The 57671-nt window shown below is 67.6% G+C and carries 52 protein-coding genes (2 of these 52 cut by a window edge); 37 read left to right on the top strand and 15 right to left on the bottom strand.

Annotated features, from left to right (window positions below):
- A protein-coding gene (locus tag M5D76_RS07970) for a GGDEF domain-containing protein (RefSeq protein WP_248922853.1) crosses the window boundary here: on the bottom strand, positions 1-1151 show its 5' portion. The gene continues 13 nt to the left of window position 1, outside the view; the window shows 1151 of its 1164 coding nt (coding positions 1-1151); the start codon lies at positions 1149-1151; its stop codon lies beyond the left edge, outside the window.
- 121 nt (positions 1152-1272) lie between these two features.
- Positions 1273-1527 carry a TM1266 family iron-only hydrogenase system putative regulator gene (locus M5D76_RS07965; protein ID WP_248922852.1) on the bottom strand — a complete coding sequence of 85 codons (255 nt, stop codon included), beginning with the start codon at positions 1525-1527 and terminating at the stop codon, positions 1273-1275.
- Positions 1528-1722: 195 nt separating this feature from the next.
- On the opposite strand from M5D76_RS07965, the gene M5D76_RS07960 reads away from it, so the two are divergent.
- The gene (locus M5D76_RS07960) at positions 1723-2400 is read left to right on the top strand and encodes a GNAT family N-acetyltransferase (RefSeq protein WP_248922851.1); all 678 of its coding nucleotides are present in this window, start codon (positions 1723-1725) and stop codon (positions 2398-2400) included.
- 129 nt (positions 2401-2529) lie between these two features.
- Positions 2530-4767: an ATP-dependent helicase gene (locus tag M5D76_RS07955; protein ID WP_248922850.1), complete on the top strand. Its 2238-nt coding sequence runs from the start codon at positions 2530-2532 to the stop codon at positions 4765-4767.
- A gap of 11 nt (positions 4768-4778) precedes the next feature.
- Here M5D76_RS07955 and M5D76_RS07950 read toward each other — a convergent pair whose 3' ends face one another.
- The gene (locus M5D76_RS07950) at positions 4779-5225 is read right to left on the bottom strand and encodes a protease inhibitor I42 family protein (RefSeq protein ID WP_248922849.1); all 447 of its coding nucleotides are present in this window, start codon (positions 5223-5225) and stop codon (positions 4779-4781) included.
- Between the two features lie 216 nt (positions 5226-5441).
- Between M5D76_RS07950 and M5D76_RS07945 the strand changes: the two genes are divergently transcribed.
- The 4 genes from M5D76_RS07945 to M5D76_RS07930 all read left to right on the top strand — a co-directional run bounded on the left by M5D76_RS07945 (position 5442) and on the right by M5D76_RS07930 (position 9207).
- Positions 5442-6542: a nucleoid-associated protein gene (locus M5D76_RS07945; protein WP_248922848.1), complete on the top strand. Its 1101-nt coding sequence runs from the start codon at positions 5442-5444 to the stop codon at positions 6540-6542.
- A gap of 37 nt (positions 6543-6579) precedes the next feature.
- Positions 6580-7398 carry an AzlC family ABC transporter permease gene (locus tag M5D76_RS07940; RefSeq protein WP_248922847.1) on the top strand — a complete coding sequence of 273 codons (819 nt, stop codon included), beginning with the start codon at positions 6580-6582 and terminating at the stop codon, positions 7396-7398.
- Entirely contained in the window at positions 7388-7696 is a 309-nt protein-coding gene (locus M5D76_RS07935) for an AzlD domain-containing protein (RefSeq protein ID WP_248922846.1), read from the top strand. Before M5D76_RS07940 ends, M5D76_RS07935 begins: the two co-directional genes overlap by 11 nt.
- Before the next feature lie 71 nt (positions 7697-7767).
- Positions 7768-9207, top strand: a complete 1440-nt coding sequence (locus M5D76_RS07930) for a polysaccharide deacetylase family protein (protein WP_248922845.1) — start codon at positions 7768-7770, stop codon at positions 9205-9207.
- Here M5D76_RS07930 and larE read toward each other — a convergent pair.
- Entirely contained in the window at positions 9204-10031 is an 828-nt protein-coding gene (larE, locus tag M5D76_RS07925) for an ATP-dependent sacrificial sulfur transferase LarE (RefSeq protein WP_248922844.1), read from the bottom strand. The two genes, M5D76_RS07930 and larE, sit on opposite strands and share 4 nt — an antisense overlap.
- Before the next feature lie 161 nt (positions 10032-10192).
- Here larE and M5D76_RS07920 point away from each other — a divergent pair, with 161 nt between their 5' ends.
- The 3 genes from M5D76_RS07920 (at position 10193) to larC (ending at position 13960) form a co-directional block, all read left to right on the top strand.
- Positions 10193-11674, top strand: a complete 1482-nt coding sequence (locus tag M5D76_RS07920) for an RNA/DNA-binding domain-containing protein (RefSeq protein ID WP_248922843.1) — start codon at positions 10193-10195, stop codon at positions 11672-11674.
- A gap of 117 nt (positions 11675-11791) precedes the next feature.
- The gene (gene larB / locus M5D76_RS07915) at positions 11792-12586 is read left to right on the top strand and encodes a nickel pincer cofactor biosynthesis protein LarB (protein ID WP_248922842.1); all 795 of its coding nucleotides are present in this window, start codon (positions 11792-11794) and stop codon (positions 12584-12586) included.
- 3 nt (positions 12587-12589) lie between these two features.
- Positions 12590-13960, top strand: a complete 1371-nt coding sequence (gene larC, locus M5D76_RS07910; protein WP_248922841.1) for a nickel pincer cofactor biosynthesis protein LarC — start codon at positions 12590-12592, stop codon at positions 13958-13960.
- A gap of 110 nt (positions 13961-14070) precedes the next feature.
- On the opposite strand, the gene M5D76_RS07905 is transcribed toward larC, so the two are convergent.
- Complete coding sequence (locus tag M5D76_RS07905; protein ID WP_248922840.1) at positions 14071-15765, bottom strand: hypothetical protein; 1695 nt, start codon at positions 15763-15765, stop codon at positions 14071-14073.
- A gap of 334 nt (positions 15766-16099) precedes the next feature.
- On the opposite strand from M5D76_RS07905, the gene M5D76_RS07900 reads away from it, so the two are divergent.
- From M5D76_RS07900 to M5D76_RS07835, 14 genes are all read left to right on the top strand, one after another.
- Positions 16100-19144, top strand: coding sequence for a pilus assembly FimT family protein (locus M5D76_RS07900; RefSeq protein ID WP_248922839.1), 3045 nt, complete (start codon positions 16100-16102; stop codon positions 19142-19144).
- 10 nt (positions 19145-19154) lie between these two features.
- Positions 19155-20195, top strand: a complete 1041-nt coding sequence (locus tag M5D76_RS07895; protein WP_248922838.1) for a hypothetical protein — start codon at positions 19155-19157, stop codon at positions 20193-20195.
- Positions 20195-20527, top strand: coding sequence for a type IV pilus modification PilV family protein (locus M5D76_RS07890; protein WP_248922837.1), 333 nt, complete (start codon positions 20195-20197; stop codon positions 20525-20527). The genes M5D76_RS07895 and M5D76_RS07890 overlap by 1 nt, the downstream gene beginning before the upstream one ends.
- A gap of 1 nt (position 20528) precedes the next feature.
- Positions 20529-21095: a type II secretion system protein gene (locus M5D76_RS07885; protein WP_248922836.1), complete on the top strand. Its 567-nt coding sequence runs from the start codon at positions 20529-20531 to the stop codon at positions 21093-21095.
- A 38-nt stretch (positions 21096-21133) separates the two neighbouring features.
- Positions 21134-22834 carry a GspE/PulE family protein gene (locus M5D76_RS07880; RefSeq protein ID WP_248922835.1) on the top strand — a complete coding sequence of 567 codons (1701 nt, stop codon included), beginning with the start codon at positions 21134-21136 and terminating at the stop codon, positions 22832-22834.
- 9 nt (positions 22835-22843) lie between these two features.
- The gene (locus M5D76_RS07875; protein ID WP_248922834.1) at positions 22844-23890 is read left to right on the top strand and encodes a type IV pilus twitching motility protein PilT; all 1047 of its coding nucleotides are present in this window, start codon (positions 22844-22846) and stop codon (positions 23888-23890) included.
- Positions 23891-23934: 44 nt separating this feature from the next.
- Positions 23935-25152: a type II secretion system F family protein gene (locus tag M5D76_RS07870; RefSeq protein WP_248922833.1), complete on the top strand. Its 1218-nt coding sequence runs from the start codon at positions 23935-23937 to the stop codon at positions 25150-25152.
- A gap of 155 nt (positions 25153-25307) precedes the next feature.
- Positions 25308-25745, top strand: coding sequence for a prepilin-type N-terminal cleavage/methylation domain-containing protein (locus tag M5D76_RS07865; protein ID WP_248922832.1), 438 nt, complete (start codon positions 25308-25310; stop codon positions 25743-25745).
- Positions 25746-25951: 206 nt separating this feature from the next.
- A complete protein-coding gene (pilM, locus tag M5D76_RS07860; RefSeq protein ID WP_248922831.1) occupies positions 25952-26971 on the top strand; it encodes a pilus assembly protein PilM in 1020 nt (339 codons plus the stop codon).
- Positions 26961-27599 carry a hypothetical protein gene (locus tag M5D76_RS07855; RefSeq protein ID WP_248922830.1) on the top strand — a complete coding sequence of 213 codons (639 nt, stop codon included), beginning with the start codon at positions 26961-26963 and terminating at the stop codon, positions 27597-27599. The genes pilM and M5D76_RS07855 overlap by 11 nt, the downstream gene beginning before the upstream one ends.
- Before the next feature lie 2 nt (positions 27600-27601).
- On the top strand, positions 27602-28297 hold the full coding sequence (locus tag M5D76_RS07850) for a hypothetical protein (protein WP_248922829.1): 696 nt from the start codon (positions 27602-27604) through the stop codon (positions 28295-28297).
- 6 nt (positions 28298-28303) lie between these two features.
- Positions 28304-29188, top strand: a complete 885-nt coding sequence (locus M5D76_RS07845; protein ID WP_248923073.1) for a prepilin peptidase — start codon at positions 28304-28306, stop codon at positions 29186-29188.
- 126 nt (positions 29189-29314) lie between these two features.
- The gene (locus tag M5D76_RS07840) at positions 29315-30418 is read left to right on the top strand and encodes a coiled-coil domain-containing protein (protein ID WP_248922828.1); all 1104 of its coding nucleotides are present in this window, start codon (positions 29315-29317) and stop codon (positions 30416-30418) included.
- Positions 30419-30497: 79 nt separating this feature from the next.
- Entirely contained in the window at positions 30498-31064 is a 567-nt protein-coding gene (locus tag M5D76_RS07835) for a cysteine hydrolase family protein (RefSeq protein ID WP_248922827.1), read from the top strand.
- A 23-nt stretch (positions 31065-31087) separates the two neighbouring features.
- Here the strand turns inward: M5D76_RS07835 and trhA are convergent, their stop codons facing one another.
- Both trhA and M5D76_RS07825 read right to left on the bottom strand, forming a co-directional pair.
- Positions 31088-31744, bottom strand: coding sequence for a PAQR family membrane homeostasis protein TrhA (trhA, locus tag M5D76_RS07830; protein WP_248922826.1), 657 nt, complete (start codon positions 31742-31744; stop codon positions 31088-31090).
- A 184-nt stretch (positions 31745-31928) separates the two neighbouring features.
- The gene (locus M5D76_RS07825; RefSeq protein WP_248922825.1) at positions 31929-33521 is read right to left on the bottom strand and encodes a C69 family dipeptidase; all 1593 of its coding nucleotides are present in this window, start codon (positions 33519-33521) and stop codon (positions 31929-31931) included.
- Positions 33522-33694: 173 nt separating this feature from the next.
- Here M5D76_RS07825 and M5D76_RS07820 point away from each other — a divergent pair, with 173 nt between their 5' ends.
- Complete coding sequence (locus M5D76_RS07820) at positions 33695-34198, top strand: hypothetical protein (RefSeq protein WP_248922824.1); 504 nt, start codon at positions 33695-33697, stop codon at positions 34196-34198.
- Between the two features lie 92 nt (positions 34199-34290).
- On the opposite strand, the gene M5D76_RS07815 is transcribed toward M5D76_RS07820, so the two are convergent.
- A complete protein-coding gene (locus M5D76_RS07815; RefSeq protein WP_248922823.1) occupies positions 34291-35850 on the bottom strand; it encodes an L-lactate permease in 1560 nt (519 codons plus the stop codon).
- Between the two features lie 185 nt (positions 35851-36035).
- On the opposite strand from M5D76_RS07815, the gene M5D76_RS07810 reads away from it, so the two are divergent.
- From M5D76_RS07810 to M5D76_RS07785, 6 genes are all read left to right on the top strand, one after another.
- Positions 36036-39431 carry an ABC transporter ATP-binding protein/permease gene (locus M5D76_RS07810; protein WP_248922822.1) on the top strand — a complete coding sequence of 1132 codons (3396 nt, stop codon included), beginning with the start codon at positions 36036-36038 and terminating at the stop codon, positions 39429-39431.
- 117 nt (positions 39432-39548) lie between these two features.
- Complete coding sequence (locus tag M5D76_RS07805; protein ID WP_248922821.1) at positions 39549-40148, top strand: DJ-1 family glyoxalase III; 600 nt, start codon at positions 39549-39551, stop codon at positions 40146-40148.
- Between the two features lie 18 nt (positions 40149-40166).
- Positions 40167-41507: a Y-family DNA polymerase gene (locus M5D76_RS07800; RefSeq protein WP_248922820.1), complete on the top strand. Its 1341-nt coding sequence runs from the start codon at positions 40167-40169 to the stop codon at positions 41505-41507.
- Positions 41497-41859, top strand: a complete 363-nt coding sequence (locus M5D76_RS07795; protein WP_248922819.1) for a YolD-like family protein — start codon at positions 41497-41499, stop codon at positions 41857-41859. The genes M5D76_RS07800 and M5D76_RS07795 overlap by 11 nt, the downstream gene beginning before the upstream one ends.
- A gap of 90 nt (positions 41860-41949) precedes the next feature.
- Complete coding sequence (locus M5D76_RS07790; RefSeq protein WP_248922818.1) at positions 41950-42195, top strand: hypothetical protein; 246 nt, start codon at positions 41950-41952, stop codon at positions 42193-42195.
- 109 nt (positions 42196-42304) lie between these two features.
- Positions 42305-43042 carry a GntR family transcriptional regulator gene (locus M5D76_RS07785; RefSeq protein ID WP_248922817.1) on the top strand — a complete coding sequence of 246 codons (738 nt, stop codon included), beginning with the start codon at positions 42305-42307 and terminating at the stop codon, positions 43040-43042.
- A 37-nt stretch (positions 43043-43079) separates the two neighbouring features.
- On the opposite strand, the gene M5D76_RS07780 is transcribed toward M5D76_RS07785, so the two are convergent.
- From M5D76_RS07780 to M5D76_RS07750, 7 genes are all read right to left on the bottom strand, one after another.
- A complete protein-coding gene (locus M5D76_RS07780; RefSeq protein WP_248922816.1) occupies positions 43080-43550 on the bottom strand; it encodes an RrF2 family transcriptional regulator in 471 nt (156 codons plus the stop codon).
- 4 nt (positions 43551-43554) lie between these two features.
- Complete coding sequence (gene sufU / locus M5D76_RS07775) at positions 43555-44010, bottom strand: Fe-S cluster assembly sulfur transfer protein SufU (RefSeq protein WP_248922815.1); 456 nt, start codon at positions 44008-44010, stop codon at positions 43555-43557.
- Positions 44000-45265, bottom strand: coding sequence for an aminotransferase class V-fold PLP-dependent enzyme (locus M5D76_RS07770; RefSeq protein WP_248922814.1), 1266 nt, complete (start codon positions 45263-45265; stop codon positions 44000-44002). The genes sufU and M5D76_RS07770 overlap by 11 nt, the downstream gene beginning before the upstream one ends.
- Before the next feature lie 3 nt (positions 45266-45268).
- Positions 45269-46432, bottom strand: coding sequence for a SufB/SufD family protein (locus M5D76_RS07765; protein WP_248922813.1), 1164 nt, complete (start codon positions 46430-46432; stop codon positions 45269-45271).
- Complete coding sequence (sufB, locus tag M5D76_RS07760; protein WP_248923072.1) at positions 46432-47817, bottom strand: Fe-S cluster assembly protein SufB; 1386 nt, start codon at positions 47815-47817, stop codon at positions 46432-46434. The genes M5D76_RS07765 and sufB overlap by 1 nt, the downstream gene beginning before the upstream one ends.
- Positions 47818-47917: 100 nt before the next feature.
- Positions 47918-48682: a Fe-S cluster assembly ATPase SufC gene (sufC, locus tag M5D76_RS07755; protein ID WP_248922812.1), complete on the bottom strand. Its 765-nt coding sequence runs from the start codon at positions 48680-48682 to the stop codon at positions 47918-47920.
- Positions 48683-48911: 229 nt separating this feature from the next.
- Positions 48912-49739 carry a Cof-type HAD-IIB family hydrolase gene (locus M5D76_RS07750; protein ID WP_283102123.1) on the bottom strand — a complete coding sequence of 276 codons (828 nt, stop codon included), beginning with the start codon at positions 49737-49739 and terminating at the stop codon, positions 48912-48914.
- A gap of 166 nt (positions 49740-49905) precedes the next feature.
- Here M5D76_RS07750 and M5D76_RS07745 point away from each other — a divergent pair, with 166 nt between their 5' ends.
- From M5D76_RS07745 to M5D76_RS07715, 7 genes are all read left to right on the top strand, one after another.
- Positions 49906-51093, top strand: a complete 1188-nt coding sequence (locus tag M5D76_RS07745) for an acyltransferase (protein ID WP_248922811.1) — start codon at positions 49906-49908, stop codon at positions 51091-51093.
- Positions 51094-51185: 92 nt separating this feature from the next.
- The gene (locus M5D76_RS07740; RefSeq protein WP_248922810.1) at positions 51186-51530 is read left to right on the top strand and encodes an Asp-tRNA(Asn)/Glu-tRNA(Gln) amidotransferase subunit GatC; all 345 of its coding nucleotides are present in this window, start codon (positions 51186-51188) and stop codon (positions 51528-51530) included.
- Positions 51530-53050: an Asp-tRNA(Asn)/Glu-tRNA(Gln) amidotransferase subunit GatA gene (gene gatA / locus M5D76_RS07735; RefSeq protein WP_248922809.1), complete on the top strand. Its 1521-nt coding sequence runs from the start codon at positions 51530-51532 to the stop codon at positions 53048-53050. The genes M5D76_RS07740 and gatA overlap by 1 nt, the downstream gene beginning before the upstream one ends.
- Positions 53047-54609, top strand: a complete 1563-nt coding sequence (gene gatB / locus M5D76_RS07730; protein WP_248922808.1) for an Asp-tRNA(Asn)/Glu-tRNA(Gln) amidotransferase subunit GatB — start codon at positions 53047-53049, stop codon at positions 54607-54609. Before gatA ends, gatB begins: the two co-directional genes overlap by 4 nt.
- Positions 54610-54790: 181 nt before the next feature.
- Positions 54791-55939 carry a C40 family peptidase gene (locus M5D76_RS07725; protein WP_248922807.1) on the top strand — a complete coding sequence of 383 codons (1149 nt, stop codon included), beginning with the start codon at positions 54791-54793 and terminating at the stop codon, positions 55937-55939.
- 239 nt (positions 55940-56178) lie between these two features.
- Positions 56179-57339 (top strand): lactaldehyde reductase, encoded by a 1161-nt coding sequence (gene fucO / locus M5D76_RS07720; RefSeq protein WP_248922806.1) that lies wholly within the window; start codon positions 56179-56181, stop codon positions 57337-57339.
- A 139-nt stretch (positions 57340-57478) separates the two neighbouring features.
- A protein-coding gene (locus M5D76_RS07715; RefSeq protein ID WP_248922805.1) for an Mbeg1-like protein crosses the window boundary here: on the top strand, positions 57479-57671 show its 5' end (the start). 1133 nt of this gene lie beyond the right edge of the window; 193 of the gene's 1326 nt are visible here — the first part of the coding sequence; the start codon lies at positions 57479-57481; its stop codon lies beyond the right edge, outside the window.

The following is a 57671-nucleotide window of genomic DNA, read 5'->3' as shown; positions in this document are numbered from 1 at the left end:
CTCCGCATGATCTTCCCGTCGAGCGTCCGGATGCAGTACTGGTTCTTGCCCTGCTGCTTCGCCATGTAGAGCATCTCGTCGGCGTAGTGGTAGAGGCGGTCGGCCGTCGAGCGGTCATGCTCGAACTCCACGATGCCCGCCGAGACCGTAAGCGGGTGGTTGCCCTTGATCTCGATGTTGCCCACGGAGATGCGAAGCCGCTCCATCACGTAGCGCAGCTCGGTGTCGGCCATGCAGTGCCTCACGACGAACACGAACTCGTCGCCGCCGAGCCTGCCGGCAAAGTTCTCCCCGTTGTCGACCAGCCGGTCGCAGTAGGTCGCGCCGTCGTCGACGCATACGTTGAGGGAGCTCATGATGGCCCGCGCCACCTCGTGGATCGCGCGGTCGCCCTCCTGGTGCCCGTAGGTGTCGTTAACGTCCTTGAAGTCGTCGATGTCCACGATGCCAATCACGCCCTGCGAGCTGCTGGAGCGGCAGATCCTGTTGAGCGTGTCGAAGAAGCGCGAGCGGTTCAGCAGCCCCGTGAGGTTGTCGAACGTCGACTCGACGGTGAGCGTGCGCTGCACCTTCTCATAGTTGAGCCTCGTGAGCTCGTAGTCTATGGCGTGGCGCGCGTTCGCGTAGTGGACGGCGCTGGCCACGAGCCAGAAGAGCACCATGTTGGTGATGTCGCCGCCGGCAAGGTTGGCCGGCTTGAATCTCACCGAGAGAAAGGCGAGCGTGCCCGCGAACAGCGCCATGATCAGCGTCGTGCGATAGAAGCGGTCGACGGAGGTGACGGCGACTACGACGAGAAGAGCCGGCATCGCGGTCGCGACCATGGTGTGGTCTGCGACCGAGGCGAGAACGCCGAAGCTCATCAGCAGCACGTTGACGCTTTGGCTGATGAGGACTGGGTGGCGCCGTGCGAAGTCGGGCGCGAAGCGCTGTACGGCGAGCACGATGGCCGTGGGCACGAGAATCGTCGCGTAGGTGACGACGTACGAGCGGTCGAGCACGCCGACGAGGGAGAGCACCGAGCACAGCAGCATGAACGCGAAGAGGCAGCGCGCGATGCTCCTGCTGTGCCTGAGGTTGGCCGCATGAATGCCCGGCCTTGCAGCGTCGAACTCGCGCTCTGACTTGCCGTAGAGGTCGAAATACTGCAACGTGGCCCACGCTCCCGGATGGCTGAATCGACGATCGAATCAATAAAAGGTTATGGGAGAAGAGCGCCCTCGCGCCTGTTGCATCGCCTGCGCGGCGCCTTTTGTCGGCGGGTGCGCGTCGTCACTCGGACGTCACGCTCGAGAAGGCGGTCTTGCAGCTCACGCCCGCGAGCGCGCCGATACGGCCGGCCATCGTCGAGATCGTGTCCTGCGGCGCGTCGACGGCGACGCTTATGATGCTGATGTCGCGCTCGCGGTAGGGGATGCCCATGCGTCCGATCACGTACGCCGCGTACTCGTGGAGGATCGAGTTGAGCTCCGCCACCGAGTCCGGCTCCTCCACGATGATCGCAATCAGTGCCACGCGCCTCTGCATGACTGGTCTCCCTCCGTCCGCGTCCGTCACGATCGTCGCGCATGATGATAGCAGCGTATGCGCATTCCGTTTGCGGCGTCGCCGGTGGCGGTGAGGTGAATCCGACCCAGTCTCGAGCGCGCCCGCCCCAAAAACCAAGTATGCTAATGGGCCGTCTGTTTGGGATTGCTGGATGACGAGTCGAGGGAGTGAGCCATGGCACAGGGAACTGAAGAGCACGAGGGAGCCGAGCGCATGCTCGACCCCAACGTCACCATCAGGCCCTACCGCGACACCGACTTCGACGACGTCGCCAAGATCTGCGGCCGCATCTGGGTGCCCGACGTCGAGGGCTACTACGACCGCATCACCTTCGGCCGCGTCATGACCGCCGGCTCCCTCAGGCGCTCGAGCTTCTCCTACGTCGCCGTCCGCGGCACCAGCGTCATCGGCGCGTGCCTCGGCGGATTCGCGAAGGACGGTGCCATCGTGCAGGACCACGACCAGGACGCCGTGTTCGACTCGCTCATGATGGCCGCCCGCAAGCGCGCCAAGCTCGGCGGCCCGCGCGTCGAGGAGATGCTCTTCAGGCGCCTGCGCATGTACACCACCGCCGACGTCTTCATCTCGCGCGGCTACTCCAACGCCGACGCCGAGCTCAACATGCTCGTCGTGAACCCCGCCGACCAGGGCCACGGCATCGGCCAGGCCCTCTACGACACCGCCGTCGACTCCTTCCGCCAGGCCGGCGCCCGCGGCTTCTTCACCATGATCTCCGACGTCAAGGACTTCTCCTTCGTGGAGTCCCGCGGCCTGAGCCTGATCCAGAAGAAGGACGGCCCCTCGCGCAAGAGCGACGACGGCGCGATCTACCTCTACGGCTGCAGGCTGTAGCCCCACCGACCAACGCTTGACCCGGGCCAGCCCTAGGCGCACAATAGAACACGTGTTCTAATCATGCGAGGGGCGCCTGTCGCGTTCATGCCCGGCCCCCTCGCGACGCGTCGCCGGAAGGAGGGTGCGATGGGGGAGAAGAGCGAGGGCCTCGACTTGGGCGGCCTTCCTGACGAGCCGCGCGAGGCTCTGCTGCACCTCAACGACTCCCAGCGCGAGGCGGTCACCACCACCGAGGGCTACGTGCGCGTGATCGCGGGCGCGGGCTCCGGCAAGACCCGCGCGCTCAGCCGCCGCTTCGCCTACCTCGTCAACGAGCTCGGCATCATGCCCGGCAACATCCTCTGCGTGACCTTCACCAACAAGGCCGCCAACGAGATGCGACAGCGCATCCACCACCTCACCGGCGACGACGACGCTGCCTACGTCAACACCTTCCACGGCTTCTGCGTCAGCGTCCTGCAGGAGGACTCCAGCGCCCTTGGCTACCCCAAGAGCTTCCTCGTGCTCGACAACTCCGACATCGACCAGATGCTCGCCATCATCTACGAGGAGCGCGGCATCACGCTGCGCGACATGACCTACGCCCGCGCGCGCGACATGTTCGAGATGCGCAAGTGCGTGAGCGAGCGCGACTACTACAAGCTCCTCGTCGACCTCTCGCTCGAGAAGCTCAAGGCCAAGTACGACGAGGCGACCGCGGTCGAGGACATCCTCTTCTACGGCTACCTCTACCAGGAGAAGAAGTGCTTCGGCCTCGACTACAACGACCTCATCTTCCTCACGTTGCACGTGTTCGCGACGCGCGAGGACATCCGCCTCAAGTGGCAGGGCCGCCTCGAGTACATCATGATCGACGAGTTCCAGGACATCGACCCTCCCCAGTACGAGCTCATGGAGGTCCTCCAGGGCCTGCACCACAACCTCTTCGTCGTCGGCGACCCCGACCAGACCATCTACACCTGGCGCGGCGCCAACGTGCGCTTCCTTCTTGACTTCGACAAGCGCTTCTCGCCCTGCACGACCATCTACCTGCGCGAAAACTACCGCTCCACGCCGCAGGTCCTCTCCGTGGCGAACTCGCTGATCGAGAAGAACAGCATGCGCCTCGAGAAGGACCTCGTGGCCACGCTTCCCGACGGAGGCCCCGTGCGCGGCCACCATGCCAAGAGCTCCGCCGACGAGGCGAGGTGGATCGCGGACACGATCGAGGACCTGCATGCCGGCAGCCTCGAGGAGGGTCGCAACCCCGTCGACTATCGCGACATCGCGATCCTCTACCGCGCCCACTACGTGACGCGCTCGATCGAGGAGGTCCTCATCAAGCGCGAGATCCCCTACACCATCTACTCGGGCGTGCAGTTCTTCGACCGCGCCGAGGTGAAGGACGCCCTGAGCTATCTGCGCATGGTCTGCTACCAGGACGACCTCTCGTTCATGCGCGTCGCGAACCGTCCCAAGCGAAACATCGGCGAGCAGCGCATGCGCTTCCTGCGCAACTTCGCCGACGGCCAGCACATCTCGCTGTTCGAGGCCCTGCGCCGCAGCCTCGACGACCCGCTCTTCAAGGGCACCGGCGCCCGCGACTTCGTGCGGCTCATCGAGGCGCACCTGCCTGGCGTGGCGAGTCGCCCGGTCAGCGAGCTGCTGGCGTCGCTGCTCGACAAGAGCGGCTACGAGCTCGCGCTCCGCACCGAGGGCAGCCAGGAGCGACTCGACAACCTCGCCGAGCTCAGGCAGTCAATCTACGAGTACGAGACGAGCTGCGGCGAGGAGGCCACGCTCGAGCGCTACCTGACGCACGTCGCGCTCTTCTCGGGCATCGACCAGGGCCTCGGGCGCGACAAGGTCAAGCTCATGACCGTCCATGCCGCCAAGGGCCTCGAGTTCCCCCACGTCATCATGGCCTCGCTCAACGAGGGCGTGTTCCCGTCGCGCAAGGTGCGCACGCGGGAGTCGATGGAGGAGGAGAGGAGGCTCTGCTTCGTCGCCATGACCCGCGCCTGCAAGGGGCTCTACCTCGTGGACGCCGAGGGTGCGACGCTCGAGGGGATCCCGCGCTACCCGTCGCGCTTCGTGCTGGACGTGGAGCCCTCGCTCATCTCCTTTGACGAGCCGCTGCCGCAGTCGCTCGTGGCGGAGGCGCGCGACTACATCGCGCTCAAGGACCGCAAGATGGCGCGCGCCGAGGCAGAGCTCGCCGCACCGCGCTTCGAGGCCGGCGCCCGCGTGAGGCACCGCGTGTTCGGGTTGGGTTCGGTCCTCTCCGTCGACGAGGAGAAGCGCGCCTACCAGGTGCAATTCGACGACCTGGGGACGATTCGCACGATCACCTTCCGAGTCCCGATGGAGGCAGCGGAGAAGTAGGCGCCCGCGCCCTAGTGGAACCTGACGCTGTTGTCGAAGTGCTCGCCGCTTTCGCCGGTGAGCTTGATGCTCAGGTCGCTTCCGACCTCGAACTCGTAGGTCACGGTCTTGTCGCTGTCGCTGGTCTCCCAGCCGCGCGAGAGGCGGAAGGTCGCCTTGTCCTTGCCGGCCTTCTTGCCCGCGAGCACGAAGTGGTCCTCGAGGGGGCCGCCCGCCTGGTTGGGCTGGCCGAGCTCGACGGTGCTGACCTGCTGGAGCTCGAGCACCGTGTTGTTGGTCTCGCAGGTCCAGGCGTAGCCGGTGCCGGCGTTGTAGGGGAGGCACACCTCGACCGTCTTGCCGCCCTGCGCGCCGGCCTGGGGCGAGCAGCCGGAGAGGGCGACGCCGATCGCGGCAGCGGCGACCCCCGAGACGAAGGCCCTGCGCGTGAGGATGGTCGGTGTGCTCTTCTCGGTCATGTAAGTCTCCAAGCCGTGGCGCGCCCATGGCGCGGGTGTGATGTGCAACCACTAATACTATGCGACCCGCGCGGCGAGGGCGCCCGCGGCCGCGCGGACCCTCGCCCCTCACGCAATTTTTCTGCATTTGCGGCTCTGTCCTGCAGGTGCGCTATCCTGTTTTCCGCCCTACCAACCCCGCCGCGAACGCGGCATCCCCATAGACGGTGATCTCCCATGATGCGAATCAGCCATGCGATCCTCCACGCCTTCGACTTCGAGAGCGGCAGCTGCTATTTCTCCGAGCGCGAGCTCGACGTGTCGGACCGCCCGACCAAGTCCTACGTGCAGCGTCACATGCGCAAGGTGAGCCAGAGCGTCGACAGCCAGCACGGCTCCTTCTCCGAGGACTCGGGCTTTGCCGACGCGCTGCGCGGCTACAAGGCCGGCGAGATCGACTTCGTCGAGATCTCCAACCAGGTCGCCCAGTACCTGTGGGAGGAGCTGCGCCGCTGCGACGACCTCGAGGAGTGCGACCTTCTGGTCTGCGACTTCACCGACACCAAGGACATGAAGGTCCGCGCCGAGCAGGCGGGAGGCGGCGCCATCGCCGAGGCCATGGTCGAGGCCGCGACCGACGAGGACGGTTTCGAGGACCTCTCGCAGGAGTTCTTCGCCGCGGTCCTGCTGCCGCGCCGCCAGACCTTCGTGCACGAGATCGGCTCGGACCCCTCCGGCTCGCCCGCCAACTGGATCCTGCGCCACGACTCCACGCTGCCCAACCCCACGCAGAAGGTCGACAGCTACGTCGTGATCGACCTCGCCGACCTCTCGATCGACTTCCACGACAAGGTCCGCATGGTCCAGGCGCAGGAGCGGCGCATCATCCCCGAGGGGCTCCTGCAGTGCTCGGTCCAGGCCTCCAGCAAGGAGGTCGTCGAGACGGTCGAGAAGATCGTGGCCGACGTCGCGGCCGAGTACGGGGCCAACGTCACCGAGGCGGTCGCCCAGGCGAAGGCCGTCGTCGCCTCGAGCGCCGACCGCGAGGAGTCCTTCGCCCCCGACGAGGTCGGCCGCCAGGTCTTCGAGGACAGGCCGCAGCTGCGCGAGCGCTTCGAGGAGGCCGCCCGCGAGGTCGAGCTTCCCGAGGAGGTGCCCGTCAAGCGCGGCGTCGCTAACCGCCTCGCCAAGAACCACAAGATCAAGACCGACACCGGCATCGAGATCACCTTCCCCTCGTCCTTCGCGGCGGACCCCAACTACATCGAGTTCACCACCGACGCCGAGGGCTACGTCTCGATCATGATCAAGAACGTGAAGAAGATCGACAACAAGTAGCGGACGACCCGCGCGACGCGAGAGGAGGGGAGAGGGCGTGCTCAGAGGCATCATCCACCGACATGGCCAGGCGCTTCGCGAGGGCGCGCGCGACGGCGTGCCCATAGGCCTCGGCTACCTCGCCGTCTCCTTCTCGCTCGGCATCGCCGCCCGCGGCGTCGGACTCACGCCCTTCCAGGGCTTTGTCGCGAGCATCCTCAACAACGCGAGCGCCGGCGAGTACGCCGCCTTCACCCTCATGGCGGCAGGCGGCACGCTCGTCCAGATGGGGATCGTGACGCTCGTCGCCAACGCGCGCTACTTCCTCATGAGCTGCGCCTTCTCGCAGCGCTTCGCCGGAGGCACCCGCCTCGTGCACCGCCTGCTCGTCGGCTTCGCCCTGACCGACGAGCTCTTCGGCATCGCCATCGCGCGCCCCGGCTACATCGACCCCTACTACTCCTACGGCGCCATGGCCACGGCCATGCCCGGCTGGGCCTTCGGCACGGCGCTCGGCATCGCCCTCGGCAACGTCATGCCCCCGCGTGTCGTGAGCGCCCTCTCGGTCGCCCTCTTCGGCATGTTCCTCGCAATCGTGGTCCCGCCCTCGCGCAAGAGCCGTCGCCTGCTCGCGGTCGTCGCGGCCTCCTTCGCCGCGAGCCTCGCCTTCGAGCTCGCGCCCTATGTCTCCTCGCTCGACTCCGGCACGCGCATCATCATCCTGACGGTCGCCATCTCGGCCGTCGCCGCGCTCGTCTTCCCGGTCGCCGACGGCGGCGCCCAGGAGCTCGGGCAGGACGAGAAGAGCCTGGCCTCGCTCGGCGACGACGTCCTGGAGGCCACGGACCCCGAGAGGGGAGGCTCCGATGAGCGCTAGTCCCTACGCCTACATCGCCGTCATGGCCGGCGTGACCTTCCTGATCCGCATCCTCCCGCTGACCCTCATCAGGCGTCGCATCGAGAGCCGCTTTCTGCAGTCGTTCCTCTACTACGTGCCCTACGTGACCATCTCGGTCATGACGTTCCCGGCTATCGTGCACGCCACGAACTCGCCGGTCGCGGGCGCGGCCGCCCTCGTGGCGGGCGTCCTTGCGGCGTGGTTCGGCGCGAGCATGTTCCAGGTGGCCGTCGGATGCTGCGCCCTCGTGTTCGTCCTGGAGCTCTTCCTGGTCTAGCACGCGCGTGACCTCGCACAAGGCGGCCCTCTCGTTGTAGACTGTGGTGGTTGAAACGTATGGAGGGGTACATGTCTACAGAGGAAAACAGCGGATCGCGTCACACGCCACGCCACGGCACCCGCCGTCCCACGCCGCGAGCCGACTCGCCGCGCGCGAGCCATGCGCGCCACGGGTCCGCTCCCCAGCAGGGCTCGCACGCCGCGCACCGTCACGCAGGTCCGGCCCAGCACGCCCCCTCCTCCGAGCGCACCCAGCGGCACGCCCAGCAGCACGCCCAGCAGGGCACCCCGCAGCAGCGTGGCGCCCGCCACTCCGCCGAGCCCACGCCCGAGCAGCGCGCCGCCTCCCAGCGCAGCGCCGCCGAGCGCGCCGCCGCGAGCCAGGCCGCGGCCCAGCGCCGCGAGGCCGCACGCAGCGCCTACGCCAACGCGAGCGCCCCGCGCGAGACGGCACGTCGTGCCGCCAGCCTGCGCAGCCAGGCGCCCCGCTCGGCCATGTCCCCCAAGGACCGCAGGCACAACCCCGTCGCCAGCTTCTTCGGCGGCCTGTTCATCTTCCTCGTGGCGCTCACCCTGATCTTCGGGGGCAAGACCGTCGTGCTCGACCAGATGCCGCTTACGCCCGAGAACGTGCTCTTCTCGTTCACGTCCACCATGGGCGCGATACCGGCCGGCGTCGCCCAGCTCCTGCCCGGGCCCCACGCCCGCCTCGCCCAGACCGCGCCCGAGGGCATGGCCAAGTCCGCCACCGTGCTCGCCGCGAAGGTGTCCGACGCGGGCAAGAAGCTCACCGCGCAGAAGCAGACCGAGTCGAACCGCTCGACCGACTTCGCCGTGCGCGCGGGCGACCCTCCCAGCAACACCCAGCCGAGCGACACCAAGACGCTCTACCTCACCTTTGACGATGGCCCGTCCGACAAGACGCAGGCGGTCCTCGACATCCTGGACCGCTACGGCGCCAAGGCCACGTTCTTCGTCACGGGCATCGACCAGTCGCACGCGGACATGATCAAGGTCGCGCACGACAAGGGCCACACCATCGGCCTGCACACCTACAGCCACGACTACGCGAGCGTCTACTCGTCGGTCGGCGCGTACTTCTCGGACCTCGACGCCATCGGGCAGGTCGTGAAGGAGCAGATCGGCTACGTGCCGTGCTTCATCCGGTTCCCGGGCGGCGCGTCCAACACGATCTCGGCCAACTACTCGGCCGGCATCATGAGCCAGCTCACCTCCGACGTGCAGGCGCGCGGCTACCAGTACTACGACTGGGACGCCTCCTGCGGCGACGGGTCGGTGCACGACGCAGACGAGACGGCCGCCATCGCGACCGAGGACAGCCCCGCGGTCGGCATGCAGAACGTGATCATGCTGCTGCACGACTCCGCGACCAAGCAGTCCACGGTCGACGCGCTGCCGCGGATCATCGAGTACTGGAAGGCCCAGGGCTACGAGCTGAAGGCCATCGACCGCGACACGCGCATCTCGCACCAGGGCGTCAACAACTAGTCGCGCAGCATCTCGTTCATCGAGCCTGAGCGAAAGCCGATGAGGTCGCAGGTCACGTACGTGAACCCGAACTCGCGCAGGCGCCGCGCGACCTTGTCGCGGCACTCGGCGTCGAGCAGTCGGCCGATCTCGTCCGGCTCGAGCTCGATGCGGGCGATCTCGCCCTCGCGGCCGTGGCACCTCACGCGCAGCTGGCCGAAGCCCAGCCCGTGCAGGTACTCCTCGGCAGAGCGGATGCGCCGCAGCTTGGAGTCCACGATCTTCTCGCCGTACGCGACGCGCGACGACAGGCACGCCGCCGACGGCTTGTCCCAGGTGGGAAGCGACATCTCGTGCGCGAGGCGGCGGATCTCGGCCTTGGTCAGGCGCGCGTGGCGCAGCGGGCTCTTGACGCCCAGCTCGGTGAGCGCCCGCAGGCCCGGGCGGTAGTCGGTGAGGTCGTCCATGTTGGAGCCCTCGGCCAGGTACTGGATGCCCCGCGAGGCCACCACCATCTGTATCTCCGAGAAGAGCGCGCGCTTGCACAGGTAGCAGCGGTCGGGACCGTTGTCGGCGAAGCCCGGCACCTCGAGCTCGTCGAAGGAGATCGTCTCGTGGCGGATGTTCTGCGCGACGCAGAACTCGTGCGCGCCCACGTAGTCGGAGACCGAGACGCCGTGCATGCGCGCCGTGATCGCGAGCATGTCGTCGCCGAGGGTGTCGCGGGCGACCTTGGCGAGCAGCGTGGAGTCGACGCCGCCCGAGAGCGCCACCGCGACGCTTCCGAGCGAGCGGAGGTAGGACCTGAGGGACTCGAGCTTGTCGTAGATGCCTTGCTCTGGCATGGCGCCTCCCTGCGGTCGCCGACGATTTGCTCATAGTGTAGCCCTCTTCGTCGCATATGCCGTCGGCAAGATGACGTGTCCCCTGCCAGCGACGGCAGAGGTTTTGCGAACTGGCTGGTTGATAGAATTGGGATCTCAGAGAGCTCTGGAGGCGAATTGGCGTGAAGCTTAGCGACTTGACATACCTTAGGGAAAACAATCGCCTGGAGGTGAAGGCGGCCCAGGGACGAGACGGCAATGGTGCACTGCCGCGAAGCGTCTGGGAAACGGTCTCCGCGTTTGCAAACACGTCAGGTGGCACGATCGTCCTTGGTGTCGAAGAGCTTGCGGACGGCTCTCTCTCGACCGTTGGAATCAAGCGTGCCGACAAGGTGCTGGACGACTTTTGGAATGCAGCCCTTTCCAAGGACAAGCTCAGTGCACGCATTCTCAGTGACGGAGATGTGACGATTGAGGTCATTGACGGGAAGAGCTTGGTCGTCATTCGCGTGCCATGGGCGAATCGCTACGTTCGGCCTGTCTATATTGATGACGATCTCTTCGGAGGGACGTTCCGTAGAACGCATACAGGAGACCATCGGTGCGATCGCGAGGAAGTTCTCTCTATGCTGCGCGACTCGGACACGTCAAGCCAAGACGCGACTCTGGTGAACTCTTCCGATATCAGCTATCTCAATCGGGAAACGCTTGGTCGCTATCGTCGTCGCTTCAGCGAGCGCAACGAGAATCACGTCTGGAGCGATCTTGATGACGAGAATTTCCTTTGCAACATTGGCGCCCTTGATAGGGACGAGAGTGGGTCTTTGAAGCCTACCCGCGCTGGCCTGCTGATGTTTGGCGAGGACCGTTGGATAACGCGTGAGTTCCCACACTATTTTTTGGACTATCGCCAGGAGACGAGCGGGGTTACCCGCTGGGATGATCGCTTTACCAGCTCGCCCGGGGATTGGTCGGGTAATCTGTTTGACTTTTATGCGCGCGTGTACAACAAGCTTAAGGCTGCGCTTAGGGTTCCGTTTCGCCTCGATGGCGTCGACAGGGTCGATGATACGCCCGCACATGAGGCGCTGCGAGAGGCAATAGTGAATGCCCTTACTAATGCCAACTGGTTTGAACGTCGAGGCATTGTTTGCGAGTGGAAAAACGAGGCCATTACGATCGAAAACCCCGGGGATTTCCGAATGCCCCTCGAGGAGGCGAGAAAGCCTGGAAAGTCCGATCCACGCAACGAAGCCATTATGAGGATGTTCTCATTGGTAGGCATAGGCGAGCGTGCGGGAAGCGGCATGGACAAAATATTCAATGGGTGGAAATGGGCACAGTATGATGAGCCCAGCTACGCCTTGGAGTACGGACCGGATCGAACCATCCTTAGGCTTCCGCTCGTCAATTCGTCCACTGATTCGTCTACTGGACAAATCGAGACGACGAATCGAATGGACGAACATCTGTCCACTGAGGATCGTAAGGTCTTGATGGTCAAGTATCTCGACGAGCATGAAGTCGCCCATCGAGGAGAGCTGGCTCGAGCCGCAGGAATCGGGCCTTCGTGGGCGAGCAAGCTCCTCTCTGAGATGGTGTTGGACAAGATTGTCGAGGCTGAAGGGTCGACTCGAGACAGGACGTTTAGGCTGAAGCGGTAGACTGAATGCTCTTCCCGGGGATATGAAAATGGAGCCCAATGATTGTGGCTTGGGGGAATCGTGAATCGAAGCGACTTGGAAGGTTTGCTCAGGGCCGTCGAGAGAGGCGAGGTGGGGGTGGCGCAGGCCACTGCGCGCATCGCGTGCGAGCCGCTCGCGGCCGTGGGCGCGCCGGAGGTGGACCTGGGCTACGCCCGCCCCGACCTCGACCGGGGCGTGCGCCAGGGCGTCTCGGAGGTCGTCTACGGAGCCGGCAAGAGCGCCGAACAGATCGCAGGCATCGTGCGCGCGCTCGCGGCTGCGGGGCAGCCGCGCATCCTGGTGACGCGCGTCGACGCTGAGAAGTGCGAGCGCCTGCGCTTGCTGCTCACGCCAGACGTCGAGGGGGACGCCGCGGCCGCGGCCGAGGGGGAGGCTCTTCTCGGCGGCATGAGCTACGACGAGGACGCGCGCCTCGTCACGTTTGGCGACGTGCCCGAGCCGGACGGCAACGCGTACGTGGTCGTGTGCGCGGCAGGGACGAGCGACCTGTACTGCGCGCAGGAGGCGGCGCTGACGGCCGAGATGCTGGGCAGCCGCGTGGAGCGCCTGTTCGACGTGGGCGTGGCGGGGATCCATCGGCTGCTTGCACATGCCGACACGATCCAGCGCGCGTCGGCCGTGGTCGCCGTCGCGGGAATGGAGGGGGCGCTTGCCAGCGTGGTGGGCGGCCTCGCGCCGTGCCCGGTGATCGCGTGCCCCACGAGCGTGGGCTACGGCGCGTCGTTCGGCGGCGTGTCAGCGCTGCTCTCGATGCTGAACTCGTGCGCGAGCGGCGTTTCGGTCGTGAATATCGACAACGGGTTCGGGGCCGGCTATCAGGCCGCCCTGATCGACCATGCCGGCCGGGGCCTGGCCGGCGGCGGGAGGTAGGCCATGCGGAGGGTTCTCTACCTGGACTGCTCGCTGGGGGCGTCGGGCGACATGCTGGTCGCAGCGATGCTCGATGCGGGCGCCGACGAGCGCGGCCTCGTGCGTGCGCTTGCGGGGCTGCCGGTCGAGGGCATTGACGTGCGCGTGAGCCGCACGACGGTGTCGTCGCTCGACGCGTGCGACTTCGACGTGGTGCTCGACGGCGTCGAGACCCACGACCACGACATGGACTACCTCTATGGGCATGGCGAGGGGCATGGTCACGGGCACGAGCATGACCACGAGCATGACCACGGGCATGACCGCGGGCATGGCCACGGGCACCGCAACCTGGCCGACGTCTGCAAGGTGATCGACGCGGCGGGCCTTGGCGAGGACGTGAGCGGGCTGGCGAAGCGGGTCTTCGGCATCGTCGCGGACGCCGAGGCGAAGGCCCACGGCATCGCGCGCGACGAGGTGCACTTCCACGAGGTGGGCGCCCTCGACTCGATCGCCGACATCGTCGCGGCGGCGTGGTGCCTGTGCGACCTGGGCGTCGACGACGTGGTGGTCTCGCCGCTCGGCGAGGGCGAGGGGACCGTGCGCTGCGCCCACGGCCTTTTGCCCGTGCCGGTGCCGGCCGTGGCCAACATCGCCGAGGCGCACGGGCTCGCGCTCGCGCCGCTGCACCGCGCCGGCGAGTTCGTCACGCCGACGGGCGCGGCCATCGTGGCGGCGGCGCGCACGGCCGATTCGCTGCCGCGGGCGTATCGCATGCTGCGCACGGGCCTCGGCGCCGGCAAGCGAGCCTACGAGCCGCGCTCCTTCGTGAGGGCGATGGTCGTGGAGGACCTGGGCTCGGAGGTCGGCCTCGGCGTGGCCCCCGGCGCTGCCGCGGGGGAGGGCGCCACGCTCTTCTCGGCTGGCGAAGGCGCGGGGGCGCTTGGCGAGCCGCACCTCTGGAAGCTCGAGACCGAGGTGGACGACTGCACGGGCGAGGCGCTGGGGCGCGTGCTCGGGCGGCTCTACGACGCGGGCGCGGCCGAGGCGCACTTCCTGCCCACGTTCATGAAGAAGAACCGTCCCGGCTACCAGATCGAGGTGCTGTGCGGGGCGGATAAGGTCGCCGACCTCGAGCGGGTGCTCTTCGAGGAGACCACGACCATCGGCGTGAGGCGCAGCCCGCTGTGGCGCACGTGCCTCGAGCGCGAGATGGTCGAGCTTGAGACGCCGCTCGGCAAGCTGGTGGCCAAGGTCGTCACGCTGCCTGGCGGCGAGAGGCGCGCCTACCCGGAGCACGACTCGGTCGAGCGGCTCGCCGGCGAGGCGGGGGTCTCGTACCAGAGTGCCTGGAGGTGCGCCGTCGCCGCGTGCGAGGGCTACGACGCGCGCTAGGCACGGCCACGGCGAATTGGCTGCCCTTTCACAAAACGACCCCGCCCGTGCACCAAGAGGCTCGTGCACGGGCGGGGTTTCGCTTTACGTACGGGTGGCTTCGGTTGGAATTAGGCCAGGGCGTACCAGCCCGTTCCCTCGCGGATCCAGCCGGCCTGCTCGACTGCGTTCGCCTCGAACTCACTCATCGTGAAGAGGTGCGCGCCTGTGCTCGAGTTGGGGTTGTAGAGGCGTGCGACCGGGCTGTCGTCCTCGGTGGCGCCATAGAAGGCGATGCCCTCGTAGTTCCAGCCGAGGTTCATCAGGCAGTCGCGCTCGTTGATGCTCGTGGTGTAGTGGTGGCCGCCCCCGTAGGGGTTGTAGAGGCGGTATACGCTCTCGTCGCCCTGCGCGGGCGCGCTCCACGCGACGCCCTCGCCGTTCCAGCCGGCCTTCTGCACCTGATCGTACTCGTAGGCGCTCGTGGTGTAGAAGTGCTCGCCGGAGTAGGGGTTGTACAGGCGATACACGCTCTCGGTCGGTGTGACGGTGGTCGCGATGGCGTAGTTCGAGAAGCCCCTCGTTGCGAACACCGCCGAGTTCGACTCGGGGTCGAAATAGGTCTCGAGCGGCACCCAGGTCCCGTTCTCCTCGTGGACCACGATCGCATCCGTGACGCTCTGGTCGTCCGCGATCGTGAGGGCCACGGCGGCACGCTGCTTCAGGTCCTCGTCGTGGCCGAGCGAGGCCGTCCAGGCGTTCGCGGGGTCATTGGTCCCCTTGTAGACGAGCTGGTCGAGCGAGAGGTCCACGACCTCCATGACCTCGTAGTCACCCTCGGCGGCCACGACCGCCTCAAGGCCGGCTTGCTCGGCGGGCGATATCTCGCTGTCGCTCACGTAGAGGGCGGCGGAGCCACTGAGCACGTCCTCGTTCGAGAGCTCGATGGCGCCGCCCGCGATCGCGTCGGACTTGGAGACGACGACGTCGTCCACCTCGGCAAAGCGCGCCCCAAGGTGGAAGTTTCCCTTTGCGACCTCGAAGGTGTAGACGGCGGTCTCCTCTCCCGTCTCGAAGGTCTCACCGTTGGGGCCGAACGAGACGAGCTGCATTCCGTGCTCTGGGATGAGCTTGACGGTGAGGGTCGTGCCGGCAGGGAAGACCGCGCCACCGTCGCCCTCGCCGTTCTCGCTCCAGTCAAAGGCAGTGCCCTGCACGAGGTTGTCGGCAGTGTAGGTGTTGCCGTCATACACCGCGCTCACGAACTCGATGCGGCCGTGGTCCATGTAGTCGTCCTTGCCCTTGTCCTCCTCGCGATAGGACCAAAGGATGTTGCCCACGGCGGGGTCTCGGTCTATGTCGGTGGTGGTCGATATCACGTAGGCGTCTGCCTTGGGGACCGTGATGTCGAACTCGGTGTGCTGGTTGGTGAAGTGGGCGAGCTTCTGCTCCTTCGTCGTGGGGATCTGGGTGCTGTAGTCAGTGCTGTTGACGGTGATCGAGGTCACCTTGGTGATGAACAGCGTCGAGAGGCGAATCGTTACGAATCCGGTTCCTGAGTCGTAGTACGAGACGTCCTCCTCGTGGAGCTCCTCGCCAGGTGGAAGCATCTGCATGTGGTCCGCGCCATCGCCGACCCACATGTCCACTGCCTCGCCCTCGAACGTGTAGGTAAACTTGCCCAAGGTGTTGGCGGGATCGTCGGCGGGAGAGAGTTGCGACTGCGCCTCTTGCTGGCCGCCCACGGCCAGTGCCGGGGCGGGGACTCCCGCAAGCGCCAATGCAAGCGCGGTGACAATCGAGGTGATCTTTCTTCCAAGGTCCATGCGCATCACATCCTCTCGTGCGTCCATACGTATTTGAACTATACGAAGCAATGCCCCTGGCCTCATGTCACATCGCGCACTCGTGCGGTGGGAGGTTGGACTTTGTCCCGCGGCCGTCAGCTCTGCTTGCCTATCCCGCCCGCGCGCAACCGCGGCATCGCCCCACCCACCCTTCGCCGTGCTGCCGCAGCGATTTCAAACCTGCAAGCAGCCTGCCCCGACATGCTCGCCGTTCGCATATGCGCACGTCGGCCCGCCGTAATGCGGTGCTACGATGGCTGCACTGTCAAGGGTACGCGCTGCGTGGCAATTTGCCGCGCGAAACGGAGCTTGGATGGGCATGCGCGGGCACGCCGATAGGAGCCGCCGGGGCTTCACGATGATGGAGATGATGGGGGCCGTCGCGATTCTCGCGATCGTGGCGCTCATCTCCGTACCGCCGCTCATGCACATGGCGCGCCAGCTGCGCATGATGCAGCTCGACGCCCAGGCCCAGCAGATCTACAACTCGGTGCAGAACCGCCTGAGCGCGCTCAAGGCCTCGGGCCAGGCGCCCCTACTCTTCGGCGAGGAGTCGCTCGCCGCATCCAAGGTCACCACCCGCCCGGCCGACTACCCTGCGGGCGCCGCCTTCAACGACGAGCAGCACGCCCTCTACCACCTCAGCTCCGACGCCGACTCCTCCGTCGCGCGCTACCTCTTCACCACCTCGGACGCCGCGACCTCCCGCATCGGCGCGTCGGACGTCTCGTCGGCCCTCCTCGACGGCTCGTTCGTTGTCGAGCTCTGCCCGCTCACGGGCGAGGTCTACTCGGTCTACTACTGGGAGGGCCCCGGCCAGGGCAAGGCCGACGCAATCAACCCCCGCACGGGCTCGAGGGGCGCCATCACCTGGGATGACGTGCATGACCTGCGCGGCCGAGAAGAGCGTTCCCCCTTCCTCGTGGGCTACTACGGGGGCGGCGCGCTGAGCCCGTACTTCCAGCCCAAGATCGACGAGTCCGAGCGCTTCGGCGACCTCTCGGTCGACCTCGTCAACTCCGAGGAGCTCTACGCCCGCGTCCGCAGCGAGAGCATCGGCAAGCTCGTGGGCAACGCGGAGCGCCTCGCCACCTTCAAGGTGCAGGTCTCCGTCGAGGGCACCTCCTACCAGTACTGGGGCCAGAAGGCGACCTGGGAGCGCACCTACTCTCCTGCGAGCTCCGACCCCGCCTGCCGCCTCACGCTGCGCCAGAGCGACACCGAGGTCGACGTCATCCTCGACAGCATGCGCGACGGCCTGAGCTTCGCCGAGATCTGCCGCGACGCGCACATCCTGCCGGGCTCCGACCTCAACGTCACCGTCCGCGTCTACTGCGACGTCGCCCAAGACGACCCCACGAGCCCGCTTCGCGAGAGCCGCTTCACCGCCAACAGCCTCTACCAGGAGCTCTCAGGCGGAACGGTCAAGGTCTCGTGCCTGCGCCACCTCCGCAACCTCGACCTGAGGGCGGTCTGCGCCAAGACCGGCGAGGCAGACCTCGGCGGCTACACGTTCAACTTCGCCAACTACACCCACATCGACGTCGGGCGCGACATCGACTTCGACGGCAACGCCTGGTGGGGCTCGCCGGAGTGCGTCTCGATCCAGAGCCGCCAGGACTTCGCCGGCAACGGCCTCAACCCGAACGCGACCTTCGCCCCGATCGTCGCCTCCGCCGAGATGGTGGCCAATCCCTCAAACGAGATGGTCGGCGGCGACCACACCCTCAAGAACTTCGTCATCGCCTCCGACGCCGAGCGCTGTGGCGTCTTCTCCAGCATGTTCTTCACCGTGCGCGACCTCAACATGGAGGACCCCCGCGTCACGGGCACGACCAACGTGGGCGCCCTCGTCGGCGAGCATACGAGCGGCTCCATCCACGACTGCCACGTGGTGACCACCGGAAAGGACGGCGTCTCAGTCACCGGCACGGGCGACAACGTGGGCGGCCTCGTGGGTCTCGTCACCGGCTGGGTCGAGATCGACAACTGCTCGGCCGCCATCGACGTCTCGGGTGGAAGCCACGTGGGCGGCCTCATCGGCGAGAGCCCGGCCTACACGCAGTTCACCAACTGCAACGTCGGTTACGAGAAGAACGACCTCTCCCGCCCCAGGCTCGTCTCGGTGAGCGCCGAGGGCGACTACGCCGGAGGCCTCGTGAGCGTCTCCTCCGCCGACATGCACGGCAACCACGTGCTTGCCAACGTCTCGGGTGCCAACTACGTCGGCGGCCTCGCGGGCGAGGTCCTGCGCGGCATCATCGTCGACTGCCGCGTCGGCAACACGGACGAGCAGATCCAGGTCAACGTCTCCGGCACGGGCAACTACGTCGGCGGCCTCACGGGCGTGACGCCCGCGGGCGGATCCGGCGACATCGTGCTCGCCAACGTCAGCGGCGGCTCCTACGTCGGCGGCCTCGTCGGCGACCTGACCAGCGGCTCTCTCGAGTCCTCGTCGGTCGCCGTGCGCATGGACGCCCCCGACTCCGAGCGCGAGACCGTCTACGGCTCGGGTTCCCGCGTGGGCGGCGCCGTCGGCAGACAGTCCGGCGCCGTCTCGACCGTCACCTCCAGCGTGGACGTCTGGAGCGAGGGCAACGCGGTCGGCGGCCTCGTCGGCGAGTCCCTCGCCGACATCCTTGGCTCGAGCGTCCACGGTTTTGTCGGCGACGACGGCATCCTCGTGTTTCCGAGCGTGTTCTCGCGGGGAATCGCCGTCGGCGGCCTCGTCGGAAGCCATCCCACGTCCAATCGCATTGTCGGCTCGTTCGCGTCTGCAAACACCGTCGAAGAGAGTGACGACGGCTGGTACTGCGGCGGGCTCGTCGGCAACGCGGCGTCCTGCATGATCCAGAACTGCTATGCCTCCGGAACCGTCAAGGGACAGCACGACGTCGGCGGCTTCGTCGGCTACCGTGAGGGCGGCTGGTGGAACTCCTGCTTCAGCTGCTGCAAGAACGTCGAGGGCGACTACGTCGTGGGCGGCTTCGTCGGCTACGACAACGAACCTGGCAACCTGAGCTACTGCGCCGCCTACGGGCGCACCACCAGGGCCTACCACGCAAGCTACGTCGGTGCCTTCGCCGGCTACACCAGGGACGGGTCCCGCTACTCCGAGTGGAGCGGCCTCTTGTACTTCGTCAGCGCCAACATCAACAACGACTTCGCCAACTCCCATGAGGTCGACCTGCGCCTCGGCTACTACGAGTGCGTCTCCGAGGCCTCCGGCTACCCCCGTCCCCCCGAGACCCACCCGTCCAACGCCTGGCTCGTGGGCCTGACCTACCCGTTCCGCACCGTCAGCCACAACGGGTCCGTCCTGCCGTTCTACGGCGACTGGCCCGTGCCGTCCGCCTAGGGAGGTGACCATGGCATCACGTCGACACGCATACGCCCGCCGAGAGGAGCGCGCCTCCCGCGCCCACGCCCGCTCGGAGCGCGGCGCCTCCTTCGTGGTGGCGCTCCTGCTCATGCTCGTCTGCTCCGTCGTCGCGGCCGTCATCGTCACCTCGTCGGCCGTCAGCGCCGAGCGCAGTCGCAAGACCCTCGAGGAGCAGCAGGCCTACCTTGCCGTCTCCTCGGCCATTCAGGCCGTCCGCACGCTCTGCGCAGACTCCGGGCCCGTGGCCGACCTCGTGCTCACGCGCGCGGACTCCTCCTCAGACTTCTCCGCCGGCTCCACCTCGGACGGCACCCCGCTCGCGCAGTGGGCAGCCTCGGCGGCAAACTCCGCGCGCGCCGGTTCGACGCCCACCCAGACCTTCAAGGCCGCGGGCTTCACCCACGCCGACGCGACGGTCCCCGACGTCGACCTCGAGTTCCAGATGATGCCCGCCGGCTCCGCCGAGCAGTACAAGATCAAAGTCGTCGCCCGCCTCTCGGCCAACGCCGACCACGAGCGCTACGCCAACGCGATCTCCACCACGATCGACGCCACCCTCGTCGACGACAAGACCCTCTACTGGGGCTCGGGGCCCGTGCCCGAGGACACCCCGGCCGAGGCGCCCCAGACCAACACCACCGTCTACGACACGCCCTACATGAGCGACGTCTGGGGCATCGCCCACGACGCCTGGTGGGAGAAGCAGTGGCAGAAGTGCAAGTGGAAGGCCACGGCCAACAGCGAGCTCTTCATCGCGTCCAACCCCTCGCACTACATCGTCACGATCTACTACCGCGGCGCCTACTACATACCCGTCTGCAACGCGCCGGCCGGCAGCATCTACGACGGCCGCGCCATGGCCGCCAAGGTCAACAACCTCGACGACGAGCGCATGCTCACCGACATCCCGGCCGACGGCCAGCTCAACTGCGAGCGCCGCATCATTAATCCGGACGGCTCCGAGCCCGAGGAAACCACCAAGAACTCCCTCAGGGACTTCACGATCACATGGAAGAAGGTGTCGTGATGCACACCCGCAGCGAGAGGGGAGAGACCCTGGTCGAGACGCTCGCGGCCATCCTGGTCTGCGCCTTCGCCATCACGGCGCTCTTCGCCGCGACGGCCGTCGCCTCGCGCCTCAACCAGCAGGCGAACGAGCGCGCGAGCCGCCTTTCCCAGGAGCTCGCCTACGCCGAGGCCTCGGGCACCTACCTTGAGCCGCGCGCGGATTCTACCCTGGCGCCCGCGACCGAGCCCGAGCGCCAGACCATCACCATCGGCGGCACCGCCTACGACGTGACCCTCTCCGGCGGCCCCGACGTCGTCTCCTGGGAGACCCCCGAGAAGAGAGGGGCCTAGCATGCTGCGACCCCGCCTCAACCTCGCCACGACCCCGCCCCGCGCCCGCCGAGCCCGCGCCGGCTTCACCCTCGTCGAGATGCTTGCGGCCCTCATGGTGCTCGGCCTGCTCACGGCCCTCGTGGCAACCGGCGTCGCGCGCGCCAACGACATCTACCGCGCCGAGCAGTTCGCCTCGCAGGCGCAGGTGCTCTCCGACTCCATCTACAACGCGATCTCCACGCCCGTCCGCTTCATGCGCACGGATGCCGACGGGAACTACGTCGTCTCGCTCAACGGCGAGAAGATCAGGGTCTCGGCAGGTATCGACGGCCGGCTGCTCGCCTCGCGCGACGGCAGGCTCTACTTCGTCGGCGCGAGCTCCGAGGGCGGGTCGGTCGAGCGGCAGGTGCTGATCGACTCGGCCTACGGCACGTGCGACGTCTCGCTCGAGGAGCTCGGCCTCTCCGACGATGACGTCAAGGTCAAGATCTCCGTCACCGACGCGAGCGCGCCCGAGCGCTCTCGCGAGTACGAGTACCACCTCGACCCGCTCGGGGCCGACTACACCGCAGGGGCCGTCGCCTAGCCGCGCCGGGCGACCGAAGACGAAAAGGGAGTTGCGACATGAAGTTCACGCGCCTCGGAGACCTCCTCATCGATGCCGGCGTCATCACCGACGACGAGCTGAAGCAGGGCCTCGCCAAGCAGAGCGAGTCGCACGAGCGCCTGGGCGAGGCACTCGTCTCGTCGGGCATCATCACCGAGCGCCAGCTCCTCGACGCCCTCCAGATCCAGCTCGGCGTCGACTACGTCGACCTCGGCGAGGCCGAGATCGACCCCGAGATGACCAAGATCATCCCGCGCGGCATCGCCAAGAAGTACTCGGTCGTGCCCCTGCGCACCGTCGGAGACGAGCTCTACCTCGTCATGGCCGACCCCCTCAACTTCATGGCGATGGAGGAGGCCCGCACGGTCTCGCGCATGCACGTCGTGCCCATGATCTCGACGCGCGCCGGCATCGACCATGCCATCTCGCAGCTCTACGGCACCGAGGGCGCCAAGCGCGCGATCCTCGAGATGCAGCAGGAGACCGACCAGGGCGAGTCCGGCGGCACCTACAACATAGGCCTCCGCACGAGCGAGATCGAGAACGAGGGCGCCGCCCCGTCGGTGCGCCTCGTCGACAACATCATCGAGCGCGGCATCTCCGAGCGCGCGAGCGACATCCACATCGAGCCGCAGGAGGACGAGGTCCGCGTCCGCATGCGCGTCGACGGGATCCTGCGCGAGGAGTTCAAGATCCCCAAGGAGCTGCAGCAGTCCCTCACGAGCCGCATCAAGGTCATGAGCGGCATGGACGTCACCCAACGCCGCATCCCCCAGGACGGCCGCGCCATCGTCCGCCTTCGCTCCAAGGAGGCCGACCTTCGCGTCTCGACCCTTCCCACCGTGCACGGCGAGAAGATCGTCATCCGCATCCTCGACCGCGACAATAGGCTCGACACGGCCGAGGACCTCGGGTTCTTCGGGCACAACCTCGAGATGTACGAGCAGCTTGCAAAGAGCCACCAGGGCGTGATCCTGCTCGTCGGCCCCACGGGCTCGGGCAAGTCGTCGACCCTCTTCACGATCATCGACCGCCTCAACACCGAGGAGGTCAACATCGTGACGCTCGAGGACCCGGTCGAGTACAACATCGCGGGCGTCACGCAGGTCCAGGTCAACGAGAGGACCGGCACCACCTTCGCGAGCGGCCTGCGGTCGGTCCTGCGCCAGGACCCCGACATCGTGTCGGTCGGCGAGATCCGCGACTTCGAGACCGCCGACATCGCCATGCGCGCCGCCATGACCGGCCACCTCGTCCTCTCGACGCTGCACGCCAACGACGCGCTCTCGACGATCGACCGCCTGAGCGACATGGGCGTCGAGCGCTACCTCCAGGCCACGGCCCTGCGCGGCATCGTGAGCCAGAGGCTCGTCCGCCGCATCTGCCCGCACTGCGCTGAGCCCTACGCCCCCGACGAGTCCGAGCTTGACGCGCTCGGCGTCGACGCCACGGCGCGCGCCAAGGGCATACAGTTCTTCCGCGGGCGGGGCTGCCCCGAGTGCTTCGGCACGGGCTACAGCGGACGCACCGTCGTCGCCGAGGTGCTCGTGGTCGACGAGAAGGTCCGCGCCGCGATCCACGGCGGCGACCGCGACGAGGTGCGCGCCGCGGCCGTGGCCGCCGGCTTCGAGCCCATCGACGTCAATGCGCGTGACCTCGTCCTCAAGGGCATAACCACGGCCGACGAGGTGCTCCGCGCCGTCTACAGCGTAGGGTAGGGGATGACCATGAACCTGGAAGACATCGTCGGGCTGGCCCGAGAGGCCGCCGCCTCCGACGTCCACGTCTCGCCGAACGACACGCTGCGCCTGCGCGTCCACGGCGCGCTTCGGTCCGCAGGCGGCGAGCCCCTCTCGCCCGCGCTATGCGAGCAACTCGCCCGCGAGTCGGTCGGCGACGGCTTCTCGCGGCTCGAGTCGGTCGGCGAGTACGACACCGCCAAGACCATCTGCGGCGTGCGCTGCCGCCTCAACGTCTACCGCGTGAGCGGGGGATACGCCATCTCGATCCGCCTGCTTGCCACGGGCATCCCCAAGCTCTCCGAGCTCGGCCTCCCTCCCGTGGTGGGCGAGTTCGTCTCGTACCAGAAGGGGCTCGTGCTCGTCACCGGCGAGACGGGCTCGGGCAAGTCGACCACGCTCGCCGCGATCATGGGCGAGATCAACCGCACGCGCCCCGACCACATCATCACGCTCGAGGACCCCATCGAGTACGTCTACGAGTCCGAGCTCGCCCTCGTCAACCAGCGCGAGGTCGGCCGCCACACCGAGAGCTTCGCCGCGGGCCTGCGCGCGATCCTGCGCGAGGACCCCGACGTCATCCTCGTCGGAGAGATGCGCGACCTCGAGACCATCGAGTGCGCCCTCACCGCGGCCGAGACCGGGCACCTCGTGTTCGGCACCCTGCACACGCAGTCTGCCGCCGACTCAATCGACCGCCTCGTCGACGTCTTCCCCGAGGCGCGCCAGGCCCAGATCCGCATGCAGCTCTCGATGACGCTGCGCGCGGTCGTGGCCCAGCAGCTCCTCCCCAACGCCTCGGGGGAGGGCCGCTCGCTCGCGTGCGAGGTCATGGTCGTCAACTCCGCCATCCGCAACCTCATCCGCGAGGGCAAGACGCCCCAGATCGCGAACGCCATCTCGACCTCTGCCCAGATCGGCAGCGTCACCATGGACGCGAGCCTCATGCGCCTCGCGAACGCCCGCGCCATCACGCGCGAGGTCGCCCTCGAGGCCGCCCACGACCGCGACTACCTGGCCCGCCAGATCCGCTGACGCACGCGCTCACGTCCCGGACCCCGACCCAGAAAGGCTTGACCGTGAAGACCTTCAAGTACACGGCGCGACACATCGACACCGACGACGTCATCGAGGGCGTCGTCCAGGCGAACACGCGCGACGAGGCCATCGCCCAGATCCGCGACGGCTCGCAGGTCATCTCGAGCCTCGAGGAGGTCTCGGCTTCGACCGACGTCACGCTCGGCTCGCGCCGCGTCAAGCAGAAGTCGCTCGCCATCATGTGCAACCAGTTCGCGATCGTGCTGCGCTCGGGCCTTCCCATCGTGCGCGCCATCGAGCTCGTGGCAGAGCAGACCGACGATAAGAGCCTACGCCGCGTGCTCGACGGCGTCGCCCAGGATGTCGCCTCCGGCCTCTCCCTGGGTGACTCCTTCGAGCGCAACGGGCCGAACCTGCCGGTCACCTTCGTCCAGACGGTCCGCGCCGGCGAGGCCTCCGGAGGCCTCGACATCGTCTTCGAGCGCCTGGCGGCCTACTACCGGAAGACCGCCGAGTCCCAGGGCAAGGTCCGCAGCGCCATGATCTACCCTGCGTTCGTCCTCGGGGTGGCGGCCGTGGTCATCGTGCTGATCATGGTGCTCGCCGTCCCCACGTTCAAGAGCACCTTCGAGTCGATGGGCGCCGAGCTCCCCATCCCCACCAGGCTCCTGATCGGCTTCTCCGACTTCATGACCCACAACTTCTTCGTGCTGCTCATCGTCGTCATCGCCCTCGTCGTCGGCTTCAGGCTCCTCCTCCACTACAACGAGGACTTCCACCTCGCCGCCTCGCGCCTTGCGACGCGCATCCCCGTCATCGGCAAGATCATCGTCATGAACGCCTCCGGCCAGTACGCGAGCACGATGTCCATCATGATGGCGGCGGGCCTCCCCGTCGTCGAGGCCGTCGACGTCGCGGCGAAGACGATCTCCAACTTCTACATGTCCCGCTCGCTGGAGGGCATCGAGGCCGAGGTCGAGAGCGGCAGGACGCTCTCCGCCTCCATCGAGAAGACCGGCGCGTTCCCGCACCTCGTGAGCGAGATGACCGGGGTGGGCGAGGAGACCGGCACGCTCGAGAGCACCCTCAAGGTCATCTCCGAGTACTACGACAACGAGGTCGAGACCCTCACGGCACGCGCCCTGAGCCTCCTCGAGCCCGCGATGATCATCATTCTTGCAATCATCGTCGGCGTGATCCTGCTCGCGGTGTATCTCCCGATGTTCAGCATCTACGGCAACTTCAACGCTGGCGCCTAGTATTGCGCCGTCCACCCGCTCGCGGACCCGTGAGCGGCGTCAGCGCAGGCAGGCGCGTTGCCATACGTTACCATGTGGGTTGCGTAACCGTAAGGGCAGCCCCTGCGGCACACACGCCGCGAGGTGCCTCGGCCAAACTATTGGGGAGGGTTTCTATGACCAATTCGATTCTCGCTAAGAAGAGGGAGCTCGAGGCTCGCGGCTACAAGGGATTCACCCTTATGGAGATGCTGATTGTCGTCGCCATCATCGCCATCCTGGTGGCCATCGCGATCCCCGTCTTCACCAGCCAGCTCAACAGGGCCAAGGTCGAGGCTGACGTCGCCAACATCCGCAGCGGCTACGCCGTCGTCGCCGTCGAGGTGATGACCGACACCACGATTGACAGCACCAAGACCACCACCTTCGGCCTCAACGCCGACGGCTCCGTCGCCAAGAACGCCACGGGCAACTTCCAGACCCAGGGCGCGCCTGACCAGGACCAGACCATTTCCGGCCAGTCGGTCACGAAGTGGACGGCCAACACGCCGATCAACTACGAGTACACGGACGGCAACATCAAGATCGTGGCGGGTGCCAAGAGCGGCTCCTAGTCCAATCATTCGCATCGCGTCGGGGCTCCCGCGTGCAGGCATCCGTTTGACACGGGCCTCCGCGGGAGTCCTTTTCTAGCGCGATGTCCCGTCGCGCCGTATCCCGTCGGCAGACGGCTCAGTGCGCCAGACCTGCGCAAAAGCCGTACAATTGCTGTGTATGGCGCACGCTCACCATCGCATCCAAGACCCGGACGGAGGCGAGAATGGCCCAGAATCTCGTCGGAATAGACGTCGGCAGGGACAACGTCAAGATCTGCTGCCGCGAACATGGAACGCGCTTCATCGTGCGCCGCCTGCCCGAGAACATCATGGGCAAGGACGGCCTCGTCTCCCCGCGCGTCATGGTCGAGTTCCTCAAGAGGCTCCGCGCTGAGGAGCACATCCACACGCGTGACGCCTCGATCGTGCTGACCGAGAAGAGCACGTTCTTCCGACACGTCACGCTTCCCGCCATGACCGTCTCGGAGCTCAAGGTCAACCTTCCGTTCGAGTTCCACGACTTCATCAGCGAGAACCCCGACGGCTACGTCTTCGACTACGCCGTCGACGAGATGGTGCTCAACGACGCGGGCGAGCCCGAGCGCATGGAGCTCTTCGCGGCGGCAACGCGCAAGGAGTCGCTGCAGCGCTACGACGAGGCGCTCAGGCGCGCAGGCTTCAGGGTCAAGGTCGCCGTGCCCGCCCCCATGGCCACGATGTTCCTCTTCAGGGACGGACACGAGGGGGAGGCGCGCGCCACGGGCGACGGCTCGGTCGTGATCGACATCGGCTACAAGAACATGGTCGTCTCGCTCTATGACGGCGACCGCTACCGGGGCTCTCGTCGCGTCGAGTCGGGCTGCTACGACGTCGACCTCGCCATCGCCGAGCTCAAGGGCGTCGACCCGCACGTCGCCGGGTCCTACCGCGACAAGGACTTCGACGAGGTCCTCGAGAGCCGGGAGTGCATGGCTGTCTTCGAGCGCCTCCTCTTCGAGGTGAGCAAGGTCGTCAACTTCTACACCTTCAGCCACCCCGAGACCACGATCAACAACATCTACCTTGCCGGCGGCGGCGCCTGCATCGATGCGCTCGTTTCGCTCATCGCGTCGGACTTCGACACGCCCGTCTGGCTGGTGAACTCCCTCATGTCCGACGACGCCCGCTCGAGTCGCGAGGCCGTCGTGTGCTCGCTTGCCTATGCGGGCCTGATTGCGGGGGAGGCGAACCTCAATGGCGATTGACCTCAAGAGGGAGGTCAGCTTCGACCTCAAGAAGAAGCGCGACGACCCCGAGAAGGCATACCCCACCAAGCGGTCCATGAACCTGTACCGCATCGAGCATCCCGAGGTGGACAAGAGGAAGGTGGGCGCCCTGGTCGCCGTCCTGGTGGTGGCACTTGGCCTGTTCGTGCGCTTTGGCGTCGCAGGCCCGCTCATGGAGATCCGCGACAAGGAGGCCGAGCTCGCACGCGTGCAGGGCGAGCTCGCACCCATCACCGAGCGCGCGGCCGAGTACGAGCGCGTGCGCGCGGAGTACGAGAAGTACTCGCTGGTCTCCGGCACGTCGGGCGTCGACGCCTCGTCCGTGCTTGACATGATCGAGTCCCAGGTCATGCCCAGCGCCACCGTGAGCCAGGTCACGCTCGAGGACACGAAGCTCACGCTGACGCTCTCGAACGTGTCGCTCGACACCGTGGGCGTCATCGCGAACAACGTCTCGGCGCAGCCGAACGTGAGCGACGTGGCCGTCTCGACGGCGCAGACCGCCTCTGACGACGGCTCGTCGCAGGTGGTCGCCACGATCACCGTGACGCTGACGGGGTCTAACGCGAGCGCGGGCACGAATTCGAGCGCGAAGGGAGGCGCGTAGGCATGATGGGCTACACGTTCTCGAGGCGCGAGAAGGCTCTTCTCGTCGTGCTCGCCCTGCTGGCGGTCGCCGGCATCTGGTACCAGTTCGTGTTCGTGGGGACGCAGGACACCATCAGCCGCCTCAACACGCAGATCGCAGACGTGCAGGACCAGAAGGCGACCGACGCGGCGCGGGTCATGCAGACCAGGCGGATGAGCGAGGAGATCGAGCGCTGCAAGGCCGCGGGCATCGCGCCGGCGGAGATTCCCTCCTACGACAACGTGCAGGCGCTCATGGCGCGCCTCAACGGGACGCTCGCGCCCACCACGGGCTACAACCTCAAGTTCGAGGACGTGGCCGCCGGTAGCGCCGGAATCGTCACGCGCGGGGTCGAACTGTCGTATGGGTGCGGCTCCTACCAGGAGGCGCGCGTGATCCTGAACTCGCTGACGCGCGGGGGATTCCCGTGCTCGATCGACGACTTCACGCTGACCGACAACGGGGCCAAGGTCTCGGCGTCGACGGCGACGCGCAACGTGGGCAGCGGGTCCGCCAACGCCGCGCCGTACTCGGTGTCGGCGCACCTCACGTTCTACGAGAAGGGCACGCTGCCTGATTCGGGGAGCGGCTCTGGCAGCTCGTCGTCGACGAGCTCGGCGACCGGCCTCGCCGAGGGCATGGGTATGGTGTCGCCTAACTCGACCACGAAGTCGTAGGTGCGCATGGTCGCCGACCTTGCACAGCTTCCGCAGCCCGCCATCCTGAGCACGCTTGTCCTGGCGTTCGTGCTCGGGCTCTTCATGGGGAGCTTCCTGAACTGCCTCGCGTGGCGGATCACGCACGGCGAGAGCGTGCTGAGGGGTAGAAGCCACTGCGCGTCGTGCGGGCACGTGCTGGAGGTGCGCGACCTCGTGCCCGTCTTGAGCTGGCTGCTCCTGGGTGGCAGGTGCCGCTTCTGCGGCGAGCGCATCTCGGCGCGCTACCCGATCGCGGAGCTCGCCTGCGGCGTCGCGTTCGCGAGCATCGTGGTGCGATACGGCCTCACGATCGAGTGCGTCGAGATGCTTGCGTTTGCAAGCATCCTGCTCGTGCTGTCGCTTACCGACATCGACCAGTGCATCATCCCGAACGGCTGCATCATCGCGGCCGTCGTCGTGCGCCTCGGCTACATCGCGCTGGCAGGCTGGCTGGGGCTCCTTCCCGAGGGGCAGTCGGCGGTCGACCTCATGCTCTTCTCGGCGGCGTCTGCCGCGGGGGTCGGCGTGGTGCTCGTGCTGCTGGCGGTCGTGATGGACCGCGTGCTGGGGCGCGAGAGCATCGGCGGGGGAGACGTGAAGCTGCTCGCCGTCGCGGCGTTCTACTTTGGCTGGCAGCAGACGATCCTGCTGCTCATCGTCGCGTGCGTGCTGGGCATCGCGTTCGGGCTCGCGTTTGCGGCGGGCGCGGGGTCGGCCGGCGAGGCGGAGGGTGAGGGTGGCGCGGACGGCGAGGCGGGGGCCACGGGGCTGCCCGCGTTTCCCTGGGGGCCGTCGATCGCGTTCGCGTGCTGGCTGTGCATGCTCTTCGGCCAGCAGGTCATGAGCTGGTACCTCGGGCTCTTCCTGTAGGCCTTCGCCCTGGGAGGCTCGTCCGCTGGACCGTCTGGGGCGTCTCTGTCGTTTGGGAGGGCACCGCCGCGTAGTATCATCGTGTGAATTCACGACCGAAACGCAGCAGCGGGACAAGGGGACGCCTTGGAACACAGAGACATCACGAGACGAGACCTGCTGAAGGTCCTCATGGGCGCCGGCGCCGCGCTCGCCGTGCCGACGAGCGCCCTTGCCGTGACGCAGGAGGACGTCAAGGCGACCGAGGGCAGCCTCGCGGCGGCCCAGGCGCAGCTTGACGCCGTGCAGGCACAGCTCAACGCCATCGCCGCCGACTACGAGAAGCTCTCCGGCGAGCAGTCGAAGACGGCCGCCCAGATCGAGGAGACCCAGGGGCGCATCAAGGAGACCCAGGCAAGGCTCGACGAGAAGAAGCGGGTCCTCTCCAAGCGCATCGCGAGCGCCTACAAGTCGGGCAGCAGCGACCTGCTGAACGTCATGATGGCCTCGACGTCGTTCGAGGAGCTGGCGTCGAACATCTACTACCTCGACAAGATCAGCGAGAACGACCGGCAGATCATCGACTCGGTCAAGGACATCAAGAGCGGGCTCGAGCAGGAGAAGGCCGACCTCGAGAGGCTCAACGAGACGCAGAAGCGCCAGCTCTCGGAGATGCAGGCGAAGCAGGCCGAGGCCCAGAAGGCGATCGAGGGGCTGAGCCAGGACGTCAAGAACCTCATGGCGCAGCGCGACGCCGAGCTCGAGGCCATGGCCGCCGAGCGCGCCGCCCAGGAGGCGGCAGCGGCCGCCGCGGCGCGCGCGGGCTATCGCGTGGTCGACGTCACCGGCGAGTTGATCGAGTCGGGCGCGACCGGCTCGCAGCAGGCGGTCGTCGCCGCGTGCTACGCCACCCCGTCGCCGGGCTCGGGCCTTTGCGCGATGTGGGTCTCGCAGGTGTTCGCCAACGCCGGCTACGGCTACGCGTACGGCAACGCCAACGACATGTGCAACGCCTACTGCTACAGCTCCGACAAGGGCGAGCTCAAGCCCGGCATGATCATCGCCGTGTCGACCCACGCCGGGACGACTGCTGGGCGCATCTACGGGCACATCGGCATCTACGTGGGCGGCGGCATGGTCATGCACAACGTCGGCTACATCGAGACGATGCCGCTCGACACGTGGATCTCGGCCTACGGGACCACGGTCACGCCCCGCTGGGGCTGGCTGATGGGAATCGCCCTCGACTAGGGGGCAGGCTCTTCTCGCCCGCGCGGGGCCGTGCGGGCACAACGCATGCGAACGCCACGCTACACACCCTGGAGGCAACATGGCCATCGACAAGGACAGGTGCGCCCTTCTCGTCATCGACGTGCTCAACGCGGAGGGGGACGATGCGCTGTACGCGCCCACGGGCGCCGAGCGGGAGATGAACGAGCGCTGCGTGGAGGTCACGCGCGCGGCGCGTGCGGCCGGCCTTCCCGTCTTCTTCTGCTGCGACCAGCACATTCCCGGCGTCGACCGCGAGCTCGACCTGTGGGGAGAGCACGGCATCGCCGGGCGCGCGAGGCCGATCGCGGAGCTCGAGGCCGGCTCGGGGGAGCGCGACTTCATCGTGGAGAAGCGCCGCTACAGCTCCTTCTTCGGCACCGACCTCGACCTGACCCTGCGCGAGCTGGGCGTTGAGACGGTCATCGCCGTGGGGTGCGACACCAACATCTGCGTGCTGCACACGCTGGCCGACGCGTACTACCTGGGCTACTCCTCCGTCGTGGTCGAGGACGCGACGCGCACGTTCCTGTGTGGGACGCAGGAGGGGGCCATCGAGCACTTCGAGAAGTGCTTCGGCTCGCGCATCGTCTCGTGCGAGGAGATCGTGGCGGAGCTCGCGCGGTAGAGAGGGCGTGCGGGTGCGCGGCGCTAGACGATGAAGAGCAGCGCCGAGAGCGTGATGCAGGTCGCGCCCGCGAGCACGAACATGTGCCACACGAAGTGCAGGTACGGAACCTTCTTCGCGAGGTAGAAGCCGCAGCCGAGGGTGTAGCAGAGGCCGCCCGCGAGCAGCAGGCCGAAGGCCGCCGGGGGCAGGAGCTCGACGATGTCGGCCATGTGGAAGGCGACCATCCAGCCGAGGGCGAGGTAGATGAGCACCGAGAGCCACTTGGGCTGGCGCTCGCGCAGGAAGCACTCGGCCACGATGCCGACGATGGCGATGGCCCAGACGATGACGGCGAGGCGCAGGCCGCCGCGACCGTCGAGCGTGACGAGGGCGAAGGGCGCGTAGCTGCCTGCGATCACGAGGTAGATGGCGCAGTGGTCGAAGATGCGGAAGACGCGCTTTGCGCCGGGGTGCTGGATGGCGTGGTAGAGCGTCGAGAAGAGGAACTCCAGAAGCAGCGTGATGCCCATCATGAGGGCGGCCGCGAGTCGCGCCCCGCCGCCGTGGATGCAGGAGAACACGATGAGGAGCACCAGCGCGGCGATGGCGAGAAGTGCCCCGACGCCGTGCGAGACGGAGTTGGCGATCTCCTCGCCGATGGAGTACTGACGGACTTCCTTGGTGCTGCTGCCCTGCATGTGACCCTCTCTCCCGTTCTCGTGCGGCCTAAGGTGGCTCGGCTCCATTGTGGCGCCTGGGCCGACCACGGGATAAAACTGTACGCCTTTCGAAACGAGCGCGCAGCGCCCGCGTGACGAGACGGCCCGACCGAATGGGTTCCGGCCGGGCCGTCAGGAGGCGTGATGTGTCGCGTGCGCCGGACTAGCCGTCGCTTCGGGCGAAGGCGTTCTTCATGCCGAGGCTCGAGGTGAGAAGGACGTTGTTGAGCAGCTCGTCGGTCTTCTCGCGAAGCATCTGGCAGATCTCGTCGTTGGCCGCCTCGAGGGTCTCGTGCGCGGGGGCGTCCGACTCGGAGAGGGCCTTGTCGGCCTTGGCGACGAGGTTGTGGCCGCGGCCGCCGACGGCCTCCTGGTAGCGCTCGATGTGCGGCGCGCAGGCGTTGAAGTGCGGGTCGGCAAGGGCCGCCGCGATGCGGTTAGCCCAGTAGAAGCTCTCCGTGGTGACCGTGGCGGTCGTGTTGGCGAGGTACTCGGGGACGCGCTCGACGTTGGCGAAGAGGGGGACCAGCGCGTTGAACGCGTTGGAGCCGAAGGCCATCCACTGGACCGCGCGGCTCGCCTCGGGGGCGTAGGGGCGCAGCTGGATGACGGCGAGCTGGCCGTTGCGGTTGATGCCGATGGGGCGGTAGCTGCCGCGCGTGGCGGGCGTGCCGGCAGCCCCGTAGGGGTCGTAGGGCGTGCCCTGGTAGTGCAGGGAGAGGGCGTACTTCACGTCCTCGACGGTGACCTTGCGCTCGGGCGTGAGGCACCAGGGGATGTCGTCGTCCTCGGGGCGCCAGGCGCTGTTGGGGTCCTCGAGCTGGGCGTCCTGCGTGACCCAGCCGAGGTGCGGGCTGAGGAAGCGGTGGATCGACCAGGCGCGCGGGGTGTTGTAGACGTGGTCGGCGTCGCTGTGGCTGCCGAAGGCGTCGCGCGGGTTGAAGACGCGGTGCACGCTCGTGCCCGCGACCACGGCGTCCTCGTCGGCCGCGTCGGCGAAGAGCATGCCGTCCTCGTCAACGTGGTAGTCGAGGGTGAGGTCGAGGTGGTTGGCGTCCATCCACTCGGCGAGGTCTGCCGAGCAGAGGAAGTCGCGGCCCTCGCCGAGGGCGTCGTCGAGGTCGAAGGCGTCGATGCCGAGCTGGTTGGGCATCACGACGTAGCAGTCGTCGGGCACGCGGGCGGCGATCCAGTGGTGGCCGCCGACGGTCTCGAGCCACCAGATCTCGTCGGTGTCGGAGAAGGCGATGCCGTTCATCTCGTAGGTGCCGTACTTCTCGAGGTAGGAGCCGAGGAGAAGGACGCCCTCGCGGGCGGAGGAGATGTAGGGGAGGACGAGGGTGACCATGTCCTCCTCACCGATGCCGCCGGGGACCTCGGCAACGTAGCCCTCCTCGCCGGGCTTGCCCTTGGCGGGCTGGAGCTCGACCAGGGGGTCGGCGCCGAGGACGCGCTCGTTGGTGGTCAGCGTCTCGGTCGCGCTCATGGCGACGTTCTTCTCGTTGACGCCGGCCTCGGCCCAGATGCCGTCCTTGGGGATCGCATCGGGAACCGAGGTGTAGCGCATGGCCTTCTCGGGGAGGTCGATCTCGACGTGGCTCAGGACGGAGCGGTAGTGGCGGGGCTGGTCGGCGGGGTGGATCACCTGGAGCTTCTTGGGAGTGAAGACGCCGCCGGGGGAGTCCTCGTTGCGGGCGATGATGGTCGACCCGTCGTAGCTTGCCTTCTTGCCGACGAGCAGCGTTGTGCAGGGCATGGCGTCTCCTTGTCTAGGTCGTGGGTTCGCTGGGCGGGCGCGCGTGCGCCCGTGGGCCATCGCGCAGGTGCGATGCGATACCCTATGGTAGCGAAGCGCGCGGGCTCTTTTGCGCCGCTCGCACAAGGTGCGCGGGACGCACACGCCAGGTCCCGCCCGGCGAAGGAGGTCGCATGTCCACAGCTTCGAGCAGCCTCTCCACGCGCGCGGTCGCGCTTGCGCGCCCGCTTTGCGCCTCGCTTGCGGCGCTGGGGCTCGCCCTGTGCCTCGGGGCCTGCGGAGGTCCGCAGCAGCAGGCGAGCACCGAGCCTCAGACGGAGGTCGTCGACCTCCCGCCCGCCGCCAAGGCCGGCACCGTGACCGTCGAGCAGAACGGCCTCGTGCTCACGGCGAAGCTCCTCTCGGCGCAGCCGGCGGACGGCCAGGACTTCACCTTCGACTACCAGTTCACGATCAGGAACGACGGGGACGACCTCCAGGAGTGGTCGTTCGACATCCCGTTTACGAAGCCCGTCACGTTCCTGAGCGGCGAGAACGCCGACTACGTAGCGAACGGCAACGTGCTCACGGTCCGGGGCCGCGCCTACAACTCGCTTCTGCCCAACGGATCGGAGTTCAAGGGCATGACGTTCAAGGTGAGGGCCGACGGGAACGCCGTCATCGCTCCGCACGCGTAGGGGGCAAGGCCCAGGCTCTTCTCGGTGGTAATGAGAAACGCTCCCGTCCGAGGTTCGGGCGGGAGCGTCGTATTCTTGATGCGTTGCGTGCGCTAGGCGATGTGGATGCCGAGCAGGACGCCGGCGTAGATGAAGATCGCCATGACGACGAGGTAGCCGAAGGCGTACTTGGAGATCTTGCCGAGGACCTCGCCGTCCTTCCCGACGAGGCCGCAGGTGGCCGTGCCGATGGCGATGGACTGCGGCGCGATCATCTTGCCCGCGGAGACGCCGAGGGAGTTGGCGGAGGCGAGCCACAGGGGGTCGGCGCCGATGGCCTGGGCGGCCTGGACCTGGACGGAGCCGAAGAGGACCTCGCTGGAGGTGCCGGAGCCCGTGACGAAGGTGCCGAGCCCGCCGAGGACGGGGGAGACGAGCGGGTAGAAGCTGCCGAAGGTGCCGACGAAGAATGCGGCGACGCTCGCGATCATGCCGGAGTAGCCCATGACCTTGGCGCAGGCGAGGATGGCGAGCATCGTGACGATGGTCTTGCTCATCTGCTTGACGGTCGCGAGCAGGACGTCGAGCATCTCGCGGACGGAGCAGCCCTGGATGAGGCCGCCAATGATGCCGCAGATCATGATGAGCACGCCCGGGGTGTTGACCCAGGAGAAGGTCAGCTTTGCGTTCGGGTCGCCGGCGTAGATGTTGACCGTGGTCTTGATCTGGGAGAGGGGCTCGTGGATGGCGGGCACGAGCGCGCTCGTCAGGACGAGGACGACGAAGATCAGGATGAAGGGGCACCAGGCGCGAAGCGCGTCGGCTGCGGTGAGGGGCTCGGAGTCGGTGGCGTCTGCGACCTCGAGGCGGTACTCCTCGGGCACCTCGGCCTTGGACTTGAGCGCGAAGAGGAAGGTCACGACGAGGGTGCAGACGGCGCCCACGACGACGGGGAGGTCGGCGCCGATGAAGCGGGCGGCCACGATCTCGGGCACGGCGAAGGCGAGGCCCGAGGCGAGCGTGATGGGCACGACGCCCTTGAGGGCCTTGGGGCCGCCGCCGACGAGCATGACCATGAGGAACGGGGTGGCGACCACGAAGGGCGCGACCTGGAGCGACTGGCAGAAGGCGAGCGAGGTCGGGTCGAGGCCGGAGATGCTCGCGAGGGTGGTGGTGGGGATGCCGATCGAGCCGAACATGGTGGGCACGCCGTTGGCGAGCAGGCAGGCGAGGATGCCGGTCATCGGGTTGAAGCCGAGTGCCATGAGCATGCTCGCCGGGATGGCGACCGCGGTGCCGAAGCCGGCCATGCCCTCGAGGAAGCCGCCGAAGCACCAGCCGATGAGGAGGACGAGGACGCGCTTGTCGGAGGAGACCGACGTGAGCATGCCCTTGATCTTCTCCATCGCGCCCGTGTGGACCGTGAGGTTATAGGTGAAGACGGCGGCGATGATGACGATGACGATGGGCCAGATGGCCATGGCCATGCCCTCGGCGACGGCGGTCGCGGCGTTCACGAGGGGCATCTTCCAGACGGCGATGGCGAGGACGATGGCGACGACGGCCGCTCCAATGCTGGCCTTGTAGGCCTCCATCTTGAGTCCGCATAGGGCTATGACGAGCCATATGACGGGTAGCAGACCGAGTATGAACATGAGGAACAATTCTGCCATCGTTGGCACTCCTTAGGTGAGTGGTTAGCGTTGCCTAGAAGTATGAATCAACGTGATGGCGCATTCTGATACTCGACCAGAAAAGAATAAAGTGTGTAGGCTGCCGTCTACGTGCGGCGTCTAGGCAGGCACACCCGATTCTGGGTATGTTTATCTAAATTGACCTTTCGACGCGGGGAGCCAACATGCTTCAACTAGAGCACATCCGCAAGGCCTATACGACCGACTCCTTCACGCAGGTCGCACTCGACGACGTGTCGCTGGCGTTTCGCGACAACGAGTTCGTGGCGATACTCGGCCCCTCCGGCTCTGGCAAGACGACGCTGCTGAACATCCTCGGCGGCCTCGACCACGCCGACTCGGGCGACATCGTGATCAACGACATCTCGACCAGGGACTACGGCGACAAGGACTGGGACACCTACCGCAACCACCGCGTGGGCTTCATCTTCCAGAGCTACAACCTCATCCCGCACCAGACGGTGCTCTCCAACGTCGAGCTCGCGCTCACGCTCGCGGGCGTGGGCCGGGCGGAGCGAAAGGAGAGGGCGCTCGCGGCCCTCGACGAGGTCGGCCTCTCCGAGCACGCGCACAAGCGCCCCGCGCAGCTCTCGGGCGGCCAGATGCAGCGCGTCGCCATCGCGCGCGCCCTGGTAAACAACCCTGACATCGTGCTCGCAGACGAGCCGACCGGCGCGCTCGACACCGACACCGGCGTGCAGGTCATGGAGATACTCAAGGGCGTGGCGCGCGATCGCCTCGTCGTCATGGTCACGCACAACCCCGACCTCGCCAAGGAGTATGCGACGCGCATCGTCTCGGTCAAGGATGGCGCCATCGTCGGCGACACCGACCCCGTGGAGGTCGTCGGGCTCGAGCCTGAGGATCCGACCGTCGTCGCTGCGCTTGGCCCCCGCCGCCCCGGCGCCCCCGAGCCGCCCGAGGAGGCGGCGCGTGCAGCCCGAGCCGCGGTGCGCTCGAGGCGCAGGACCCGCGACCGCTCGTCCGGCGAGGGTCGCCATGCCTCGATGAGCTTCCTCACGGCGCTCTCGCTCTCGTTCAACAACCTCATGACGAAGAAGGGCCGCACCTTCATGACGGCCTTCGCCGGATCGATTGGCATCATCGGCATCGCCGCGATCCTCTCGCTCTCCAATGGCGTCAACAACTACATCGCGAAGACCGAGGAGGACGCGCTCTCGAGCTACCCGCTCACGATCACCAAGAGCAGCTTCGACATGACGCAGTTCTTAGGCTACGGCATGGGCGCCGACGCAGTCTCTGGCCAGAGCGAGGGTGGCGGGCAAGAGAAGAAGGACGTCATTCCCCAGATGTCGATCATGACCGACATGTTCGCCCAGGTGAAGAACAACGACCTCAAGTCGTTCAAGTCGATGCTCGAGTCCGACTCCCTCGGGATCTCCCCCTACATCAACACGGTCCAGTACTCCTATGGCATCACGCCGCAGGTGTATTCCACCGACACCTCGAACGCAGTCACGAGGCTCAATCCCTCCAAGATGTCCCAGACGCTCTCGAACGGCATCTCGGGCTCGTCGCTCACTGGCGGCGGGGGCGGCCTCACCTCGTTCTCCGAGCTGGTCGACGACAAGCGGCTTCTCGAGAGCCAGATGCAGCTCGTGAAGGGGTCTTGGCCCGAGGCAACCGACGAGTGCGTGGTCGTGCTCAACCGCAGGGGCGGCCTCGCCGACTACACCCTCTATGCGCTCGGCTTCTACGACACCTCGGTCATGGACAAGATGGTGACCGACGCCCTCTCGGGCAAGGAGGTCAGCTCGCCTGACGCCAAGCGAGACTTCACGTTTGACGACGCGCTCGGCATGACCTTCTCGGTCGTGCCCTCTTGCAACCTCTTCCAGAAGAACGACGAGACGGGCACCTGGACCGACATGTCCAAGGACGACGAGTACATGAGGACGCAGATCGCCGACGGCATCCACCTCAAGGTCGTCGGCATCATCAGGCCCGTCGAAGGCGCCTCGACGGCCCTCGTGCGCGAGGGCATCGCCTACACCCCCAAGCTCACCGACGAGCTCATGCGGCGCGCGAGCGACTCGCAGATCGCCAAGGAGCAGCTCGCAAACAGGGACGTCGACGTCTTCACGGGCAAGACCTTCGACGAGCTCAAGGAGAGCAACGGCTCCTCCTTTGACCTCTCGAGCGTGTTCTCCGTCGACGAGCAGGCCCTTGCGAACGCCTTCTCCTTCGACTCCTCCGCACTCTCCTCCGCCGACTTGGGCGCCGGCGACCTCGGCGGGCTCGACCTCGGCCTCTCTGGGTTCGACGCGAGCTCGATCAACTTCGACGCGAGCGCGATGTCCTCCGTGTTCAACGAGGAGACGATGACCAAGATCATGGCGGGCGCCCCGGCCATGTCCCTCGAGGACCTAGGCATCGGCGACACCATCTCGAACCTGCCGCCGGAGCAGCAGGCCGCGATCAACGACTCCGTACGCAAGCTCATGGCGAGCTACAGCGCCTGGGCCATGACGCATCCCACCGAGGCCGCGGCAGACGACGCGTTCCAGACGTTTATGGCCACCGACGAGGGCAAGGCGGTCTCGGCCGAGGTCAGCAAGAACCTCGGGGGCACTGCCCAGGAGGTCGTCCAGGCCGCCATGACCAAGTACATGACCGAGCAGTTCGCACCGTACTTCTCGCAGCAGATGACCCAGCTGATGGGCCAGGCCGGGCAGGTCATGGCGACCCAGCTCGCACAGCAGCTCCAGCAGCAGATGGCAGCTGCCACCGGCTCGCTCGGCTCGTCCTTCTCGCTGGACGCCGCCGCCGGCCTCTCCAGCCAGATGGAGGCGCTGTCGTCGGCCATGTCGAGCGGATTTGCCTTCGACGCAAGTGCGTTCGCCAACGCGATCCACTTCAACATGAGCCAGGAGGACCTTACGTCGCTTCTGACCAACTACATGAACGGCGCCGAGCTGACCTATGACTCCAACCTGACCAAGATCGGCTACGCGTCGAAGGACAGCCCCGAGTCCATCAGCATCTACCCGAAGGACTTCGCAGCGAAGCAGTCGGTCCTCGACGCCATCGACCGCTACAACGACGAGCAGACCGCGCAGGGCAAGAACGACGCGACCATCCAGTACTCCGACATCGCCGGCACGCTCATGAGCTCGGTGACCGACATCGTCAACATGGTCTCGCTCGTGCTCATCGCGTTCGTCTCGATCTCGCTGGTCGTCAGCTCGATCATGATCGGCATCATCACCTACATCTCGGTGCTCGAGCGCAAGAAGGAGATCGGCATCCTGCGCGCGATGGGTGCCTCGAAGCTCAACGTCGCCAACGTCTTCAACGCCGAGACCGTGATCGAGGGCTTCATCGCGGGCGTCTTCGCGATCCTCGTGGTCGTGCTCCTCTCGATCCCCATCAACGCGGTCGTCCTCAGCACGCAGAACGTCGCCGACATCATGATCCTGCCGATAGGGAGCGCCGTCGCGCTGATCGGCGTGAGCGTGCTCCTCACCTTCCTGGGAGGCCTCATGCCCTCCACGAGGGCGAGCAAGAACGACCCGGTCGAGGCCCTGCGCAGCGAGTAGGGGAGAGACTGTGTCGTGACATGGTGGTTCGAGGGCGCGGCGGGCGATTTCGTCCGCCGCGTCCACTATGCTTGATGAAACACACGACAGGCGGGCGTCCGCCGGCAAGGAGGAGTCATGGCTGACAAGCACGATGGGGTTCGCGTCGCGGCGTTCTTCGCCGAGGGTCTCGAGGAGTGCGAGGCGCTCGTGCCCGTCGACGTCCTCTTCAGGGCGAACATCGCCTGCGACAAGGTCTCGATCAGCGACAACCTCGCGGTCACGTCGAGCCACGGCGTCACCGTGGTGTGCGACCGCACGATCTTCGACGACGACTTCTCGTTCGACGACTACGACATGCTGTTCCTTCCCGGCGGCATGCCCGGCACGAAGAACCTGCACGCCTGCGAGCCGCTCTGCGACGCCGTGGGCCGCTTCGTGCGCGAGGGCCGCGATGTCGCCGCCATCTGCGCGGCGCCGTCGATCCTGGCGGAGCTGGGCCTGCTCGAGGGCAGGCGGGCCACGAGCAACCCCGGCTTCACGCACGTCCTCTCCGAGCACGGCGCCACGCTCTGCTCGGACCCCGTCGTAGTGGACGGCAACGTCATGACGAGCCAGGGGCTTGGCACGGCCCTCGAGCTCGGCCTCTCGATGATCCGCCGCTTCCAGGGGCAGGAGGCGACCGAGGCCATCAAGGGCAAGGTCGTCTACATCGAGCGCGGCGAGGCGAGGGCCTAGCGGCGCATGGCGGACGCCTTGAAGAGACAGTACCTGGTCATCGACCTCAAGAGCTTCTATGCCAGCGTCGAGTGCGTCGAGCGCGACCTCGACCCCATGACGACTGACCTCGTGGTCGCCGACGAGACGCGCACCGACAAGACGATCTGCCTTGCCGTGTCGCCCTCGCTCAAGGCGAAGGGCGTGCGCAACCGCTGTCGCCTCTTCGAGATCCCGGACCGCCTCGACTACATCGTGGCGCCGCCGCGCATGGCGCTCTACATCGAGCGCGCGGCTGACATCTACGGCATATACCTCAAGTACCTCTCGCCCAACGACATCCACGTCTACTCGATCGACGAGGCCTTCCTCGACATCACGGGCTACCTCGCGCTCTACGGCTGCACCGCGCGCGAGCTCGGCGAGCGGATCCGGCGCGAGGTCGTCGACACCACGGGCATCCCCGCGACCTGCGGCCTGGGCACCAACCTCTACCTCGCGAAGGTCGCCCTCGACATCACGGCGAAGCACAGCGAGGACTTCTTCGGCATCCTCGACGAGCAGCTCTACCGCGACACCCTCTGGACGCACACGCCGATAACCGACTTCTGGCGCGTGGGCGCGGGCACCGAGCGGCGTCTGGCGGGCCTCGGCATCCACACGATGGGGCAGCTCGCGGTGCACCCGCAGGACCCGATCTATCGGCTCTTCGGCGTCGACGCCGAGATCCTGATAGACCACGCCTGGGGCCGCGAGCCGGTCACCATGGCCGACATCAAGGCGTTCAAGTCGCGCGACCGGTCGCTGTCGAGCGGGCAGGTCTTCGGCTGCGACAAGAGCTACGCCGACGCGTTCGTGATCGCCCGGGAGATGGCGGACGACCTCGTGCTGCAGCTCGTCGACCAGCACCTCGTTGCCAAGAACCTCACGCTCTCCGTGGCCTACCGGCTGAGCGCGGAGGAGAAGAGCATGCTCTTCTCGGCCCAGCCGGGCGAGGGGCGCATAGGCGAGCACGGGGTGCGCGCCCAGTGGGGCGTGTTCTTCGAGAACGGGTCGGTGCGCTTCACGGTGCCCACGAACTCGCGCGCCCAGATCCTGGGCGATCTGAGGGAGCTCTTTCCCCGCGTCGTGCTGCGCGACCGGCCCGTGCGCCGCATCCAGATGGCGCTCGGCGGCGTCGAGGAGGAGGGGAAGGGTCAGCAGATGGACCTCTTCCAGGATGCGGACGCGCTTGCGCGCGAGCGCCGCAGGCAGGAGGCCGTGAGCGCCGTGAAGCGCAAGTTTGGAAAGAACGCGCTGCTCAAGGGTATCGACCTCCTCCCGGAGGCGACCCAGCGGGAGCGCAACGAGCAGATCGGGGGACATCGCAGTGGAGTATGACTCGAGCAAGCGCGTCGTGGCCAGGCGGCGCATGCCGATGAGCGAGCGCGCGAAGATCTTCATGCCCTTCGATGCGCTCAAGGGGTACCGCGAGGCGCTGCGCGAGCGCGAGCGGCAGGCGCTCGCCGTCGAGCGGCGCGAGCTGACGGAGGAGCAGCGGGAGCTACTCTCGGCGGAGGTCGCCGCGCTCGAGCGCGGGGATGAGATCGAGGTCACCCACTTCGAGGGCGGCCACTACGAGGTCTGCCGCGGGGCGTTTGGTGGCATCGACGAGGGGCTTGGCGCGATCATCGTGGACGGGCGCCGCGTCGAGATGGCCGACGTCGTCGCCATTGCGCGCACGGAGGGATAGAGCCTGCGGGGCGTGACGCTGACGTGCGGGGTGTCGGACGGGTGCCTTCCTGGCACATGGTTCACTATACTGGTACGGTAGGTGAGAGAAATGCACAAGCTCGATAGGAGCGAAATGTCGGACAGGGGAGCTCGCGGCGGGGGCGCCAGGGTTGCCGGTGTACTCATCCTCGTCGTGGCGGCGGTCGTCTACGCGACCGGCTGGCTCGACAGCATCGCATCGCTGCTCGTCCTCGCCCTTGGCGTGGTGGTGGGCATTGCCCTGCTCTACCTTGGCGTGACGCAGAAGCGAGACGCAGGGGACGCCGATGGGGGCGATGACGCGGACATGTGGTAGTGCTGCGGGCACCTTTTCCGGGAGCTAGTGCTAAACTATATAAAAGAAGAAAGTTATGGCATAGCCCTAACAGCGCTTTTAAACCGAAAACCCATGTGAGGTGTTGTCCTTGCCGCTCTCAGATAACTCGCTGATTCCCCTCTATCGTCAGGTCATGGACAGCCTGTCCGCGGACATCGAGAACGGCACGTACCCCGTTGGAGCTCGTATTCCCTCTGAGACGGAGCTCTCGGATATCTATGGCGTGAGCCGCATCACCGTGCGTCGTGCCGTGACCGAGCTCTCCTCTGAGGGGATCCTGACGAAGAAGCAGGGCAAGGGAACCTTCGTCAACGCACCCAAGCTCTCGACGAAGCTGTATCAGAGCTGTATCGCGGACACCTTCCAGGAGATGTGCGACAGGGCGGGGCGCAAGTCATCGTTCTCCCTCCTCGGGCGGGAGGTCGTCAGATGCGAGGACTCGCGCGAGGCGTCCTTCTTCGCGCCAGTGGGTTGCGACCGCCTGATTCACATCATGCGCATCCTCTACGTCGACGACGTGCCGCTGGCCCTCGACGACTCGCTTCTGCCCTACGACGAGTTCTCGTACATGGTAGACGCCGACATGACGAGCAAGTCCATGCTCGACGTGCTCCGTGAGAGGGGTGCGCGTGAGCGCGGCAAGGGCACCTTCACCAAGATCGACCTCGTCCGGGCCACCAGGGACGTCGCATCCAGCCTCTGCGTTTCCGAGGGCGAGCCGCTATGGCTGCGCGTGCGCCATGCCGTCGACGACGAGGGCGTTCCCCTCTACGTGAGCAGGTGCCACATCGTGGGATCACTCTACAGCATAGGGATCCAGGGATAGGCAAGAGAACGGGCGCCCCGCAGGGCGCCCGTCGTCATTACGTGCAGGTGTTGCCCGAGCCTTCGCCCGGCCCCTCGTCCGCTTCGGCGTTGATGGCGCCTGGCGTGGGCAGGATGTCGGCCAGCGTCTTGCTGTCGAGGTAGGAGGACGTGACTTTGCCGAGGTCGCGCCAGATCGAGACCGTGGGGCAGGAGTCGATCTGCGGGCAGATCTCGCCGGAGGTGCAGTCGAGGCACGAGACGGGGGCGAGGGAGCCCTCTGCCGCGCGCAGGATGGAGCCGAGGGTGTACTCCTCGGGCTTGCGCGTGAGGCGATAGCCGCCGCCCTTGCCGCGCATGCTCTCCACGTAGCCGGCGTGGTGCAGAAGAGAGACGACCTGCTCGAGGTACTTGCGGGAGATTCCCTGGCGCTTGGCGACGTCGCCGAGGGAGACCCAGCCGCCGTGCTCGGCGAGGTCGCCCATGATCCTAAGGGCGTAGCGCCCCTTTGTCGAGAACATGCCGGCCACGGTGCTACTCCTGGGTCTCGGCGAGCATCTCGTCGAGGGTGCGCCAGGCGAGCTCGGCGCACTTGACGCGCGCGGGCATGTGGGAGATGTCCTTGAGCATGGCGGCGTCCTCGAGGGATGCGATCTTCTCGGCGTCGGTCTCCTCGCCGCGGACCATGCCCATGAAGGTGCGGCAGAGCGTGCGGGCCTCCTCGGGGGTCTTGTCGACCATGAGGTCGCTCATCATGTCGGCCGAGGCCTGGCTGATGGCGCAGCCGTGGCCCTGGTAGGAGGCCTCCTCGATGGTCCCGTCGTCGCCGATGCGCACGTAGAAGGTGAGCTCGTCGCCGCAGGAGGGGTTGACGCCCTCGTGGGTATGGGTCGCGTCCTCGAGCACGTAGCGGTAGTCGGGGTGCGAGACGTGGTCCATGAACTGGGGGTTGTAGAGGCCGGGCACGCCGGCGTGGGTGTTAGCGTCCATTGAACACCTGCCAAACCATCTTGAGGCCCTCGACCAGGCGGTCGACGTCGGCCTTGTCGTTGTAGAAGGCGACGCTCGCGCGGCACGTGCTTTGGTAGCCGAGCTCGGTGAGCAGCGGCTGGGCGCAGTGGTGGCCCGCACGGATGCACACGTCGGAGGCGTCGAGGATCGAGCTGACGTCGTGGGGGTGAACCCCGTGGACGTCGAAGGAGACGGCGCCGATGTGGCGGCTGCCGTCGGTGGGGCCGATGACGTCGACGAAGTCGAGGGCAGCCAGCGAGTCGGTGAGGTAGGTCGCGAGCGCGCGCTCGCGACCCTCGACGGCCTCCATGCCGAGGGACTCGAGGTAGGCGATGGCGGCGTCGGTGGCGAAGGAGCCCGCGGCGTCCTGGGTGCCGGCCTCGAACTTCTGCGGCACGGGGGCCCAGACCGCGTCGGTCTCGGTCACGGAGTCGATCATCTCGCCGCCGGTGAGGAAGGGCGGCATGGCATCGAGGACGTCGGCCTTGCCCCAGAGGACGCCGATGCCCATGGGGCCGCCGAGCTTGTGGGCCGAGAAGGCGAGAAGGTCGCAGTCGAGCTCGCGCACGTCGACGCCGATGTGGGGGACCGACTGGGCGCCGTCGACGACCATGTAGGCGCCCATCTCGTGGGCGCGGCGCGCGATGGCGGCGACGTCGTTCTCGACGCCGAGCACGTTGGAGACGTGCGTCACCGAGACGATCTTGGCCTTGGGGCCGATCTTCTCGTCGATCTCCTGCTGGGTGATGCGGAAGTCCTCGTCCATGCGCAGGTAGACGAGACGGGCGCCCGTCTCGCGGCAGAGCTGCTGCCAGGGGATGAGGTTGGAGTGGTGCTCCATGATCGAGATGACGACCTCGTCGCCCTCGCCGAGCACGACCTGGCGGCCGAGCGTGTTGGCGACGAGGTTGAGCGACTCGGAGGTGTTGCGCGTGAAGACGATCTGGCTGGCCTGGGGCTCGCCCTTCTCGTCGATCGCGCCGATGAAGCGCGCTATGCGCCCGCGCGCGTCCTCGATCGCCGAGGTGGCGGCCACCGAGAGGCGGTAGAGGCCGCGAAGCGGGTTGGCGTTCATGGTCTCGTAGAAGGTGCGCTGCGCGTCGAGGACGGCCGCGGGGCGCTGGGCCGTGGCGGCGCTGTCGAGAAACGCGATCTGGGGGTTTTGGACCAGAAGCGGGAAGTCAGCCTTGTAGGGGCTCTCGGCGATGGCCGCGAGCTGGGGGTCTGTGAGCATCGTCTACCTTTCGACGTTCGTGTCGGTGGTTGCGGCGGGGCCGGCTGCGGCCTCCTCGGCGAAGGCGTCGCCGAAGATCGAGGTCGCGCGGCTGACGACGGCCTGGCGCGAGGTCGCCTCGGGGGCGTGGGCCAGGGCGTCGTCGAAGATGGCGCGGCTGAAGAGCGCCTCGACGTCGGACTCGGAGAGGCCGCGGCAGGCCAGGTAGGCAAGCTGCTCGGGGCTGATGGTGCCGATGGTGGCGCCGTGGTTGCCCTGGACGTCCTCCTCGTCGCAGAGGATGGTGGGCAGCGTCTTGTTGGTGACGCCGTCGCCGCAGACCAGCACGCACTCGAGCTCGTTGCCGCGGGAGTTCTTCGCGCCGTGGATGAGGTCGATGGTCTCGCGCATGGTCTTGGTCGCGTCGTCGAGCAGGACGCCCGTCGCGGAGAGGTCGCTCGTGGTGTTTCGGCCGCGCTGGCGCACGACGTGGTTGACGTCGAGAAGGTCGGCGTTCCTCACGACGTAGCGGTTCGTGAGCTCGACGTGGGCGGAGCTGCCGGCGAGGTTGGCGGCGAGTCCCATGGCGACCTTGGCACCGCCGAGGGCGTACTGGCGTACGACGGCGCTGGCGTGCTCGGCGCAGTCGACGCCGATGGCCTCGAGGTGCTGGCGGCCGGCCGCGGAGGCGACGATCTCGACGATCTCGACGGAGGCGCCGCGCTCGCAGATGACGCGCAGGGCCGAGCCGGTGGTGGGGGCGCTGGCGCCCTTCTCGGTGGGGGAGCCCTGGGTTGCCGAGGCGCTCACGCAGATGGTGGCCGAGGCGCCCTCGCGGACGATGACGCCGGCGCTCGCGAAGGGGTGCCCGTCGTCGACGGCGACGAGGACGGGCTCCTCGCGGCGGGTGTGCGCGGGGACCTCGACGTAGGTCGCGCCGTCGGCCATGCGGCCGACCCAGTCGACGGCCTCGTCGCCGAGGCCAGTCTCGACCTTGGAGAGGATCTGGGGCAGGCGGTTGAAGGCGGCGCCGGTGCTTGAGGGCGAGGGTGCCGGCACGTCGAAGGAGACGTCGTTGATGCGCAGGTAGTTCCAGGTCTGGGCCGGGGGCGTGTTGACGTGCGACAGCGTGAGGGCGTCGCTCGCCGAGGCGGCGCGGTCCATGGGTGTGCTCTTCTCGGCGGCCATTATCCGATCGCCCCTTCCATCTCGAGCTTGATGAGGTTGTTCATCTCGACGGCGTACTCGAGGGGCAGCTCCTTGGAGACGGGGTTCGCGAACCCGTTGACGACCATGGAGCGCGCCTCGGCCTCGGAGCAGCCGCGGCTCATGAGGTAGAGGATCGTGTCGTCGGAGATGCGGCCGATCGTGGCCTCGTGGCCGACCTGGGCCGTGGCGCAGCGGACGTCCATCGCAGGGATGGTGTCAGAGCGGCTGATGTCGTCGAGCATGAGCGACTGGCACGAGACCGTTGCGCGGGCGCGCTCGGCGTGGCGGCCGACGACGATGGAGCTGCGGAAGGTGTTGAGGCCGCCGTCCTTGGAGATGGACTTGGTCTCGACCGAGGCCGTGGTGTCGGCGCCGGAGAGGACGACCTTGCAGCCGGTGTCGAGGTCCTGCGTGGCGCCGGCGAAGGTGATGCCGGTGAAGTCGCAGGTCGAGCGGTCGCCCTTGAGGATCGTGGTGGGGTAGAGGTACGAGACGTGGCTGCCGAAGGAGCCCGAGACCCACTCCATGCGCGCGTCGGAGGCGACGCGGGCGCGCTTGGTGTTGAGGTTGAACATGTTCTTCGACCAGTTCTCGATCGTGGAGTAGCGCAGGCGCGCGCCGTCCTTCACGAAGAGCTCGACGGCGCCGGCGTGCAGGTTGGCGTCGTAGTACTTGGGCGCGGAGCAGCCCTCGATGAAGTGCAGGTCAGCGCCCTCGTCGACGATGATGAGGGTGTGCTCGAACTGGCCGGCGCCCTGCGCGTTGAGGCGGAAGTAGCTCTGCAGCGGGTACTCGACGGTCACGCCCTTGGGGACGTAGACGAACGAGCCGCCGGACCAGACGGCGTAGTGCAGCGCCGCGAACTTGTGGTCGAGCATGGGGATGAGCGTGCCGAAGTACTCGCGCACGACGGGCTCCCACTCGGGGTCGAGCAGGGCGTCCTCGATCGTGGTGTAGACGACGCCGTACTTGGCGACCTCCTCGCGCATGTTGTGGTAGACGATCTCGGAGTCGTACTGGGCGCCCACGCCGGCGAGGCTCTCGCGCTCCGCCTGCGGGATGCCGAGGCGCTCGAAGGTGTCCTTGATGTCGTCGGGGACGTCGTTCCAGTCCCTGGCCTGCTTGGCCTTGGGGCTGACGAAGGTCGAGATGTTGTTGAGGTCGAGGCCGTCGATGGAGGGGCCCCAGTTGGCGGGCATCTCCATCTCGTGGTAGGTCTCGAGGGCCTTGAGGCGCATCTCGAGCATCCACTCCGGCTCGCTCTTCTTGGCGGAGATGGCGCGCACGATCTCGGGGGTGAGGCCGTCGGCGTAGCGCTCGTAGCCCTCCTCGGACTTGGTGAAGTCGTAGAGGGAGCGGTTCACGTCGTCGACGACGGAGCGGCCCTTCTCGTCGACGCGGGGCTCGGTGGACGCGGGTTGCGACGCGCCGAGGCCCGCGGTGGTGTCTTTGATGTCGGCCACGCTACGCCTCGCTCTTCTCGCCCAGGGCGCCCTCGAAGCGGCCGAAGCCGTGCTCGTCGATCTCGTCGATGAGGGAGGCGGGGCCGGACTCGACGAGGTTGCCGTGGACCATGACGTGGGTCTCGTCGACGGTCAGGCGCTCGAGGATGCGGGTGTTGTGCGTGATCATGAGCAGGGCGCCGTCGCAGTCGGCGCGGTAGGCCTCGACCGCGCGGGAGACGACGGAGAGGGCGTCGACGTCGAGGCCGGAGTCGGTCTCGTCGAGGATGGCGAGCTTCGGACGGAGCAGCAGGAGCTGCAGCATCTCGATCTTCTTCTTCTCGCCGCCGGAGAAGCCGACGTTGAGCTCGCGCGTGAGGAAGGAGTCGTCGATCTCGAGCTGCTCGGAGACCTCGGCGACGCGCTGGCGGAACTTGCGCGCGGTGGTCTTGAGCTCGGGGCGCATCTGGCAGATCGTGCGCAGGAAGCTGTAGAGGGGCACGCCGGGGACCTCGACGGGCGCCTGGTAGGAGAGGAAGATGCCGGCCAGGGAGCGCTTGTCGGCGCCCTTCTCGGTGAGGTCCTGGCCGTCGAAGGCGATGGTGCCCGACGTCACCTGGTAGGCGGGGTCGCCCATGATGACGTGGCCGAGCGTCGACTTGCCGGCGCCGTTGGGGCCCATGAGGACGTGGGTCTCGCCCGCGCCGATGGTCAGGTCGATGTCGTGGAGGATGGGCTTGTCCTCGGTCCCGGCCGAGAGCCCGGTGATGCTGAGCAACTGTGACATGGCGCCTCTCTCTTGCGTGCGGCGCGCGTGCGCCGCGATTTTGCCGGGCGGGCAAATGGGCGGTCTACCTGCGAAGACGCATGCGGGGTAGACGATCGTTGCCGTGTGCCCGGATATATTCCTACCTACGAAGGGGGATTTTACCCCGACGGGGGCGCGACTTCAACGTCGGCACAACAAATATGTATGCGTCGTGCGGGTGCGTCCGGCGGGGGTGGCCGGCGGGGCGCTACTCGTGCGCGAGCATGTGTGCGACCTCGGCGATCGCGCCGTCGTCGCAGGTGGCGTCGAGGCGCACGTCGGCCGCGGCGGCGACCTCGGGCGTCGCGTTGGCGACGGCCACGCCCAGGCCCGCGGCCGCGATCATGACGAGGTCGTTCGCGGAGTCGCCCACCGCGACGGTGTCGGCCATGTCGATCCCGAGGGCGGACGCCAACCTGCGCAGGCCGTGACCCTTGTTGACGCCGGCGGGGTTGAACTCGAGGTAGCGGTTGGACGAGAAGGTCCACTCCGTCCTTGAGACGAGGTCGGCGTCGGCGGCCCTCATGCGCTCGAGCAGGCCGCGCAGGCGCTCGAGTCCGTCCGGGTCGACGAAGAGCACCTTCGCGACCTTCGCGTCGCCGAGGAAGGCCATGCCCTCCTCGGGCGCGTCGCAGATCTCCATGTGGCCGCGCAGGTAGCGGCGCTCCGCCTCGACGAGGCCCCAGCCCCAGCAGGTGCCGTCCATGGTGTACGCATGGGCGCCGAAGCCCGCCGCTCGGCCGAGCGCCAGGAGCCGCTCCGCGTCGCTGCGGGAGAGCTCGGACTGGGCAAGCGGGCTCTTCTCACCCACGCGATGGATGCAACCGCCGTTGTAGCTGATGACGTAGGAACCCTCGAGCAGGTCGCGGATGGGGGAGAGCGAGGCGAGGATCGAGCCGTACGCGCGGCCCGACGCCGGCACGAAGAGCACGCCCCGCTCGCGCAGCTCGCGCACCGCGTCGACGTTGGCCTGCGGCACGGCGTGCGTGTGATCGAGGAACGTCTCGTCCATGTCGCTCGCCACGATCGTGTGCATCCCGCTCTCCCTCTGCGTCGTTTTCGCTGTTTCCGTGAGCATGTCGCGCGCGTGCGGTCGCTGTGTATCATGGGCACCCACGCACGCGGGCGCACGCCCGCCCCACTAGGGTAGCGCGCCGAGGCAAACGTCGCGCTGTCGGTCTCGCAGGGTCTGGGAGGTCTTGATGCGAGCAGTGACCACAGGTTCCGAAACGCAAGGCGACGAGCTGGCGACCACGGCCGCCGCCGAGAAGAGCCGCCCCCGCGCCCGCGACGCGTCCCTCGACCTCGTGCGCGCCGTGGCCATGGTGCTCGTGGTCCTGTGCCACTTCGGCCCCCTGGTCATGTCCCACCACCCCGCTGCCCTCAGCGTCTGCACGTCGCTGGGATTCCTGGGCGTGCCGCTCTTCGTGATGCTCACGGGCTACCTCATGCTCGGCCGCACCTACGACGACGCCACGCTCGCGCACTTCCTCAAGCGCAACCTCCTCGGCATGCTCGTCGCCTTCGAGATCTGGAACGCGCTGTGGTGCGTGCTCGGCAACAACGTGCCGGCGCTGCTGCCCGGCGCCAACGGCCTGCCCACCGACCCCGTCGAGGCCCTGCATGCGGCCCTCTTCCTCGGGCCGACCGGCAACGCCCTCTGGTACCTGCACATGTCTCTGGCGCTCTACCTCGGCATCCCCGTCGTCTCCTGGGCCCTGCAGAAGCTCCGCGGCCCGTATCGCGTCCTTCTTGGCGTCTGCCTCGTCGCCTGCGGCACTCTCGTCCCCAGCCTCGTGGCGGCACAGGCGTCGCTGCGCCCGTCGCTCATCCCGCTCGCGCCCGTGCTCGAGATGAGCGTCTTCTCCGCCTCGGTCTGGGGCCACAGCGCCTGGCTGCTCTTCCTCGTCGTCGGCTACGCCGCGCGCACCCTGCGCGACCGCCTGCGCCCCGCGCCCCTGGCCCTCGGCCTCGTCGCCTCCGTCGCCGCGCACAGCCTCCTCAACACGAGGCTCATCCTCTCGGGTCGCGCGGTCCTGAACGACTACGACTTCGTCCTCGTGGTCGCCTCCTCGGTCCTGCTGTTCCTGCTGCTGCTCAGCCTCGGCCGACGCATCCAGTCGCCGCGCGCCGCCTCCGCCCTGGCCTGGGTCTCCGAGCGCTCCTTCGGCGTCTACGTCACCCACCTTTGGGTCATCGGCGGCCTCTTCACGCTGGTCCGCCGCTTCGGCATCCACCCCGAGGGCGTCAACTCGCTCTCGCACGACCTCACGCTCCTGCTCGCCGGCATCCCCGCGGTCTGCTGCGTCTCGCTCGCCGTCGTGCAGCTCCTCGCCCTGGTCCCGCCCGTGCGCCGCTGGGCGCTGCTCATGCGCGACCGCACCCGCTAGGGCATTGCCCTAGAATGCTTGCCTAGGCATCAGCCGGGACCGCGTGCCCGGCACCGCGCGGCCGCGCCGCGCCGACAGGGGAGGTGAGTCACGTGTCGCTCTCGCTCGACGAGGTCGCCCACATCGCGGCCTACGCCCGCATCGACCTCGACGCCGCCGAGCTCGTCTCCATGCGCGACTACCTCGACGACGCCCTCGCGATGCTCGACCCGCACCTCCTCGCAGACGCCGGCCGAGAAGAGCCCGCCCCCGTCCCCGACGCCGCGCCCCAAGGCGACGCCGCCCCATGCCCCGAGCCCCTCTCCACGCTCGCGCCCGACGTGCCCGACCCCGGGCGCTGCCTCGCCCCGGACGTCGCCCTCGGCGCCGCGTCCACAACCGAGGGGCAGAGCTTCCGCATTCCCCGGATCCTCGACGACGGCCAGGGCGGCGCCTGATGGCAAGCGTCGACCAGCTCACGGCCGCAGGCGTCGCCTCCGCGATCGCCGAGGGAGCCCTCTCGGCCGTCGAGGTCGCCACCGCCGCCCTCGACGCGATCTCCGCGCGCGACGCCGACCTGCACGCCTACCTCGAGGTCACGCCCGACCTCGCGCTCGAGGCCGCGCGCCGCGTGGACGAGCGCCGCGCCGCCGGCGAGCCCCTCGGGCCGCTCGCGGGCGTGCCCTTCGCCATCAAGGACAACCTTCAGCTCGAGGGCACCCACACGACCTGCGGCTCGCGCATGCTCGAGGGCTACGCCTCGCAGTTCACGGCAACCGCCGTCAGTCGCATGCTCGCCGCCGGCGCCGTCCCGCTCGGCAAGACCAACATGGACGAGTTCGCCTTCGGCAGCTCCTGCGAGGCCTCCGCCTTCGGCCCCACGCGCAACCCCTGGGACCTCGCCCGCGTCCCCGGCGGCTCCTCGGGCGGCTCGGCCGCGGCCGTCGCGGCCGGCGAGGCGACCCTCGCACTCGGCTCCGACACCGGCGGCTCGATCCGCCAGCCCGCGAGCCTCTGCGGCGTCGTCGGAATGAAGCCCAGCTACGGCACCGTGAGCCGCTACGGCCTCGTGGCGTTCGGCTCCTCGCTCGACCAGGTCGGCCCGCTCGCGCGCACCGTGCGCGACGCGGCGCTCTGCCTGCAGGCCCTCGCCGGAGGCGGCCCCGACCCCCTCGACGCGACGACCACCGGCGCCCCGCGCGACTTCCTCGCGCACCTCGGCCCTGCCGCCGACGCGCCCGAGCCCCTGACCATCGGCCTCGTCCCGCGCCTCCTCGAGGCCGAGGGTCTCGACGCCGACGAGAAGAGCGCGCTCTCGCACGCCAGGCACGTCCTGGCAGACCAGGGCGCGACCTTCGTCGAGCTCGACCTTCCCCACGCGGACGCCGCCATCGCGGCCTACTATGCGATCGCCTCCTGCGAGGCCTTCTCCAACCTCGCGCGCTTCGACGGCGTGCGCTTCGGCGCGCAGGTAGGCGCCCCCACGCTCGCCGAGCAGACCTCCCGCACCCGCGCGGCCGGCTTCGGGGCCGAGGCCCGCCGGCGCCAGCTGCTCGGCGCCTACCTGCTTTCCTCCGACGCCTACGAGCGCTACTTCACCCAGGCCCAGCGCATCCGCCGGTCCATCGCGGCAGACCTCTCCCGTGCCCTTTCGCGTTGCGACGCGATCCTCGCGCCCGCAAGCCCCACCTGCGCCTTCGGCTTTGGCGAGCGCTCCGACCCGGTGCGCATGTACGCCTCCGACCTCTTCACGGTCGGCTGCAACCTCGCCGGCAACCCCGCGATCTCCGTCCCGCTCGGCCTCGGGCCCCAATCGGGCCTGCCCGTCTCGGCCCAGCTCATCGGTGCCTGCCACGACGACGCACGCCTCCTCGGCGTCGCGGCCGCCCTCGAGCGCGGACATGGCGCCTCCGCCTCGGCCGAACCCGCGCCCGTCGCACCCGCCTTCCTCGGCAGGGGAGGGGAGCTCCCCGCATGAGCGAGCGCATCCAGGACATACTCTCCCGCTGGCAGGCCTCGATCGGGCTCGAGGTCCACGTCGAGCTCACGTCGCTTGAGACCAAGCTCCTCTGCGGCTGCACCCTCTCGCGCAACGCCGAGCCCAACACCCACGTCTGCCCCGTCTGCCTGGGGCTTCCCGGCGCCCTTCCCGTGGCGAACCGCGAGGCCGTACTCGCCGTGGCGCGCACGGGCCTGGCCCTCGGCTGCGCCGTCGAGCGCCGCTCGACCTTCTGGCGCAAGCACTACTTCTATCCCGACATGGCCAAGAACTTCCAGACCACGCAGGGCCCCGTCGCGATCTGCATGGGCGGCAGCGTCGAGGTCGAGCTCGACGCCGAGACCGCCCGCGAGCGCCCCGACGCGCCCACGCTGCGCCCGGCCCCCGACGGCGGCTACGTCACACGGATCCGCATCCGCCGCATCCACCTCGAGGAGGACGCCGCCAAGATGGTCCACGTCGGCGGCGCCGAGGGCCGCATCGCCGGCGCCACGCACTCGCTCATCGACTACAACCGCGCCGGCACGCCGCTCATGGAGCTCGTCTGCGAGCCCGACCTGCGCACCCCCGCCGAGGCCCGCCGCCTCGTCGAGCACCTGCGCCAGACCCTGCTCGCCCTCGGCGTCTCCGACTGCTCGCTCGAGGCCGGCTCCCTGCGCGTCGACGCCAACGTGAGCCTCGCCCGCGCGCACGCGCCCGAGCTCGGCACCAAGTGCGAGATGAAGAACCTCAATTCCCTCAAGTCCCTCCACGACGCCCTCGCCTTCGAGGTCCGCCGCCAGGCCGCGCTGCTCGACGCCGGCAAGGCCGTCCGCCAGCAGACGCGCCACTGGGAGCCCACGTCCCGCCGCACGATCGCCCTGCGCACCAAGGAGGCCTTCGACGACTACCGCCTCTTCCCGGATCCCGACCTGCCGCCCATCCTCATCTCCGACGACGTCGTCGAACGCCTTCGCGCCTCCCTTCCCGAGCTTCCCGCCGAGAAGAGCGCGCGCTACGTCTCGCAGCTCGGCCTCAGGCGCCGCGAGGCCCGCATGATCGCGGCCGACCCAGCCCTCGCGTCCCTCTTCGAGGCCGCCCTCGCCGTGACCCCCGAAACGCCCGCGACCCCCGAGGCGCCCGCGACCCCTGCGCGCGACCTCGCGACCACGGTCGCCAACGTCATCGTCAACCTGCGCCCCGCGCACGGCTGCCTCGCCGCCGCGCAGGTGCGCTCCATCGCACAGCTCCTGCACGACGAGGCCCTGACCTTCGCCCAGGCACGCGACGTCATCGACGCCGTCGCGCCGACGGGGGAGGACCCCGCACGATACGTGGACGCCCACGGCCTCAGGCAGAACAGCGACCGAGAGGAGCTTGCCTCCGTCGTCGACGACGTCCTCGCGCGCTCGGAAGACCAGGTCGCCCAGTACCGCGCGGGCAACACGAAGGTCGTGGGCCACCTCATAGGCCAGTGCATGCGCGAGGCCGGTGCGGCAGGAAACCCCAAGCTCTTCTCGGCCCTCTTGAGGGAGCGCCTCGACGCCCAGGGCGCCTGACGCCATTGGAACGCGCACGCACATCAGCCCTCGCTCACAGGCTCCGCACACATGTCCAGAAACCGTGAACTTGCTACCAGCGGAGACATCCGCAAGTCTGTAAAGTTCGCGAGCCGGGTAACAGATGCTATTATGTAACAGCCTATGCAAACGCAACCTATCGAAGAAATCGAGGAAACCGATGCAGAACAAGGCAAAGCAAGCCATTGCAGCGGCGCTCTCCGCGACGCTCGCTTTCTCTGGCGCGACCGCGCCTATGCTCTCCAGCGTTGCCTACGCTGACGAGGCCAGCGACCTCCAGTCGCAGCTCGACGCCGCCAACGCCAGGCTCAACTCTCTCTACCAGCAGGCTGAGTCCATCTCCGAGCAGCTCAACGACACGCGCGTCCGCCTCGAGGACACCAAGTCCAAGATCTCCGAGCTCGACACCAAGATCGAGCAGCAGGAGAAGGACCTCAAGCAGGCCCAGGGCATCCTCGCCGACCACGTGGCAGCCAACTACAAGAGCGGCCCCACCTCGCTCCTCTCGCTGATCCTGAGCTCCAGCTCCTTCGACGAGCTCACGAGCAACATCTACTATGCGACCAAGGTCAGCCAGAGTGACGCCGAGGCGATCTCCCGCGTCAAGACCCTGCGCAACGAGCTTGACGAGTCCAAGTCCTCGCTCGAGCGCGAGAAGGACGAGCAGGAGGAGCTCGCGTCCGCCCAGGAGAGCCAGCAGGCCTCCCTCTCCGCCCAGGCCGCCGAGGCCCAGAACTACGTCAACGGCCTTGACGCCCAGGTGAAGGAGGCCCTCGAGGCCAAGCGCGCCGCCGAGGCCGCTGCTGCTGCCGAGGCCGCCGCTGCGGCCCAGGCCCAGTCCATGGCCGCCGCGCAGGCTGCCGCCCAGGACAACGGTGGCGGCAACTACGGCGGTGGCGACGAGGGCGGCTCCTATGATGGTGGCGGCTCCTACGACGGCGGCGGCTCCTACGATGGCGGCGAGGTCGACGAGGGCTGGCGCTCCGTCGTCGTCGCGACCGCCTACGCCCAGATCGGCAGCGAGTACGTCTGGGGTGGCGAGACGCCCGGCGCCTTCGACTGCTCCGGCCTCGTCAAGTACTGCTACGCCGCCGCGGGCATCGGCCTCGGCCACAGCTCCGGCTCCCAGGCCGCCTACTGCAACAAGCCCGTCTCCCAGGCCGTCCCCGGCGACATCTGCTGGACCCCTGGCCACGTCGGCATCTACGTCGGCAACGGCGCCGTCATCGAGGCCATGCAGCCCGGCATGGGCGTGCGCTACAACGCCGGCGCCCTCTACGGCTACTCCAGCTGCGGCTCGCCCCTGTAAGGGTCCGCGCATAGCACAGCGCCTACGACGAGGCGCCCGTCCCGAGCAGGGGCGGGCGCCTTTCTCTTGCGCGGGCGAGAAGAGCGTATTATACCGACTTTAGAGACGTTTTATACCCCTCAGCTCGCTTTTCTCCGTTCACTGATTAAACGAGTGATTGAACGGATTTAGTTTGTTTAGATTGCCATACTGTTCGCGGTAATCGTGCGAAGCACGCATTCTCGACCCTGGAGGTAAGCATGGCTAACCGCTTCGTCCTCAACAACATCTCCTATCACGGCTCCGGCGCGATTAAGGAGATCCCCGGCGAGATCGCCCGTCGCGGCTTCAAGAAGGCCTTCGTCTGCTCCGACCCCGACCTCGTGAAGTTCGGCGTCACCGCCAAGGTGACCGACCTCCTCGACGAGGCCGGCATCGCCTGGAGCCTCTATTCCGAGATCAAGCCCAACCCCACGATCAAGAACGTGCAGGACGGCGTCACCGCCTTCAAGGAGTCCGGCGCCGACATGATCGTCACCATCGGCGGCGGCTCGTCCATGGACACCGCCAAGGCCATCGGCATCATCGTCGAGAACCCCGAGTTCGCCGACGTCGTCTCCCTCGAGGGCGTCGCCGACACCAAGAACCACGCGACGTTCACCATCGCCGTCCCCACCACTGCCGGCACCGCTGCAGAGGTCACGATCAACTACGTCATCACCGACCCCGACAAGGTCCGCAAGTTCGTCTGCGTCGACACCAATGACATCCCCGACGTCGCCGTCGTCGACCCCGACATGATGGCCTCCATGCCCGCCGGCCTGACCGCCGCCACCGGAATGGACGCGCTCACCCACGCCATCGAGGGCTACACCACCCGCGGCGCCTGGGAGCTCTCCGACATGTTCCACTTCAAGGCCATCGAGCTCATCTCGTCCAACCTGCGTGACGCCTTCGCCGAGGCCAAGAGCGGCCAGCCCGCGTCCGGCCGCGAGGGGATGGCGCTCGGCCAGTACGTCGCCGGCATGGGCTTCTCCAACGTCGGCCTCGGCATCGACCACGCCATGGCGCACACGCTCTCCGCGCACTACGACACGCCCCACGGCGTCGCCTGCGCCATGCTGCTGCCGATCGCCATGGAGTTCAACAAGCCGGTCGTCGCCAAGCGCCTCGCCGAGGTCGCCGTCGCCATGGGCGTCGACACCGCAGGCATGAGTGAGGACGAGGCCGCCGACGCCGCGATCGCCGCCGTCAAGCAGCTCTCCGCCGACGTCAACATCCCCGCCACCTGCGACGGCCTGGTCGAGTCCGACCTCGACCAGCTCGCGACCGACGCGCTCAACGACGCCTGCTACCCGGGCAACCCGCGCGAGGCCACGCACGAGCAGGTCGTGGAGCTCTTCCGCAAGATCATGGCGTAGGCCCGGCACACAAAGCCTCCCGGGGGCGGCGCGAGCGATCGCGTCGCCCCTTTGTTTCGCGTCGGCGCCGGCTCGCAGCGCCGGTCGTCTGCTGCGCTACCATGCCACTATTCAAGGCACTCGAGTGGGGGAGAAGAGCATGGCGACCGTCGTCGACTATCTTTCGTGGAGGGGCGACCTCAGCTTCGTGGAGCGCCCCTTCAACGAGGTGGACGCCCTCATCCTGGCGACCCTCTCCTACCTCGACTTCACGGGCATCGTCCCCTCTGGAGACAACGTCATCACCCTGCGTGACGCCTGCGAGGCCCTGCTCGACCAGGCCGCGGGCGACC

Source organism: Olsenella intestinalis, assembly GCF_023276655.1.
Lineage (GTDB): Bacteria > Actinomycetota > Coriobacteriia > Coriobacteriales > Atopobiaceae > Olsenella_J > Olsenella_J intestinalis.
Note: the sequence above shows the minus strand (reverse complement) of the source record. Positions and strands in the feature narration are given on the sequence as shown.

Bases quoted from the DNA above. Each gene is read 5' to 3' on its own strand.
- M5D76_RS07905 (WP_248922840.1), bottom strand. From the start codon at position 15,765: ATGGACCTTGGAAGAAAGATCACCTCGATTGTCACCGCGCTTGCATTG.
- M5D76_RS07745 (WP_248922811.1), top strand. From the start codon at position 49,906: ATGCGAGCAGTGACCACAGGTTCCGAAACGCAAGGCGACGAGCTGGCG.
- M5D76_RS07810 (WP_248922822.1), top strand. From the start codon at position 36,036: ATGCTTCAACTAGAGCACATCCGCAAGGCCTATACGACCGACTCCTTC.
- M5D76_RS07835 (WP_248922827.1), top strand. From the start codon at position 30,498: ATGGCCATCGACAAGGACAGGTGCGCCCTTCTCGTCATCGACGTGCTC.
- M5D76_RS07890 (WP_248922837.1), top strand. From the start codon at position 20,195: ATGCACACCCGCAGCGAGAGGGGAGAGACCCTGGTCGAGACGCTCGCG.
- M5D76_RS07885 (WP_248922836.1), top strand. From the start codon at position 20,529: ATGCTGCGACCCCGCCTCAACCTCGCCACGACCCCGCCCCGCGCCCGC.
- M5D76_RS07855 (WP_248922830.1), top strand. From the start codon at position 26,961: ATGGCGATTGACCTCAAGAGGGAGGTCAGCTTCGACCTCAAGAAGAAG.
- M5D76_RS07725 (WP_248922807.1), top strand. From the start codon at position 54,791: ATGCAGAACAAGGCAAAGCAAGCCATTGCAGCGGCGCTCTCCGCGACG.
- M5D76_RS07960 (WP_248922851.1), top strand. From the start codon at position 1,723: ATGGCACAGGGAACTGAAGAGCACGAGGGAGCCGAGCGCATGCTCGAC.
- M5D76_RS07950 (WP_248922849.1), bottom strand. From the start codon at position 5,225: ATGACCGAGAAGAGCACACCGACCATCCTCACGCGCAGGGCCTTCGTC.
- M5D76_RS07750 (WP_283102123.1), bottom strand. From the start codon at position 49,739: ATGCACACGATCGTGGCGAGCGACATGGACGAGACGTTCCTCGATCAC.
- M5D76_RS07825 (WP_248922825.1), bottom strand. From the start codon at position 33,521: ATGCCCTGCACAACGCTGCTCGTCGGCAAGAAGGCAAGCTACGACGGG.
- M5D76_RS07820 (WP_248922824.1), top strand. From the start codon at position 33,695: ATGTCCACAGCTTCGAGCAGCCTCTCCACGCGCGCGGTCGCGCTTGCG.
- M5D76_RS07790 (WP_248922818.1), top strand. From the start codon at position 41,950: ATGCACAAGCTCGATAGGAGCGAAATGTCGGACAGGGGAGCTCGCGGC.
- M5D76_RS07865 (WP_248922832.1), top strand. From the start codon at position 25,308: ATGACCAATTCGATTCTCGCTAAGAAGAGGGAGCTCGAGGCTCGCGGC.
- M5D76_RS07850 (WP_248922829.1), top strand. From the start codon at position 27,602: ATGATGGGCTACACGTTCTCGAGGCGCGAGAAGGCTCTTCTCGTCGTG.
- fucO (WP_248922806.1), top strand. From the start codon at position 56,179: ATGGCTAACCGCTTCGTCCTCAACAACATCTCCTATCACGGCTCCGGC.
- sufC (WP_248922812.1), bottom strand. From the start codon at position 48,682: ATGTCACAGTTGCTCAGCATCACCGGGCTCTCGGCCGGGACCGAGGAC.
- M5D76_RS07965 (WP_248922852.1), bottom strand. From the start codon at position 1,527: ATGCAGAGGCGCGTGGCACTGATTGCGATCATCGTGGAGGAGCCGGAC.
- gatA (WP_248922809.1), top strand. From the start codon at position 51,530: ATGGCAAGCGTCGACCAGCTCACGGCCGCAGGCGTCGCCTCCGCGATC.
- larE (WP_248922844.1), bottom strand. From the start codon at position 10,031: ATGCCAGAGCAAGGCATCTACGACAAGCTCGAGTCCCTCAGGTCCTAC.
- gatB (WP_248922808.1), top strand. From the start codon at position 53,047: ATGAGCGAGCGCATCCAGGACATACTCTCCCGCTGGCAGGCCTCGATC.
- M5D76_RS07935 (WP_248922846.1), top strand. From the start codon at position 7,388: ATGAGCGCTAGTCCCTACGCCTACATCGCCGTCATGGCCGGCGTGACC.
- M5D76_RS07900 (WP_248922839.1), top strand. From the start codon at position 16,100: ATGGGCATGCGCGGGCACGCCGATAGGAGCCGCCGGGGCTTCACGATG.
- M5D76_RS07845 (WP_248923073.1), top strand. From the start codon at position 28,304: ATGGTCGCCGACCTTGCACAGCTTCCGCAGCCCGCCATCCTGAGCACG.
- M5D76_RS07930 (WP_248922845.1), top strand. From the start codon at position 7,768: ATGTCTACAGAGGAAAACAGCGGATCGCGTCACACGCCACGCCACGGC.
- M5D76_RS07815 (WP_248922823.1), bottom strand. From the start codon at position 35,850: ATGGCAGAATTGTTCCTCATGTTCATACTCGGTCTGCTACCCGTCATA.
- M5D76_RS07880 (WP_248922835.1), top strand. From the start codon at position 21,134: ATGAAGTTCACGCGCCTCGGAGACCTCCTCATCGATGCCGGCGTCATC.
- M5D76_RS07945 (WP_248922848.1), top strand. From the start codon at position 5,442: ATGATGCGAATCAGCCATGCGATCCTCCACGCCTTCGACTTCGAGAGC.
- M5D76_RS07770 (WP_248922814.1), bottom strand. From the start codon at position 45,265: ATGCTCACAGACCCCCAGCTCGCGGCCATCGCCGAGAGCCCCTACAAG.
- sufU (WP_248922815.1), bottom strand. From the start codon at position 44,010: ATGGACGCTAACACCCACGCCGGCGTGCCCGGCCTCTACAACCCCCAG.
- M5D76_RS07955 (WP_248922850.1), top strand. From the start codon at position 2,530: ATGGGGGAGAAGAGCGAGGGCCTCGACTTGGGCGGCCTTCCTGACGAG.
- pilM (WP_248922831.1), top strand. From the start codon at position 25,952: ATGGCCCAGAATCTCGTCGGAATAGACGTCGGCAGGGACAACGTCAAG.
- M5D76_RS07895 (WP_248922838.1), top strand. From the start codon at position 19,155: ATGGCATCACGTCGACACGCATACGCCCGCCGAGAGGAGCGCGCCTCC.
- M5D76_RS07805 (WP_248922821.1), top strand. From the start codon at position 39,549: ATGGCTGACAAGCACGATGGGGTTCGCGTCGCGGCGTTCTTCGCCGAG.
- M5D76_RS07765 (WP_248922813.1), bottom strand. From the start codon at position 46,432: ATGGCCGCCGAGAAGAGCACACCCATGGACCGCGCCGCCTCGGCGAGC.
- larC (WP_248922841.1), top strand. From the start codon at position 12,590: ATGCGGAGGGTTCTCTACCTGGACTGCTCGCTGGGGGCGTCGGGCGAC.
- trhA (WP_248922826.1), bottom strand. From the start codon at position 31,744: ATGCAGGGCAGCAGCACCAAGGAAGTCCGTCAGTACTCCATCGGCGAG.
- M5D76_RS07875 (WP_248922834.1), top strand. From the start codon at position 22,844: ATGAACCTGGAAGACATCGTCGGGCTGGCCCGAGAGGCCGCCGCCTCC.